This is a genomic window from Rhabdothermincola sediminis (genome assembly GCF_014805525.1).
Lineage (GTDB): Bacteria > Actinomycetota > Acidimicrobiia > Acidimicrobiales > Acidimicrobilacustridaceae > Rhabdothermincola > Rhabdothermincola sediminis.
Genome location: NZ_JACFSZ010000005.1, coordinates 57030 through 114700, shown reverse-complemented (window position 1 = coordinate 114700; position 57671 = coordinate 57030). Strand labels below are relative to the sequence as shown.

56 protein-coding genes and 1 riboswitch (2 of these 57 cut by a window edge) are annotated in these 57671 nt (G+C 71.1%); of the genes, 16 read left to right on the top strand and 40 right to left on the bottom strand.

What is annotated here, in order from left to right; all coding sequences use genetic code 11:
* The 4 genes in view from queA to ruvC are tightly spaced (at most 39 nt apart) and all read right to left on the bottom strand, a layout consistent with a single transcriptional unit that may run on beyond the window.
* Positions 1-404: the 5' portion of a tRNA preQ1(34) S-adenosylmethionine ribosyltransferase-isomerase QueA gene (gene queA / locus HZF19_RS05715; RefSeq protein WP_208027794.1), read on the bottom strand. 637 nt of this gene lie to the left of the window's left edge; only the first 404 of its 1041 coding nucleotides appear in the window; the start codon lies at positions 402-404; its stop codon lies beyond the left edge, outside the window.
* Between the two features lie 39 nt (positions 405-443).
* Positions 444-1499: a Holliday junction branch migration DNA helicase RuvB gene (gene ruvB, locus HZF19_RS05710; protein WP_208027793.1), complete on the bottom strand. Its 1056-nt coding sequence runs from the start codon at positions 1497-1499 to the stop codon at positions 444-446.
* 13 nt (positions 1500-1512) lie between these two features.
* Positions 1513-2124 carry a Holliday junction branch migration protein RuvA gene (gene ruvA, locus HZF19_RS05705; RefSeq protein ID WP_208027792.1) on the bottom strand — a complete coding sequence of 204 codons (612 nt, stop codon included), beginning with the start codon at positions 2122-2124 and terminating at the stop codon, positions 1513-1515.
* Positions 2121-2627, bottom strand: a complete 507-nt coding sequence (gene ruvC, locus HZF19_RS05700; RefSeq protein WP_208027791.1) for a crossover junction endodeoxyribonuclease RuvC — start codon at positions 2625-2627, stop codon at positions 2121-2123. Before ruvC ends, ruvA begins: the two co-directional genes overlap by 4 nt.
* Before the next feature lie 138 nt (positions 2628-2765).
* Between ruvC and HZF19_RS05695 the strand changes: the two genes are divergently transcribed.
* Both HZF19_RS05695 and HZF19_RS05690 read left to right on the top strand, forming a co-directional pair.
* Positions 2766-3779 carry an ABC transporter ATP-binding protein gene (locus HZF19_RS05695; protein ID WP_208027790.1) on the top strand — a complete coding sequence of 338 codons (1014 nt, stop codon included), beginning with the start codon at positions 2766-2768 and terminating at the stop codon, positions 3777-3779.
* On the top strand, positions 3776-4606 hold the full coding sequence (locus HZF19_RS05690; RefSeq protein WP_208027789.1) for an ABC transporter permease subunit: 831 nt from the start codon (positions 3776-3778) through the stop codon (positions 4604-4606). Before HZF19_RS05695 ends, HZF19_RS05690 begins: the two co-directional genes overlap by 4 nt.
* Before the next feature lie 84 nt (positions 4607-4690).
* Here HZF19_RS05690 and HZF19_RS05685 read toward each other — a convergent pair whose 3' ends face one another.
* From HZF19_RS05685 to HZF19_RS05635, 11 genes are all read right to left on the bottom strand, one after another.
* Complete coding sequence (locus HZF19_RS05685) at positions 4691-5167, bottom strand: redoxin domain-containing protein (RefSeq protein WP_208027788.1); 477 nt, start codon at positions 5165-5167, stop codon at positions 4691-4693.
* 2 nt (positions 5168-5169) lie between these two features.
* Positions 5170-5925 (bottom strand): YebC/PmpR family DNA-binding transcriptional regulator, encoded by a 756-nt coding sequence (locus tag HZF19_RS05680; RefSeq protein WP_208027787.1) that lies wholly within the window; start codon positions 5923-5925, stop codon positions 5170-5172.
* 6 nt (positions 5926-5931) lie between these two features.
* Positions 5932-6534 (bottom strand): pyridoxal 5'-phosphate synthase glutaminase subunit PdxT, encoded by a 603-nt coding sequence (gene pdxT / locus HZF19_RS05675; RefSeq protein ID WP_372443440.1) that lies wholly within the window; start codon positions 6532-6534, stop codon positions 5932-5934.
* 37 nt (positions 6535-6571) lie between these two features.
* Entirely contained in the window at positions 6572-7480 is a 909-nt protein-coding gene (gene pdxS, locus HZF19_RS05670; RefSeq protein ID WP_208027785.1) for a pyridoxal 5'-phosphate synthase lyase subunit PdxS, read from the bottom strand.
* Positions 7481-7538: 58 nt separating this feature from the next.
* On the bottom strand, positions 7539-8666 hold the full coding sequence (locus tag HZF19_RS05665; RefSeq protein WP_208027784.1) for a DUF3048 domain-containing protein: 1128 nt from the start codon (positions 8664-8666) through the stop codon (positions 7539-7541).
* A 249-nt stretch (positions 8667-8915) separates the two neighbouring features.
* On the bottom strand, positions 8916-9998 hold the full coding sequence (locus tag HZF19_RS05660) for a DUF3048 domain-containing protein (RefSeq protein WP_208027783.1): 1083 nt from the start codon (positions 9996-9998) through the stop codon (positions 8916-8918).
* On the bottom strand, positions 9995-10837 hold the full coding sequence (locus HZF19_RS05655) for a M48 family metallopeptidase (protein WP_307781143.1): 843 nt from the start codon (positions 10835-10837) through the stop codon (positions 9995-9997). The genes HZF19_RS05660 and HZF19_RS05655 overlap by 4 nt, the downstream gene beginning before the upstream one ends.
* Positions 10838-10906: 69 nt before the next feature.
* Positions 10907-11458, bottom strand: a complete 552-nt coding sequence (locus HZF19_RS05650; protein ID WP_208027782.1) for a LemA family protein — start codon at positions 11456-11458, stop codon at positions 10907-10909.
* 24 nt (positions 11459-11482) lie between these two features.
* Positions 11483-12568, bottom strand: coding sequence for a glycosyltransferase family 4 protein (locus tag HZF19_RS05645; protein ID WP_208027781.1), 1086 nt, complete (start codon positions 12566-12568; stop codon positions 11483-11485).
* Between the two features lie 31 nt (positions 12569-12599).
* Positions 12600-13538, bottom strand: coding sequence for a phosphatidylinositol mannoside acyltransferase (locus HZF19_RS05640; protein ID WP_208027780.1), 939 nt, complete (start codon positions 13536-13538; stop codon positions 12600-12602).
* Between the two features lie 21 nt (positions 13539-13559).
* Positions 13560-14258 (bottom strand): CDP-alcohol phosphatidyltransferase family protein, encoded by a 699-nt coding sequence (locus HZF19_RS05635; protein ID WP_208027779.1) that lies wholly within the window; start codon positions 14256-14258, stop codon positions 13560-13562.
* Positions 14259-14326: 68 nt separating this feature from the next.
* On the opposite strand from HZF19_RS05635, the gene fusA reads away from it, so the two are divergent.
* Complete coding sequence (gene fusA / locus HZF19_RS05630) at positions 14327-16486, top strand: elongation factor G (RefSeq protein WP_268962784.1); 2160 nt, start codon at positions 14327-14329, stop codon at positions 16484-16486.
* Between the two features lie 4 nt (positions 16487-16490).
* Entirely contained in the window at positions 16491-16997 is a 507-nt protein-coding gene (locus HZF19_RS05625; RefSeq protein WP_208027777.1) for a hypothetical protein, read from the top strand.
* 6 nt (positions 16998-17003) lie between these two features.
* Here HZF19_RS05625 and HZF19_RS05620 read toward each other — a convergent pair whose 3' ends face one another.
* The 6 genes from HZF19_RS05620 to npdG form a co-directional block, all read right to left on the bottom strand.
* Positions 17004-17585, bottom strand: a complete 582-nt coding sequence (locus tag HZF19_RS05620; protein WP_208027776.1) for a hypothetical protein — start codon at positions 17583-17585, stop codon at positions 17004-17006.
* A gap of 45 nt (positions 17586-17630) precedes the next feature.
* A complete protein-coding gene (locus tag HZF19_RS05615) occupies positions 17631-18161 on the bottom strand; it encodes an HIT family protein (RefSeq protein WP_208027775.1) in 531 nt (176 codons plus the stop codon).
* A 7-nt stretch (positions 18162-18168) separates the two neighbouring features.
* Positions 18169-20121 (bottom strand): threonine--tRNA ligase, encoded by a 1953-nt coding sequence (gene thrS, locus HZF19_RS05610; protein ID WP_208027774.1) that lies wholly within the window; start codon positions 20119-20121, stop codon positions 18169-18171.
* Positions 20090-20878, bottom strand: a complete 789-nt coding sequence (locus HZF19_RS16800; protein ID WP_208027773.1) for a lysophospholipid acyltransferase family protein — start codon at positions 20876-20878, stop codon at positions 20090-20092. The genes thrS and HZF19_RS16800 overlap by 32 nt, the downstream gene beginning before the upstream one ends.
* A gap of 66 nt (positions 20879-20944) precedes the next feature.
* Positions 20945-22132 (bottom strand): cysteine--tRNA ligase, encoded by a 1188-nt coding sequence (gene cysS, locus HZF19_RS05600; RefSeq protein ID WP_235979429.1) that lies wholly within the window; start codon positions 22130-22132, stop codon positions 20945-20947.
* 59 nt (positions 22133-22191) lie between these two features.
* Positions 22192-22854 carry an NADPH-dependent F420 reductase gene (gene npdG, locus HZF19_RS05595; RefSeq protein ID WP_208027772.1) on the bottom strand — a complete coding sequence of 221 codons (663 nt, stop codon included), beginning with the start codon at positions 22852-22854 and terminating at the stop codon, positions 22192-22194.
* A gap of 109 nt (positions 22855-22963) precedes the next feature.
* Here npdG and fabI point away from each other — a divergent pair, with 109 nt between their 5' ends.
* Complete coding sequence (gene fabI, locus HZF19_RS05590) at positions 22964-23731, top strand: enoyl-ACP reductase FabI (protein ID WP_208027860.1); 768 nt, start codon at positions 22964-22966, stop codon at positions 23729-23731.
* 30 nt (positions 23732-23761) lie between these two features.
* Here fabI and HZF19_RS05585 read toward each other — a convergent pair whose 3' ends face one another.
* From HZF19_RS05585 to HZF19_RS05520, 14 genes are all read right to left on the bottom strand, one after another.
* The gene (locus HZF19_RS05585; protein ID WP_208027771.1) at positions 23762-24118 is read right to left on the bottom strand and encodes a DUF6285 domain-containing protein; all 357 of its coding nucleotides are present in this window, start codon (positions 24116-24118) and stop codon (positions 23762-23764) included.
* The gene (locus HZF19_RS05580) at positions 24115-25053 is read right to left on the bottom strand and encodes a phosphotransferase family protein (protein WP_208027770.1); all 939 of its coding nucleotides are present in this window, start codon (positions 25051-25053) and stop codon (positions 24115-24117) included. Before HZF19_RS05580 ends, HZF19_RS05585 begins: the two co-directional genes overlap by 4 nt.
* 1 nt (position 25054) lies before the next feature.
* Entirely contained in the window at positions 25055-26170 is a 1116-nt protein-coding gene (locus HZF19_RS16795) for a murein hydrolase activator EnvC family protein (RefSeq protein WP_208027769.1), read from the bottom strand.
* Positions 26171-26265: 95 nt separating this feature from the next.
* Positions 26266-27321, bottom strand: coding sequence for a hemolysin family protein (locus HZF19_RS05570; protein ID WP_208027768.1), 1056 nt, complete (start codon positions 27319-27321; stop codon positions 26266-26268).
* Entirely contained in the window at positions 27318-28610 is a 1293-nt protein-coding gene (locus HZF19_RS05565) for a hemolysin family protein (RefSeq protein ID WP_208027767.1), read from the bottom strand. The genes HZF19_RS05570 and HZF19_RS05565 overlap by 4 nt, the downstream gene beginning before the upstream one ends.
* Before the next feature lie 85 nt (positions 28611-28695).
* On the bottom strand, positions 28696-29559 hold the full coding sequence (locus tag HZF19_RS05560) for an ABC transporter ATP-binding protein (RefSeq protein WP_372443438.1): 864 nt from the start codon (positions 29557-29559) through the stop codon (positions 28696-28698).
* Positions 29556-30275, bottom strand: coding sequence for a TSUP family transporter (locus tag HZF19_RS05555; RefSeq protein WP_208027765.1), 720 nt, complete (start codon positions 30273-30275; stop codon positions 29556-29558). The genes HZF19_RS05560 and HZF19_RS05555 overlap by 4 nt, the downstream gene beginning before the upstream one ends.
* Before the next feature lie 172 nt (positions 30276-30447).
* A complete protein-coding gene (locus HZF19_RS05550; protein WP_208027764.1) occupies positions 30448-31149 on the bottom strand; it encodes a hypothetical protein in 702 nt (233 codons plus the stop codon).
* 99 nt (positions 31150-31248) lie between these two features.
* Complete coding sequence (locus HZF19_RS05545) at positions 31249-31695, bottom strand: SRPBCC family protein (protein ID WP_208027763.1); 447 nt, start codon at positions 31693-31695, stop codon at positions 31249-31251.
* A 57-nt stretch (positions 31696-31752) separates the two neighbouring features.
* The gene (locus HZF19_RS05540; protein WP_208027762.1) at positions 31753-32775 is read right to left on the bottom strand and encodes an ABC transporter ATP-binding protein; all 1023 of its coding nucleotides are present in this window, start codon (positions 32773-32775) and stop codon (positions 31753-31755) included.
* A complete protein-coding gene (locus tag HZF19_RS05535; protein ID WP_208027761.1) occupies positions 32775-34409 on the bottom strand; it encodes an ABC transporter permease in 1635 nt (544 codons plus the stop codon). The genes HZF19_RS05540 and HZF19_RS05535 overlap by 1 nt, the downstream gene beginning before the upstream one ends.
* Positions 34406-35515: a thiamine ABC transporter substrate-binding protein gene (locus tag HZF19_RS05530; protein WP_208027760.1), complete on the bottom strand. Its 1110-nt coding sequence runs from the start codon at positions 35513-35515 to the stop codon at positions 34406-34408. Before HZF19_RS05530 ends, HZF19_RS05535 begins: the two co-directional genes overlap by 4 nt.
* On the bottom strand, positions 35512-36237 hold the full coding sequence (locus HZF19_RS05525) for a thiamine diphosphokinase (protein ID WP_208027759.1): 726 nt from the start codon (positions 36235-36237) through the stop codon (positions 35512-35514). The genes HZF19_RS05530 and HZF19_RS05525 overlap by 4 nt, the downstream gene beginning before the upstream one ends.
* A gap of 20 nt (positions 36238-36257) precedes the next feature.
* Positions 36258-36370: riboswitch (TPP riboswitch) on the bottom strand.
* A 48-nt stretch (positions 36371-36418) separates the two neighbouring features.
* Positions 36419-37396, bottom strand: coding sequence for a GDP-L-fucose synthase family protein (locus HZF19_RS05520; protein ID WP_208027758.1), 978 nt, complete (start codon positions 37394-37396; stop codon positions 36419-36421).
* 93 nt (positions 37397-37489) lie between these two features.
* On the opposite strand from HZF19_RS05520, the gene HZF19_RS05515 reads away from it, so the two are divergent.
* The 9 genes from HZF19_RS05515 to HZF19_RS05475 are packed head-to-tail and all read left to right on the top strand — an operon-like array spanning position 37490 to position 49201.
* Entirely contained in the window at positions 37490-38332 is an 843-nt protein-coding gene (locus tag HZF19_RS05515; protein WP_307781141.1) for a glutaminyl-peptide cyclotransferase, read from the top strand.
* A gap of 10 nt (positions 38333-38342) precedes the next feature.
* Positions 38343-39491: an acyl-CoA dehydrogenase family protein gene (locus HZF19_RS05510; RefSeq protein ID WP_208027757.1), complete on the top strand. Its 1149-nt coding sequence runs from the start codon at positions 38343-38345 to the stop codon at positions 39489-39491.
* Positions 39492-39529: 38 nt separating this feature from the next.
* Positions 39530-40597, top strand: a complete 1068-nt coding sequence (locus tag HZF19_RS05505; protein WP_208027756.1) for an MraY family glycosyltransferase — start codon at positions 39530-39532, stop codon at positions 40595-40597.
* A 3-nt stretch (positions 40598-40600) separates the two neighbouring features.
* A complete protein-coding gene (locus HZF19_RS05500; protein ID WP_208027755.1) occupies positions 40601-41866 on the top strand; it encodes a glycosyltransferase family 4 protein in 1266 nt (421 codons plus the stop codon).
* A 14-nt stretch (positions 41867-41880) separates the two neighbouring features.
* Complete coding sequence (locus HZF19_RS05495) at positions 41881-42771, top strand: NAD(P)H-binding protein (RefSeq protein ID WP_208027754.1); 891 nt, start codon at positions 41881-41883, stop codon at positions 42769-42771.
* On the top strand, positions 42771-44663 hold the full coding sequence (gene asnB / locus HZF19_RS05490) for an asparagine synthase (glutamine-hydrolyzing) (protein ID WP_208027753.1): 1893 nt from the start codon (positions 42771-42773) through the stop codon (positions 44661-44663). The genes HZF19_RS05495 and asnB (HZF19_RS05490) overlap by 1 nt, the downstream gene beginning before the upstream one ends.
* On the top strand, positions 44660-46780 hold the full coding sequence (locus HZF19_RS05485; RefSeq protein WP_208027752.1) for a bi-domain-containing oxidoreductase: 2121 nt from the start codon (positions 44660-44662) through the stop codon (positions 46778-46780). Before asnB (HZF19_RS05490) ends, HZF19_RS05485 begins: the two co-directional genes overlap by 4 nt.
* Positions 46770-47621: a glycosyltransferase family 2 protein gene (locus HZF19_RS05480; protein WP_208027751.1), complete on the top strand. Its 852-nt coding sequence runs from the start codon at positions 46770-46772 to the stop codon at positions 47619-47621. Before HZF19_RS05485 ends, HZF19_RS05480 begins: the two co-directional genes overlap by 11 nt.
* Positions 47618-49201, top strand: a complete 1584-nt coding sequence (locus HZF19_RS05475; RefSeq protein ID WP_208027750.1) for a DUF8712 domain-containing protein — start codon at positions 47618-47620, stop codon at positions 49199-49201. Before HZF19_RS05480 ends, HZF19_RS05475 begins: the two co-directional genes overlap by 4 nt.
* Here HZF19_RS05475 and HZF19_RS05470 read toward each other — a convergent pair.
* From HZF19_RS05470 to HZF19_RS05460, 3 genes are read right to left on the bottom strand one after another with little or no spacing between them, the layout of a single operon-like run.
* Positions 49149-50345: a glycosyltransferase family 4 protein gene (locus HZF19_RS05470; RefSeq protein ID WP_208027749.1), complete on the bottom strand. Its 1197-nt coding sequence runs from the start codon at positions 50343-50345 to the stop codon at positions 49149-49151. The genes HZF19_RS05475 and HZF19_RS05470 overlap by 53 nt on opposite strands.
* Positions 50342-52147 (bottom strand): asparagine synthase (glutamine-hydrolyzing), encoded by a 1806-nt coding sequence (gene asnB / locus HZF19_RS05465; protein ID WP_208027748.1) that lies wholly within the window; start codon positions 52145-52147, stop codon positions 50342-50344. Before asnB (HZF19_RS05465) ends, HZF19_RS05470 begins: the two co-directional genes overlap by 4 nt.
* Positions 52148-53209, bottom strand: a complete 1062-nt coding sequence (locus tag HZF19_RS05460) for a glycosyltransferase family 4 protein (RefSeq protein ID WP_208027747.1) — start codon at positions 53207-53209, stop codon at positions 52148-52150. It lies immediately after the preceding gene.
* 88 nt (positions 53210-53297) lie between these two features.
* Here HZF19_RS05460 and HZF19_RS05455 point away from each other — a divergent pair, with 88 nt between their 5' ends.
* The gene (locus tag HZF19_RS05455) at positions 53298-54980 is read left to right on the top strand and encodes a tyrosine-protein kinase domain-containing protein (RefSeq protein WP_208027746.1); all 1683 of its coding nucleotides are present in this window, start codon (positions 53298-53300) and stop codon (positions 54978-54980) included.
* On the opposite strand, the gene HZF19_RS05450 is transcribed toward HZF19_RS05455, so the two are convergent.
* Positions 54971-56290 carry a lipopolysaccharide biosynthesis protein gene (locus HZF19_RS05450; protein ID WP_208027745.1) on the bottom strand — a complete coding sequence of 440 codons (1320 nt, stop codon included), beginning with the start codon at positions 56288-56290 and terminating at the stop codon, positions 54971-54973. The two genes, HZF19_RS05455 and HZF19_RS05450, sit on opposite strands and share 10 nt — an antisense overlap.
* Before the next feature lie 195 nt (positions 56291-56485).
* Between HZF19_RS05450 and HZF19_RS05445 the strand changes: the two genes are divergently transcribed.
* Complete coding sequence (locus HZF19_RS05445) at positions 56486-57064, top strand: LPXTG cell wall anchor domain-containing protein (RefSeq protein WP_208027744.1); 579 nt, start codon at positions 56486-56488, stop codon at positions 57062-57064.
* 27 nt (positions 57065-57091) lie between these two features.
* Here the strand turns inward: HZF19_RS05445 and HZF19_RS05440 are convergent, their stop codons facing one another.
* On the bottom strand, positions 57092-57671 hold the 3' portion of the coding sequence (locus HZF19_RS05440) for an acyl-CoA dehydrogenase family protein (protein ID WP_208027743.1). It continues 659 nt past the right edge of the window; the window shows 580 of its 1239 coding nt (coding positions 660-1239); its start codon lies off the right edge, out of view; its stop codon occupies positions 57092-57094.

Genomic DNA, 57671 nt, shown 5'->3' with positions numbered 1-57671 from the left:
CCGGAGGCCGCCAGGTGCACGGTGCGCAGGCCCTCACCGTGGTCGTCGCCCAGCTCCACCTGCAGCGACCCGTCGTCGCTCGTCAACCACTCGCCCACCCGGAGCTTGCGGCTTGGCCGCACCAGGGCTCGCCACGTGCCGTCGGCCTGTTCCTCCAGCAGCAGCACCTCGGCCGCCCCGCCGCTGCGGCGCCGCAGGCGCAGCCGCGCCGGGAGGACGCGGGTGCGGTTGACCACCACCAGATCCCCGGGCTCGAGCAGCGACGGCAGGTCGCGCACCGTGCGGTCGGCCGGCTCGGTCCCGGGACCGCGATCGACCAGCAGCCGGGCCGCGTCGCGCACCGCCAGCGGCTCCTGGGCGATGCGCTCAGTCGGGAGCTCGTAGTCGAACGCTGTGCTGTCCACCGGCGGCCAGGCTACGACCCTCGGCGCCGGCTGCCGGTCTCAACCGAACAGGCTCGGGGGTTCGTCGGCGGCGACGAGGGGTGCGCCGGGCGGCGCGGCCAGGCCCAGGTGGCGCCAGGCCGCGGGCATCGCCACCCGGCCCCGAGGGGTGCGCATGAGCAGCCCCTGCTGGATGAGGAACGGCTCGTACACGTCCTCCACGGTCTCGGTGGCCTCACCCACCGAGATGGCCAACGTCGACAGGCCGACCGGCCCTCCACCGAAACGCTCGCAGACCGCAGCCAGGATGGCCCGATCGACCTTGTCCAGCCCCAGATCGTCGACCCCGAACAGGGCCAGGCCATCCCGGGCGGTGGCGGTGTCAACCGCCCCGTCGCCCCGCACCTCGGCGAAGTCGCGCACCCGCCGCAGCAACCGGTTGGCGATGCGCGGGGTGCCTCGGGCCCGACGGGCGATCTCTGCCGCGCCGTCGGCGTCGACGGCCACCCCCAAGATGCCAGCGGCCCGGTTGACGATCGCCTCCAGCTCGGGCGCGGTGTAGTAGTCGAGCCTGGCCACCAGCCCGAAGCGGTCCCGGAGCGGGCCGGTGATGAGGCCCGTGCGCGTGGTGGCACCCACGAGGGTGAAGCGTGGCAGGTCGAGGCGGATCGACCGGGCGGCTGGACCCTTGCCCAGCACGATGTCGAGCTGGAAGTCCTCCATCGCCGGGTAGAGGACCTCCTCGACGTTGCGCGACAGGCGGTGGATCTCATCGATGAACAGCACGTCGCCTTCGTCGAGGCGGGTGAGGATCGCGGCCAGATCGCCGGCCCGCTCCAGCGCGGGGCCGGAGGTCACGTGGAGGGTGACACCCATCTCGACGGCGACGATGGCCGCGAGGGTGGTCTTGCCCAGACCGGGAGGCCCGGCGAAGAGCAGGTGGTCGACGGCCTGGCCACGGCGGCGGGCCGCCTCCAGGATGATCGCCAGGTGCTCCTTCAGCTCTCCCTGGCCCACGAAGTCCTCGAGCCGGCGAGGTCGCAGGCCTGCATCGTCCGCGAGCTCGAGCTCGAGGTCGTCGGGGGTCGGGTCAGGGCTCAAGAGCTCGTCGCGCATCGCACCCTCCGGATCAACCCACCGCCAGCCGTTGCAGCGCCACCTTCAGCAGCTCGGCGGGATCGCCGTCGTCGGGCAGCTCACGTACCACGTCGACCACCTCGTCGGGCGCGTAGCCGAGGTTCGCGAGCGCGTCGCGGACATCGGCACGGGCGGACCGCGCGGCCCGGCCACCCCCGCCCGCATCCGACGAAGCCGTCGCCGCGGTCTCGAGGCCCGGCACGTCGAGGCGTGACTTGAGCTCGACCAGCAGGCGGGCCGCGGTCTTCTTGCCGATGCCCGGCACGAGGCAGAGCGCGGCCAGGTCGTCGTCGGCCAGCACCCGCTGCAGCGCCGGCGGCGAGTGGACGGCGAGGATGGCGAGGCCCAGCGCCGGGCCTACCCCGTGGGCGCCGATCAGCGCCTCGAAGCACGCTCGCTCCTCGCGGGACAGGAACCCGTAGAGGGTCTCGACGTCGTCGCGGCGGTGGTGGTGGACGTAGAGGAACACCTCGTCGCCCGGCTCGCCCGCCTCCACCACCGTGGTGGGGGTGACCGTCACCCGGTAGCCGACGCCGGCCACCTCGACGAGCAGCTCACCGTCGCCAGCCCGCTCGACCAGCGTGCCCCGCAGCGAGCCGATCACGGCCTGACCCCCCTGGCTGTGGCCGCGTGCAGTGGCGCCATCGCGAGGTGGCACAGCGCCACCGCCGCGGCGTCGGCAGCATCCGGTGGGTGCGGGACGGCGGGCAGATCGAGGAGGGTCTGCACCATGCGCTGCACCTGTGCCTTGGTCGCGCCGCCATAGCCCGCGACGGCTTGCTTGACCTCGTTGGGCGAGTACTGCGCCACCTCACAGCCCGCGGCCGCGGCCTCGGCCATGGCCAGTCCGCTCGCCTGTCCGACGGCCATCGCCGTGCGGACGTTGATGGAGAACAGGACCCGCTCCACGGCGACCGCCGCCGGCCGGAACTCCGCCAGCAGGGCCCGGAGCTCCCGCTGGAGCTCCGCCAGTCGGTGATGGATCGGCGAACTCGCCGGCGTGGTGAGTACCCCGATTGCCACGGCGCGGCCACCACCTCTCCCGCCTTCCTCGATGACCGCGTAGCCGCACCGGGACACACCGGGGTCGATGCCGAGGACGAACACCTGTACGACGCTAGCGGCCGGGGACCGCCCATGGGTGGACCGTCCCGCCAGAGCCTCCGCTGCCAGCACACCCCGCCAGCCGGAGGGCTCGCGCCCGCTGGGTGCTACAGGAGCTGAGGCTGCTGCCGATGAATCCTTGTGACCACCACGACCGAACCCGCGCCCTCGCCGGGGATCGGCGCCTCCGTCCTGGACCCGGACCTGGTCGTCGAGGTGCGCAACGTGACCCGCCGGTTCGGACGGGTCCCCGCGCTGTCCGATCTCAACCTCCTCGTCCCCCGCGGCCGCATCACGGTGCTGCTGGGTCCGAACGGTGCCGGCAAGACCACCGCCATCCGCATCGTCACCGGCGCGCTGAACGCCGACCGGGGCTACGTGCGCACCTTCGGGGCGGACCCGAACGTCCTCGGTGAGGAGGTGCGCCGGCGATGCGGGGTGGTGTCGGCGAAACCCGCCCTCTACGACCGCCTGTCGGGATGGGACAACCTCCAGTACGCGGCGGAGCTCTACGGCCTCGGCCGCAACGCGGTCGGCCCCATCCGGGAGGCGGCGGCACGGTTCGGGATCCTCGAGGCGCTCGACCAACAGGTGGGCGGCTACTCGACGGGGATGAAGACCCGCCTGGCATTGGCCCGCTCGGTGCTGCACGATCCCGAGCTGCTGCTCTTCGACGAACCGACGTCGGGGCTGGATCCGGAGTCCTCCCACGCGGTGCTCGAGCTCATCCGGGAGATGACCTCCGACGGGCGCACGGTGATCATGTGCACCCACCTGCTGATCGAGGCGGAGGGCCTCGCCGACCAGATCGTGGTCCTCGAGAACGGCAGCGATCTGCTCACCGGGACCCAGGAGGAGCTGACCCGCCGCTACTGGCCCCACGACACCGTCCACCTCGACGCGGAGGATCCCTCGATGCTCGACCGGGCCCGCAACTGGGAGGGAGTCCTCTCCCTCCAGCACGTCGAGACCGCGAGAGGCCCACGGGTCGAGCTGCAGCTCGACGATCTCCGACGGGTGCCTGACCTGATCTCCCGGCTGGCGGCGGAAGGGGTGCGGCTCACCCGGGTCGAGCCGCACCAGCCCACCCTCGAGGACCTCTACTTCGCGGTACGAGCCGAACGCCGGGCACAGGCCGTGGGAGTCCAGCCGTGAACACCCAGCGGATGTTCACGGTCATGCGCACGGACCTGAAGCAGCTCGTCCAGTCGAAGGACTTCTGGATCCCGATGGTGCTGCTCGGCGGGTTCTTCTTCGTCGGCGTGCCGGCGTTGATGCTCTCGATCATCAACAACCTCGGGAACGTCGACGCCGTCCAGCAGGTGTCCCAGGCGCTCGAGATGCTCCCGAAGTCCGCGCAGGACGCGGTGCCGCAAGCACCGGCACAGACCCAGGTGTCCTACGTGCTGGCGGTGTACCTGTTCGCCCCCATAGCGGTGGTGGTACCCCTCACCATCTCCACCGCGGTGGGCGCCTCCACGATCGTGGGCGAGCGCGAGCGCGGCACCGGGGAGTTCCTGGCCCACTCCCCGGCGGACGTCCGCGAGATCTACCTCGGCAAGCTCCTCGCCAGCCTGATACCCGGCTACGTGACCACCGTCGTGGGCTTCGGGGTCTACTCGCTGCTGGTGAACACCATCGTGGGCCCGGACGTCGGCGGCTGGTTCTTCCCGACCCCGTCGTGGTGGCTGCTGATCATCTGGGTGCTGCCCCCGTTCCTCGCCTTGGCGCTCTCGCTGGTGCTGCGACTGTCCGCACGGGTCAAGAGCACTGCCGCGGCACAGCAGGCATCCGGGCTGGTGACCCTGCCGCTCATCCTCATCGCCTACGGGCAGTCCACCGGTGCGCTGCTGGGCTCCGGGACACCGGTGCTTTCGCTGACCATCGGGGTCATCGCCTGGGCCATCGCCCTGACCAGCCTCGCCACCGGCTTCCGATCGCTCACCCGAGCCCGCCTGCTCGGCGTGGCGAACGAGCAGTAGGGCCCCGATTCGGCCCGCCGGCGGAGCGGCCGACCACCGAGACCTTCCGGAGCGCGGGGAGCAGGCCGCGACCCCGGGCTCGGGTCAGGTGGCGGGGAGGGAGCCCAGGACGTCGACCAGCTCGTCGACCGAGCGGAACGTCAGGCCCGAGGGCGACCGGTGCGCCCAACGGACCACGCCGTCGCCGTCGATCACGAACACGGAGCGGCGGTAGAAGCCGAGCGGGCCGAGGATCCCGTAGGCACGGCCGACCGCCTTGTCCTCGTCGGACAGGAGCGGGAACGCGAACCCCCCTTCCGCCGCAGCGAAGGCCTCGTGCTCGTCGACCGACTGGGGGCTGATCGCCAGCACCGCGGCGCCCAGGGTGGCGAACCGGCCGATGTCCGCGCTGTACGTCGCGAGCTGGACGGTGCACACCGGCGAGCGGTCAGCCGGGTAGAACACCAGCACCACGGGCTGACCGTGGAGCTCCGAGAGCGAGTACGACCGCCTCCCCGCGGCCGTGCCGTCGGTGCCGGGCAGCGTGAAGTCCGGTGCGGGCTCGCCGATGCCCAGGGGCACGGTCAGGCTTCCACCGACATCCCGGAGAGGATCTCGTCAGGGATGTCGAAGTTCGCGTAGACGTCCTGCACGTCGTCGTTGTCCTCGAGCGCGTCCATGACCCGCAACACCGCCTTGGCCGCTTCGGTGGTCTCGATCGGGACGGTGGTGGTCGGCAGCATCGTGGTGTCCGCCGACTCGAACGCGATCCCCTCGGCTTCGAGCGCGGCGCGCACCGCGGGGAGATCGCCCGGTGCGCAGGTGACCCGCCAGGTGTCTCCCTCGTCGGTGAGGTCCTCGATGCCGGCGTCGAGCGCGGCGAGCATGATGTCGTCCTCCTCCACGGACTTCGGCACGATCACCACGCCCTTGCGTTCGAACTGCCATGCCACCGAACCCGGCTCCGCGATGGAGCCACCGTTCTTCTTGAGCAGCGATCGGATCTCCGACCCGGTCCGGTTGCGGTTGTCGGTGAGCACGTCGATGAGCACGGCCACGCCATTGGGCGCGTAGCCCTCGTAGGTGATCGACTCGTAGGTGACGCCTTCGAGCTCACCGGTGCCGCGCTTGATGGCCCGCTCGATGGTGTCGAGGGGGACGGAGTTGTCACGGGCCTTCTGGTACATGGTGCGCAGCGTCGGGTTGGCATCGGGGTCGCCACCCCCCTCGCGTGCTGCCACCTCGACCTGCCGGATCAACTTGGCGAAAAGCTTCCCGCGCGCCTTGTCCTGCGCGCCCTTCTTGTGCTTGATCGTGGCCCACTTGGAATGACCCGACATTCGCCTCTACCTCTCCGGTGTGTCCGTCACGGCGTGCGATCCGGACAGGAACAGCTCGTGGATGCGCAGATCGTCCGAGAGCTCGGGGTGGAACGCGGTGGCGAGCACGGGACCCTGCCGGCACACCACCGGCCGACCGTCGATGACGCCGAGCACCTCGACCCCCGGACCCGACCACTCGACGTATGGAGCTCGGATGAAGACCCCGTGGAAGGGCTGGTCACCGATGGCGGCGACGTGCACCTCGGCTTCGAAGGAGTCGACCTGGCGGCCGAACGCGTTGCGCCTGACCGCGATGTCGAGCGCCCCGAACGACCGCTGGTCTGCCCGACCGTCGAGCACGTCGTTGGCCAGGAGGATCATGCCGGCGCAGGTTCCCAGAGCCGGCATCCCACCCGCAAGCCGCGACGCGATCGCGTCGAACAGGTGGTTGGCCTCCAGGAGCTTGGAGATCGCGGTGGACTCCCCTCCCGGGATGACCAGTGCGTCGACCCCAACGAGATCCTCCTGCGTGCGGACCTCGATGGCCGCGACACCGAGTCGCTCGAGCGCGCGGGTGTGCAGGGCGAAGGCACCCTGCAACGCGAGCACACCGACCTTCACCGCCACGGCACCGCCGGAGTCACGAGCCACGCTCGTGGCGAGATCACCAGCCCCGCTCAGCCAGCTTCGTGTCGAGGCCGCCGATCTCGAGGCCCGGCATGGCCTCACCCAGACCGCGGCTCACCTTCGCCAGGATCTCGGGGTCGCGGTAGTTCGTCGTGGCCTCCACGATGGCCCGGGCCCGGCGAGCGGGCTCGCTCGACTTGAAGATCCCCGAGCCGACGAAGACCGCCTCGGCGCCGAGCTGCATGACCAGCGCGGCGTCGGCAGGGGTGGCGATGCCCCCCGCGCAGAACAGCGGGACGGGTAGGCGGCCCGTCCCCGCCACCTCCTGCACGAGAGGCAAGGGAGCCTGCAGCCGCTTCGCCCAGTCGAAGACCTCGGCGGCATCGGCCTGCGTCAGGCGCCGGATGTCGCCGAGGATCGAGCGCAGGTGTCGGACGGCCTCGACGATGTTGCCCGTGCCTGCCTCTCCCTTCGAACGGATCATGGCTGCACCCTCACCGATGCGCCGGAGCGCCTCGCCCAGGTTGGTGGCCCCACACACGAAGGGCACGGTGAAGGCCCACTTGTCGATGTGGTGCGCCTCGTCGGCAGGCGTGAGGACCTCGCTCTCGTCGACGTAGTCGACCCCGAGCGCCTGCAGGATCTGGGCCTCCACGAAGTGGCCGATCCGGGCCTTGGCCATGACCGGGATGGTCACGGCGGCCTTGATGCCCTCGATCATCTCGGGGTCGCTCATGCGCGCCACCCCGCCGTCTCGCCTGATGTCGGCCGGTACCCGCTCGAGGGCCATGACCGCCACCGCGCCCGCGTCCTCGGCGATCCTCGCCTGGTCGGGATCGACGACGTCCATGATGACGCCGCCCTTGAGCATCTCGGCCAAGCCTCGCTTGACCAGCATGGTGCCGGTCTCGCGCCCGGAGGCCGGGTCGGTGGTGTGGTCTGCCATGCCGCCAGTCTACGGCCGACGGGCACGGCTCCCGGCAGTGATTGCCGGTCGCACCAGGTCAGCGGCGATACATGAGCAGCTCGGCGGCGGTCGACGCGTCGAGCGGGAGCACCGGGGCGCCGGTACGCGGGAGTGCCACCCAGGTGCGCCCGGGGGCAAGCTTGATGGGATTGCCCGCGTCATCTCGCAGCGTCCAGCGGTCCAGCGGTGTGGGCCGCTCCCAGGTCCCGCTGATCACCCTCCCGCGGGTGAGTACCAAGGCCTGCCCGCTCCCGGTGCTCACCGCCATCGGCGAGCGAGCGTCCGCCGGGCTGGTCCCGTAGTCGAGGAACAGGATGACGACGTTGGGGGGCGACACCTGGACGCCAGCGCCGTCCACGGTGGCGCTCTCGGGCCGGGGGTGGCGCTCGTCGATCTGGAAGCGGTCCCAGCCGCTGCGCTCCGCGTCCCACACGTACTCCGCCCGCACGCTCAGGCCGAAGTCGATCACCGCCCCTGCCGCCTCGACCCCCTGGGTCGAGACCTCACCGGGCGTCGCGTACTCGAAAAGGGGGGGCGGCGCCGTGGCTCCCTCCGGCGCTGCGTGGTCGCGGAGCGGGCCGAGGGCCGTGTAGAGGTTGTGCGGCGCCCGGCGAGCGCCGTCGCGCCAGTAGTCGCCGGGGAACGCGTTGTAGCCGGCGTCGACGAGGAACCCGTTGTGCGCCGCCCCGAGGATCTCGGCCGTCACCCCGGGGTTCCCACCTGACCAGGCGATCAACGGCCGGTTCAGGTTGGCCAGCAGCGGTGGGTCGGAGCTCCGACCGGAGCGGACCGGCCCGACCCGGTCGGGAAGCTGCGAGTGGTACACGAGCGCGTAGCGGGTGATCCCTTCGACGAGCAGCTCGTAGACCACGTCGGCCTCGTTGATGCCGTCCTGCGGGCGGGCATCGGGGCTGTTGTCCATCTTCACCACCACCACCGGCCGGCCCGCCGCGGCCGGATCGTCGATCGGCAGGCCCGTGAGCGGGTAGGTCGGGGCCGGAGCTGTCGAGGTGGTCGGGCTGTTGGTGGCCGGCGCAGCCGACGAGGGGGGAGCAGCAGCCTCCACCGGCTTGGTGCCATCGCCACACGAGGTGCTGAGCAGGGCGAGCGAGGCGATCAGAGCAGCGCCCGGGAGCGGGGCGAGAAGCCGAGAGCGTCGACGCACGTGAACCTCCGTCATGACCCGGCGGGCCGGGACCCAGGTCTCCACCCGGGCCTGCACTGTAGGAAGCTCGCGAGTCGCGGTGGTGGATCCCTCAGACGGGTCGGTCGAACGCACTCGGTGCCGAACCGCACGGTCGGTCAACGACTCTGGCCCGTATAGCGCCCTGCGCGGCGGAGCCGCGCGCCACGTGTGGTGCCATCGACAGCACCGATCGCGAGAAATGAGCCAAAGGGCCCAGCCCCAACCGGCTCAGCCGACGTCGACGTTCGTGCCCACCGGCACCAGCGCCACCCACGTGCGGCCGGCGGTCAGCGTCACGGGCTGGCCGGCGGCATCCTGGTACGCCGCCATCCGGGTGGGATCGGGTCGGGACCACGTCCCGGCGATCACCGCTCCCTCGGTGAACACCAGCGCGTCCCCCTCCCCCGTCGTCTCGGCCTCCGGCACGGGGTTGCCCGCCGAGTCGCGTGCCCCCGAGTCCACGTAGCGCACGAACTGGACGATCACGTTCGCCGGCGCGACCTGGGAGCCGTCGGTGTCGACGTGCTCCGTCCCGTTCTGCCAGCGGAGCCAGCCCCGCCGGCTCGGGTCCCAGCGGTACTCGATCCTGGTCCCGGTGGCCCCGAACGAGAACCCCCCGGTGGCGGCCGGGAGGGCCCCGGCCGGCGGCACGGCTCGCGAGCCCGGCGCGGCGAACGACGCGAACGGGGCGGGCGGTGAGCCGCCGGCGGGTGCCCGGGCCCACAGCGCGGGCGTGGAAGTGAACAGGTTGTTCGGTGCCTTGCGGCCGGGGAGCCGTTCGTAGTCGGACGGCGCCGCATCGAAGCCGACATCGACTAAGGGGGCCGCTCGTACCAATTCCAGGAAGATCCGGTTGGCTCCCGAATAGGCGAAGAGCGGGCGATCGAGCGCGTCGATCAGTGAAAGGTCGGTGGTGCGGGCCGAGCGGACCGGACCCACCAGCGGCGCGTCGGTGGAGTGGAAGACGGCGACGAAGCGCGAGATGTTGCCCTCGACCTTCTCCTCGATCACCACATCGGCTTGGTTGATACCGGCCTGCGGGCGGGCCAGCCCCTCCGCGTTGTCGATCTTGACCACCAGCGCCACCCGCTCGAGGGCAGCTGGGTCGGCTGGGAGCCCCGTCAGCGGGGCCAGCGGCGCTGGTGCCGGCACGGTGGTGGTGGTCTCGGCCACCGGTGCCCCCGGGCCGGCCTGCTCGACCTGTTCGCCGCCACGGGCGGCAAGCAGGAAGACCGCCGCCGCCAGGAGCCCACCGGCCAGGCTCCCACCGCCGGCGAGCACGGCCCGGCGGCGACCTGAGGTCGCGCTCACAGCTCCCGCAGCGCGGCGATCCGCTCCTCGATGGGAGGATGGGTGTCGAACAGGTGAGACCACCGGTGCTTGCGCCGGTTCTCGCCCTCGTACTGCGGCATCGGTTCCTCGATCCAGAGATGGGCGGTGGCCCGGTTGTTCTCCCGCACCACCGTGTGGTCGTCACGGAGCTTCTCGAGCGCCGCGATCAGCCCCGGTGGATAGCGGGTGATCTCGACCGCGGACATGTCGGCGAGCGACTCGCGCCGGCGGCTCACCGCGAACTGCATGAGTGTGGCAGCGAGTGGCGCCAGAGCGATGAACACCAGTGAGATCAGCGCGATCAGGCCTCCCGCACTGCCCTGATGGTCGTTGCGGCGTCCCCCGAACACGAAGAAGCGGATGCCCAGGTCCGAGATCAACGCGATGGCGCCCACCATGATGACCGCGAGGGTTGAGACGAGGATGTCGTAGTTCTTGATGTGGCTCAGCTCGTGAGCCAGGACCCCCTCGAGCTCGATGCGGTTCATCTTCTCGAGCAGACCCGAAGTGACCGCGATCGCGGCGTGCTTGGGGTCGCGCCCGGTCGCGAAGGCGTTCGGCGCAGGATCGTCGATCACGTACAAGCGCGGCTTGGGCAGGCCTGTGGCGATGCAGAGACCTTCGACGAGGTTGTGCAGGCGCGCGTACGTCTCGGGATCCGCGGGCCGGGCACGGGTGACCGCGAGCGCCACCTTGTCCGAGTTCCAGTAGGAGCCCACCGCCATGGCGATCGCCACCCCGAGCGCGATGGCGATGCCGGCCCAGCCGAACTGGAACAACCACATGAACACCGCCCCCACCGCGGTGAGCAGGAGCACGAAGATCAGGATCAGCGCCGCGGACCGGCGCTTGTTCTGCTTGACCTGTTCGTACAGCGGAGCCCCCGATCAGAACGAGACGCTGACCGGACCCCGCGACTCGTCGTCTGCCTCGAAGAACTCGCGCTCGGTGAAGCGGAAGGGGCCTGCGATCAGCAGAGCCGGGAAGGTCTGGATCTTGGTGTTGTACTTGTAGACCTGGTCGTTGTAGTACTGCCGGGCGTACGCGATGCGCCCCTCCGTGCCGGTCAGCTCCTCCTGCAGCGCCAGGAAGTTCTGGTTCGCCTTCAGGTCCGGGTAGGCCTCGGAGACCGCGAACAACGACTTGAGGGCGCCGGTGAGCACGTTCTCGGCCTCGGCCTGCTGGTGCGGCCCCTCCGCCGCGACGGCCATGTTCCGAGCCTGGGTGACCTTCTCGAGCGTCTCTCGCTCGTGAGCGGCGTAGCCCTTCACCGTCTCGACGAGGTTCGGGATGAGGTCGTAGCGCCGCTTGAGCTGTACGTCGATCTGCGCCCACGCGGCATCGATGCGGTTACGGAGCCGCACGAGGCTGTTGTAGAGGGCGATCACGATGATCACCAGCAGCACGACGATCCCGAGCAGGATCAGTGCGATCAGCATCCGATCATCATACCGAGGGGTCGCTCACGCCATGCCGGCACGCTCGAGCACCTTCGTGTACAGCGCCAGGTAGACCTCGGCCAGGTGGTCCATGGAGAACTCCGACGCCCGGCGCTCGCCGGAGGCCACGAGCTCCTCGGCCAACTCCCGGTCCGAGAGGATGCGGCGCAGCGCGGCGGCCAGCGCGGAAGCCTCGCCGGGCGGGACCAGCAGCGCGTCCCGACCCTTGCGGGCGACGTTGGCGTAGCCCGGCAGGTCGCTGGCCACGACGGGGGTCTGCGCGGCCATCGCTTCGAGGAGGACCACACCGAAGGACTCGCCTCGCAGAGACGGCGCGCAGAACACGTCGGCCGCTCGCATCCGCCGAGCCTTCTCGTGATCCGAGATACGTCCCAGCCACTCGATGCGCGGATCGCCCGCCGAGCGGGCCTTGAGCTCTGCCGTCTCGGGGCCGTCGCTGCCGACCCACAGCCGCACGGTCGCGGGGAGCTCCGCCATCGCTTCGAGCAGGACGGCCAACCCCTTACGGGGCTCGTGGCGCCCGACGAAGAAGATGGTGGGGGCGTCAGTGGGCCAGGGCTCCGCCTTGGCGAAGCTGTCGACCTCGACCCCGTTGAACACCAGCTCGTACTCCCCGCCCAGGGCGTCGAAGGCCATGCGCTTCGCGTCCTCGGAGACCGCGCAGCGGTGATCGAGCTTGTTGGCACCCCAGCGCACCAGCGGGTTCAGCCACCGGTACGCCGCGGACCCACCAGCGGCGTGGAACGTGCCCACCAGGGGCTGCGACTTGAACAGCAGCGCGGTCTGGGTGGGGCCCGGGCAGAGCGGCTCGTGCAGGTGGACGATGTCGAACGCTTCGTCCCGCAGCGCCCGGATGGTGCGGAGCTGCGCCGGGACGTCAGGGGCGATCGGAGCGATGGAACCGTTCGCCGCCGTGGGCAGGCTGTTGCCGAGCGGGGTCACGCCACCGTCCGGCGGCGGCCCGTCGCAGGGGCCCAGCACCCGTGTGTCGTGCCCCATCTGCCGCAAGGCGCGTGCGAGCCCGAGCACCTGGCCTTGCACCCCACCCGGGACGGTGAGGCTGTACGGGCAGATGACGCCGATACGCATCGACGTCACGCTACGGGCAGATCGCGGCCGGTCACCAATGTGGGACCGACCTGCCCGGCCGGGCGGCAGACTTTCCGATGGCTTCGAGGGCTTCGTGATCGCTCGGCCAGTTGGGCTGCTGGAGGTGCCACTGCTCCGGAGCGACCCGGATCAGGTCTTCCAGCTCGCGGGCCAGCCGCTGCGTCCCCCGGACCACGTCCGCTCGGAAGCGGCCCTGCCGCTCCAAGGGCAGGGCAGGACGGACGACCCCGACGTGGCGGTGGCCGGCGAAGTAGACGGCGGTGGGGTGCAGCGGCGCGCCGGTGCGCAGCGCAAGGGTCACGGGACCGGCGGGAAGGGTGGTGCGCTCCCCGAAGAAGTCGACCGCGACCCCGTCGCCGTGGATGTCGCGATCGGCGAGCAGGCACACCACGTGGCGCTCCTTGATGGCCCGCAGCACCTCGGCCCCAGCCGCCGGGCCCAGAGTGACGATGTTCATCCCCAACGCCTGGCGGAACCGGACGAAGAAATCGAACAGCTCCCGGGGCTCGAGCGGCTCGACCACCACCGTCACCGGGATCTCCATCACCCGGGTCAACCAGAAGCCCGCCCACTCCCAACCACCGAGGTGCGGGAGCACGATGATCGGGCCGATGCCCCGCTCGCGAGCTTCCACGAGGTGATCGAAGCCCCGGTACTGGAAGCCGGCGTCGAGCGTACCGAGCGACACACCGGGCAGGCGGAACGAGTCCACCCAGTAACGGGCGTACGAGGCGAACGTGGCCACGACGCAGCGGCGCAGGTCCCGCCCCCCGAAATCGTCGCCGTACACCCGGCGCAGGTTCCGCTCGACGAGCAGACGCCGCTCTTTCGAGACCTCGGCGGCGACGACGCTGCCGGCCAGGGCGGCGGCATCCGCGACCGGCCGCGGGACGCTACGGACGAAGTGGTACGCCGCCTTGTACGCGGTGGAGACCGGTTCGACCTTCACGAGCCGGTGGGCGGGCGCCCGCTAGCCCCGGCGATCGCGGAACCGCTGCGGCCAGGACGTCGCTGCCTGCCGGGTGGCGCGGCTTCGCGAGACCCGCCGCCTGCTGCGGCGCCGGCGAGTGGGTGCCGCGACCGGCCGATCGGCACTCGCCTGGCGCCAGACCTTCACGAACCGCTGCCCGGCGGTGACCACCGTGAGCACCAGCATCACGATCAACACCGGCACGAGCAGCGCGTCGAACAGCAAGCCGATGCCCAGCAGCGCGAGCCGCTCGGCGCGCTCCATCAACCCGCCCCTGGCGTCGTAGCCGAGCGCTTCCGCCTTGGCCCGCTCGTAGGAGATGAGCATGGTCGCGGCCAGGACCGCCATGGGAAGGACCGGCGAGTACCCGCTGCTGGTGGCCGCGAGGTACCAGGCCACGCCACCGAGCAGAAAGGCGTCGGACACCCGGTCCATGACGGAGTCGAAGAACGCGCCCCTCGGCGATGCCATGCCCGAGGCCTTGGCGACCGCCCCATCGAGGACATCGGGCACCGCGGTGAGCAGGAGCAGCGCGAAGCCCAACCGGAGCTGTCCGGCGCCGATGGCCACCGCGGCGGCCACGCTCATCACCACGCCGACGGTGGTGAGGTGATCGGCGGTCACGCCCGTTCGACGCAGGCTCGCTCCGACGGGTCGCAGACCCTTCTCGAAGCTGGCCCGCCAACGTCCGTCGAGCATGTGGTGCTCCTGATCCGGGGACGGGGTTCGGGCCAGGGTACCAGCAGAGCGGCCGGTGCGAAGGGTTCATGCTCACCGGAGCAGCCGTGCCGAGTGCAGCGTACGCTTCCGCGCACCAGCGGTCGCGACTCGGGAGGTCGAGCCTCCCGGGAAAGGGGGAGGCTGTGAAGCCGTTCTCACCTGACAGGATCCGCAACGTGGCCTTGGTGGGTCACGGGGGTGCCGGCAAGACCAGCCTGGCCGAGGCCCTGCTGCTGGAAGCCGGCGCCATCTCCCGCTTCGGTCGGGTGGAAGACGGCGCTGCCGTGTGCGACTTCGACCCAGAGGAACAGAAGCGGGGCATCTCCATCTCGCTCGCCCTGGCGCCCTTCGAGTGGAAGGGTCACAAGGTCAACCTCATCGACACGCCCGGCTATGCGGACTTCGAAGGGGAGGCATTGGCCGCGCTCCGAGTGGCCGACCTGGCGGTGTTCGTGGTGAGCGCGGTCGAGGGAGTGGAGGTCCAGCACGAGCGGCTCTGGAAGGCGGCCCAGGCAATGGGCATCCCCCGGATGATCTTCGTGAACAAGCTGGACCGGGAACGGGCCTCGTTCGAGCGGACGCTCGACGAGCTGCGCGACCGCTTCGGCGCCGGCGTGGCGCCTCTCGAGCTGCCGATCGGTGCCGAAGACTCGTTCCGGGGCGTCGCCGACCTGCTGACCGACCGGGCCTACGTGTACGACGATGGCCGAGCCACGGTGGAGGAGATCCCCGAGGACATGGAGGACCTGGAGCACCAGGTGCACGACAACCTCGTCGAGGGCATCGTGGTGGCGGACGACACGCTGCTCGAGCGGTACCTGGACGGAGACGTGCCCAGCGCCGAAGAGCTCGAGCGGACCTTGGCCGTGGGCGTCGACCAGGCCACGGTGTTCCCGGTGGTGTGCGGTTCGGCGACCGCACGGGTGGCAATCGATCGGCTGGCCGACTTCCTCTGCGAGATCGGGCCCTCCCCGCTCGACCGGCCGCCGGTCCCCGTGCGGGCGGGCGAGTCCACCGTCACGGTGTCCCCCGATCCCGAAGCCGAGCCGCTGGCGTTCGTGTTCAAGACGGTGGCCGATCCGTACGTCGGGCAGCTCTCGCTGTTCAAGGTCCTCTCGGGGACCATCCGGCCCGACGACCACCTGCTCAACCCCCGTTCCGGGGCAGACGAGCGACTCCACGGACTGTTCACGCTGCGCGGACGCGAGCACCTCGACGTCACCGAGCTGCCGGCCGGCGACATCGGCGGGGTAGCGAAGCTGAGCGCCACACGCACGGGCGACACCCTCACCGCCAAGGGCATTCCGGTCATAGTCGAGCCGATCGAGTGGCCCGAGCCAGTGCTGGCCATCGCGGTGCGGGCTCGCACCCAAGCCGACGACGACAAGTTGGCCAACGCGCTGCACCGCCTGGTCGAGGAAGATCCGGCGATCGTCGTCGAGCGCGACGACGAGACCCACCAGACCCTGCTCAAGGGCAGTGGCGAAACCCACCTCCAGATCACCCTCGAACGCCTCGAGCGCAAGTTCGGGGTGAACGTCGACACCGAGGAGGTGCGGGTCGCGTACCGTGAGACCATCACCGCCAGCGCGGAAGCCGAAGGGAAGTACAAGAAGCAGAGCGGGGGGCATGGGCAGTTCGGCGTGGCCACGATCCGTATCGAGCCACTCGAGCGCGGCGGCGGGTTCGAGTTCGTCGACCAGATCGTCGGGGGGGCGATTCCCCGGCAGTTCATCCCGGCGGTGGAGAAAGGCATCGAGGAGACGATGGCGGAGGGAGGGGTGCACGGCTTCCCGGTCGTGGATGTGCGGGTCATTTGCACCGACGGCAAGTACCACTCGGTCGACTCCTCGGAGATGAGCTTCAAGATGGCCGGCCGCCTGGCCTTCAGGGAGGCCATGGCCAAGGCCTCACCGGTGATCCTGGAGCCGATCTCCCTGCTCGAGGTCACCGTCCCTTCCGAGCTGCAGGGTGACGTGATGGGCGACCTCAACAGCCGCCGCGCCCGGGTCCAGGGCACCGAGATGGCCGACACCGGGGAGCAGACGATCGTGGCGCTGGTCCCGACCTCCGAGCTGCGCCGCTACGCGATCGACCTGCGCTCCAAGACCGGGGGCCGGGGCCGATTCCGGGCTCGCCACGACCACTACGACATCCTCCCCCCGAACCTGGTGGCCACGGTGGCCGCCGAGAGCACCGCGAGCTGAGCCCGTGGCCGCACTCGACCTGTCCCACCTCACCCCTCCGGATGCGGTCGCCGCCCTGCGTTCCTACCCGCGGCGGTTCCGGTCGCTGATCCGGCCCCTCGCCGATGACGAGGACATCGACGAGATCGCGCACCGCGCTGGGCGCGACGGGCGCTCGGTGGTGCAGGTGGTCTCCGACCTCACGCGCACCTTCGTGCTCCTCGAGCATGCCCTCCAGCAGATCGCGGTCGACGACGATCCCGTCCTGCACCCCGCGGTGCTCGAGCGCGGGTCCCGTCACTGGGAGACCGAGCCGCCCGGGTCGGTCGATGAGGCGCTCACCCTGCTCGCCGATGCCGCCGACGCGCTCGCCGAGCGGACCGCGACGCTGCCGGCGAAGGCCTGGCAGCGAACCGCCCGGGTGGCGGGTGGCGGATCGGTCACGGCGCTGGAGGTGGCCCGGGACGCGGTGGGTGCCGGCCGGGACGGCCTCGACGACGTCGAGCGCATCATGCGGGAGGTTCGGGGCTGACGCTGCTCAGGGTCGCAGGTCGCTCCAGTCCTCGGGGTTGTCCTCCACGAACCACTCCACGACGTCGCCGTTGACACCGTCGATCAGCACGAGCCCCCGCTTCTCCGGCGGGTCCTCGGCCGAATAGAGCAGGATCCGCCAGGTGGGCCGGCTGAGCAGACCCCGCCAACCCATCTGTGCCGACGCGTGACCGACCGGGAACCCGACCTGGCGGGTTGCCGCCACCAGGGCATCACGCTCGTCGACATCGAGATCCCATCCGGTGACGAAGCTGTACACCCCCGCGAGCGCCAGACCGACGGCTGCAGCCAGGAAGCCACTGTTGACGAGCACGGGATCGCCGCCACGGGTGGCGAGCCACAGGCCGGCGCAGGCCGCGGAGATGACCCAGTAGAGGATGGCGGGGATGCGGCGCCGGTTGTTGTTCGGGAACAGGTAGGGCCCGACGTAACCGGAGGCGTCGAGATCTGCCGGGAGCGCGTCGCGGATGTCCGCGTCGGAGAGCGGCTCCGTGCGGGACGGCTCGCGCTCGGCCGGCGGCTGCGGAGCAGGTGTCGCCTCGTCGGGCTGGTCGGGCTCGTCGGACATGGCGGCTGCGACGGTAGCGGCCGGGCTGCGCGGCCGCACCTCTGCTCAGGATCTGGTGGCGGCGGTGGGCCAGGCGTCACGCAGCTTCCGCCAACTCACCGGCAGGGCCTCGGGCATGACTCGGGTCTCCGCGACCGCGGTCATGAAGTTCGTGTCGCCGTGCCAGCGGGGCAGCACATGGACGTGGAGGTGCTCGGGCACCCCGGCACCGGCAGCGCGACCCAGGTTCATGCCGATGTTGACCCCGTCGCAGCGGTAGGCGCGCTTGATCGCCGCCACCGCGTCGCGCACCTCCAGCCAGAGGTCACGCATCTCGGGATCGTCGAGCTCCTCCAGCTCGGCCACCGCCCGGTTGGGGAGCACGAGGAGATGTCCGCTCGTGTAGGGGTAGGCGTTGAGGATCGAGGAGCACCGCTCGCCCCGATGGACGACGAAGCTCTCCTCGTCGGGCTGCCCGCCGTGGAGGATGCGCTCGAACAGAGATCCGCCGGTGCGCTCCCCGCCGAGCCCTCCCGACGTGGCAGCATCGAGGTAGGCGCTGCGCCAACCCGCCCAGAGATGGTCGATGCCCCCCATGGGCCGCTCAGACGTGCCCGACCACGTCCGCGGCGAGCCGCTCGATGAAGTCATCCACCGGGACCCCCCGCTCGACGTCCCCGCCGCGCGGGTTCACGCCCACCGTGCCGTGCTCGACATCGTCGTCGCCGACGACCAGCACGTAGGGGATCTTCTCGAGCTTCGCCTTGCGGATCCTGCCGCCCAGCGGCTCCGTGGCGTCGACGAACTCGACACGGAAGCCCTCGGCCGCCAGCCGGTCGACCAGTCGATGGGCATAGACGTCGTGATCGTCACGCACCGGCAGCACCCGGGCCTGCACCGGCGCCAACCAGGCGGGGAACGCGCCGGCGTAGTGCTCCAGGAGGACGGCGAAGAAGCGCTCCACCGACCCGAACAGCGCCCGGTGGATCATGATCGGACGGTGGCGCTCCCCGTCGGGACCCACGTACTCGAGACCGAAGCGCTGCGGGAGCATGAAGTCGACCTGGATGGTCGAGATCTGCCAGGTGCGACCGATGGCGTCGCGCGCCTGCACGGAGATCTTGGGGGCGTAGAAAGCGCCGCCTCCCTCGTCGAGGACCAGGTCGAGCCCCATCGACTCGGCCGCCTGGCGGAGCGCCTCGGTGGCCTCCTCCCACTCCTCGACGGTGCCCACCGCCTTGCCTTCCGGCCGGGTCGAGAGCTCGAGGTAGAAGTCGTCGAGGCCGTAGTCGCGCAGCAGGTTCAGGACGAACGTGAGCAGCGAACGCAGCTCGTCGGGCATCTGCTCCTTCGTCGTGAAGATGTGGGCGTCGTCCTGAGCGAACCCGCGGGCTCGGGTCAGCCCGTGCACGACGCCCGACTTCTCGTACCGGTACACCGTCCCGAACTCGAAGAGCCGCAGCGGCAGCTCACGGTAGGAGCGCAGCCGGCTCTTGTAGATGAGGATGTGGAACGGGCAGTTCATCGGCTTGAGGTAGTACTCGGTGCCCTCGTCGAGCTCCATGGGCGGATACATGCCCTCGGCGTACCACTCGAGGTGACCGGAGGTCTCGAAGAGGCTGGCCTTGCTGATGTGCGGCGAGTACACGAACTCGTAGCCGGCCTGCTCATGGCGCGCGCGGCTGTAGTCCTCCATGATGCGACGCACCACCCCGCCCTTCGGGTGGAACACCGCCAGCCCGGAGCCGATGTTCTCCGGGAACGAGAAGAGATCGAGCTCGACGCCGAGCCTGCGGTGATCCCGCTTCTCGGCCTCGGCGAGCCGGGTGAGGTAGTCGTCGAGATCCTTCTTCGTGGCCCATGCGGTCCCGTAGATGCGCTGCAACATGGGGTTGCGCTCATCGCCGCGCCAGTACGCGCCGGCGACCCGCATGAGCTTGAAATGACCGAGGCGACCGGTGTGCGGCACGTGCGGCCCGCGGCACAGGTCGATGAACCGGGGTGGGTTCTCGTAGGTCCGAACAAGCCCCCGCTCGGTGACCGATGTCGGGTCCTCCGCCGCGCCACGGATGATCTCGCACTTGTACTTGTGGTCGCGGAAGATCTCGAGGGCCTTCTCCTCGGGAACCTCGTCGCGGATGAAGGGCTGCTCCTCGGCGATGATCTCGCGCATGCGGGCCTCGATGCGCTCCAGGTCCTCCGGGGTGAACGTGGCCCCGCCGGGCAGCTCGAAGTCGTAGTAGAACCCGTTCTCGACCGGTGGGCCGATGGCGAAGGTGGCACCCGGGAACAGGTCCAGCACGGCCTGCGCCAGCACGTGCGCTGTGGAGTGGCGGATCGTGTAGAGCCCTCGCTCACTGGTGTCGGTGATGATGGCCACCTCGTCGCCGTCGGCGAGCGGCCAGACCAGGTCCCGCTCCACCCCGTTGACGTTCGCGATCACGGCAGCCTTGGCCAGCCGGGGCCCGATCGCCGCCGCGAGGTCACCGGCGGTCGAGCCCGTCGGGAGCGTCTTCGCGGTCCCGTCAGGCAGCGTGATCGTGATCTGGTCGGCCATAGACCGCGGAGCCTACCTGGAGGCTCTCCCCGCTCCCGACGCCGTTCCCTGAGAGGTGGGTCACCCGACCCGGCTCGCTCGGCACGCCCTCGCCGTGCTTCGTGGCGTAGGTGTCGACGTACTCCTGACCTGACAGCTCGCGGATCTCGTACATGACCTCGTCGGTGATCTGGCGCAGCAACAGGCGGTCGCCAGCCCGGTCGCGGTAGCGGCTGACGTCGATGGGCCGGCCGATGCGCACCCGCATCATCTTGAACGGCTTCGGCAGTGGGGCGTCCGGCGGCTGGACCTCCGCGGTGCCCTGGAGGCCCACCGGGAAGATGGGCGCGCCCGTCCGCAGGGCCAGCCGGGCCACCCCGGTGTGCCCCCGGTGGAGCTTGCCGTCGCGGGAGCGGGTGCCCTCCGGGTAGATGCCGAAGAACTCACCCCGCTCCAGCACGCTCGCCGCAGCGGCCAGCGCCGCCTCCGCCGCGGACCCCCCGGAGCGGTCGATCGGGATCATCCCCAGCGCCGGGAACAGGTGCCTCGTCTTCCAGCTGTCCAGGTACTCGGCCTTGCCGACGAAGGTGATCCGCCGGGGCAGCACCGCACCCAGAACGAAGTGATCGATCACCGAGAGGTGGTTGGGGGCGAAGATCGCGGGCCCACGGTCGGGGACCCGCTCGAGGCCCTCCACCTCGATGCGCCACAGGAACCGGAAGCAGGGCCGGAGGATCGCTCTCGCCACCGGATAGAGCTGCCCGACCTCCGATCCCATGGCGCCGATTCTCCCACAGCGCATGCCGGGACGCCCCGGCCGAGCCCGAACCTGGTCCCGCTCAGATCAGAGCTCGACGCCGAGGAGCGCCGAGGCATGCCCCACGCTCTCTCCCCGGCTGGCCGCTGCGTCCACGGCGGCCACCGCCCGGGGGGTGTCGAGATCGTCGTCGAGGGCGGCCCGCACCTCGGACAGGGTGTCATCGCTGGCGGTCGAGGCCGGTGCGGCCGTCGCCGCCTGCCAGCGCTCCAGGCGCTCGGCGGCCTCGGGCATGAGGTCGTCGGTCCACTCCCAGCTGTGGCGGTAATGGTGCTGGATGCAGGCCAACCGGATGGCGCGGGGGTCGAAGCTCTTCAACAGGTCGCTCACGAAGACCAGGTTCCCGAGCGACTTCGACATCTTCTCGCCGCCCATCCGCACCATCGCCTGGTGCATCCAGTGGCGCACGAAACGCTGGCCGGTCGCCGCTTCCGACTGGGCGGCCTCGCACTCGTGGTGCGGGAAGATCAGATCCGATCCGCCGCCGTGCAGGTCGATCGTGGTGTCGAGCTCGCGCAGCGCGAGCGCCGAGCACTCGATGTGCCATCCCGGACGGCCAGGGCCCCACAGCGACTCCCACGCGGGCTCACCTTCAGCCGACGGCTGCCACAGGACGAAGTCGAGCGGGTCGCGTTTGTTCGGGTCGTCGGGGTTCCCCCCGCGCTCCGCGGCCAGCCGGAGCATCTCGTCCCGGGACAGGTGGCTGATCTGCCCGAAGCGCTCGAAGGAGCTGACGTCGAAGTAGACCGCGCCCCCACTCTGGTAGGCATGGCCCCGGTCGAGGACCATGCCGATGAAGCCACGGATGTCGGCAATGGCGGAGGTGGCCCGAGGCTCGCTCCAACACGGCAGCACGTCGAGGGCTTCCATGTCGGCGTCGAAGCGGGCGGTCTCGGCCGCGGCCAGGTCGAGGTAATGGACGCCCAACTGCCGTGCCTTGCGGAGGATGTCGTCGTCGACGTCGGTGACGTTGCGCACGCAGCGGGTCTCGTGCCCCCGGTCCCGCAGGCGGCGTTGCAGCACGTCGTAGGTGAGGTAGGTCGCGGCGTGACCGATATGGGTCGCGTCGTAGGGGGTGATGCCGCAGGTGTACATCGTGACCACTCGCCCCGGCTCGAACGGCACGATGGCCTGGCGGGCGGTGTCGTACAAGCGCATGGGCGGCAGGTCACGCCACGGCTCGTCGCGCAGGGTGCTGCCGTCACCGGATCCCATCGCCGGCAGGGTACCGGCGCCGTGACGCGCCGGGCGACCTCCCTCGCCGGGCTCGACGGTCAGTGATCGACGTTGATGCCGGTGAAGCGAACCGCGGCCCGGGTCTTGTAGCGGATGTTCAGCTGCAGCAGGACGGCGGCGAAGGCCTCGATCGGCGCCGCGTTCGACAGCTCGCCGGCGTCGAGCGGGCGGAGATCGGGGATCTTCGAGACGATGTCGATGGTCGTCTCCGTGGCTGCCGGATGATCGGAGCACACCAGCACGTCGCTCTCCACCGCGCCGTTGAGGTCGCCCAGCTCCTTGGCCGGCACGTGGTGCAAGGCCGCGGCGACCCGCGACCTCGGCACGGCCGCCTGCACCGACGCGGCCACGGACCCGCGCGGGGGCACCAGCGGTTGGAACTCGTGGCCCACCTTCGCCAAGGCGTTGGCCATCGAGATCACGACCTTGCCCTGGAGCTGCCTGGCCACCGACTTGGCGGTGGCTGCCGCGGCGTCCCACGGCGTGGCGATCACCACAACCTCGGCGGCGGCGGCCCCTTCGTTGTCGGCCGCGTCGATGGCCAGGCTCCGGCCCTCCCAGCGGGAAAGCAGCCCGTCGCGCACCTCCATGGCCCGGTACTTCGACCGTGAACCGACCACCACCTCGAAGCCCACGGATGCCAGGCGAGCAGCGAGACCGCTGCCCGCCGGACCGGTTGCACCAAGAATCCCGATCTGCACACCGCCACCCTAGGCGATGACCCGACACGGCGGTCCAAACCCTGACGACGAATCAGGCATGGCCGCCGTGGCCGGTAACGTGCCCACCGCCGTCGCGGTCGGAGGTCCCATGGGTCTGCTGGAAGGAAAGCGTCTCGTCGTCACCGGTGTGCTCACCGAGGCGTCACTGGCGTTCGGGGTGGCCAAGCTCGCCCAGGAGCAAGGCGCGGAGCTGCTGCTCACCAGTGTCGGCAAGGTGATGAAGAACACCAGGCGCGCCGCGTCGAAACTGCCGATGGAGCCCGAGGTGCTCGAGTTCGACGCCACCGATGCCTCACACCCCGGTGAGCTTCGCGAGCAGCTCGCAGATCGATGGGGTCGTGTCGACGGCGCACTGCACGCCATCGGCTTCGCTCCGCCGGTGTGCCTGGGCGGCACCTTCCTCGACGCCACCTGGGAGGACGTCGGTGTGGCGCTGAACGTCTCCGCGTACTCCCTGAAGGCGCTCGCCGACGCGGTCGCACCGCTGATGAGCGCGGGCGGGTCGATCGTCGCCCTCGACTTCGACGCCACCGTGGCCTGGCCCGCCTACGACTGGATGGGAGTGGCGAAAGCCGCGCTCGAGTCCACCGCCCGCTACCTCGCCCGCTACCTCGGCCCCCAGGGGATCCGGGTGAACCTCGTCGCTGCCGGTCCCATCAAGACCGTCGCCGCCCGTTCGATCCCCGGCTTCTCCACCTTCGAGGACGTGTGGGCCGACCGCGCCCCTCTGGGTTGGAACGTCAAGGACGCCGACGCGGTCTCGAAAGCGTGTGTAGCGCTCCTCTCGGACTGGTTCCCCCTGACCACCGGCGAGATGCTCCACGTCGACGGCGGGTACCACGCCACGGGCGCCTGAGCCCTCCGTCGGACACCCCCAGGGGGCCGATCAACCGCGGTCCTCGGGCTCCAGGTACTCGGGGTTAGCCACTCGCAGCTTGTCGACCACGCTGCCATAGATCACCGCCTTGACCTCGTCGTAGCGCGGGTCGAGGGCACCGGCCCGGATGGCGGCCGCGAGCTCGGCATCACTCGTGAAGCCCACCTGTTCGAGGCGCCGGGCGTGGGCCGCGGCCATCGCCGGGCCTTCGGCGAGCTCGCGCTCCACCATCCTCAACACGTTCATGGCCACCCGCACGTGGAACCGCACCCGCCCCTCGGTGAGGTCGAGCACGTCGTGCTCGAGCAGCTCGCGGACCGCCTCCACCAACTCCGCTGCCGTGGGCCGATCGTGGGGTGCGCTCACGGGAGCATCCTCAGCAGGTCGTACTCGGTCTCACAGACCCGCCGCCCGATCGCGGCCAGCTCGACCGACCGGCTAGCACCGCTCAGGTGCGCGGACGCCTGCAGCAGGCAGATGACGCCCCACCGCAAGGTGCCGAGGACCTGCCACCAGTACAGCGCCTCCCGGTCCACGGGCAGGCCACCGGCCGCCTCGTAGCCGGCGAGCAGCTCGTCGAGCGAGCCCAAGCCGGCGACCTCCCCGGTTCCTCCGAACCGCCAGGCCCGGATGGTGAACCACCCGAGGTCGGCCAGGGGGTCGCCGAGGTGGGCTAGCTCCCAGTCGAGCACCGCCACCAAGCCCCCGGGGGCCACGAGGAGGTTGCCGAGCCGGAAGTCGCCGTGGACCACCGACGGTGTGGCCGGTGGCGGCCGGTTGGCCTCCAACCAGCGGAATGCCAGCTCGAACGCGGGGTGCGCCCCGCCGAGCGCGTCCACCAGGCGCCGCAGCTCCCCTAGCTGGTCCTGGACGCGCAGCCCGGAGGCATCGTCCGCCGAGAGCCGGTGGATGCGAGCCAGCGCCACCGCGCACTGGCCGACGAGGACCCCCCGCGCGGTGGCGAAGCGGTCGTCGCGCAGGATCCGCCGGGCGATGGTCTCCCCTTCCAGCCGTTCCGTCACGATGAACGGCGCGCCGAGGATGCTCGGGTCATCCGACGCCGCCATGACCCTGGCCACGGGGACGCCGGCTCGCGCCGCCGCGGCCAGCAGCTCCGCCTCGGCCTCCATGGAGAACGACCCGGCGACCGGACCCGGTCGTACCCGTTGCAGGATCAACGGCCGGCCGTCGAGCTCCAGACCGAAGGTCTCGCGCGAGGCGCCGCCGGAGAGCCGGCGCAGATCGCCCACCTCGCCTCCCAAGTGGCTGCCGAGCGCGCTCGCCAGCTCGGCCGGCTCCACTTCAGCAGTACCTGGCCACGGTGGGATACGGGTTCACCGGTCTGCCGTAGCCGCCGATGTGGATCTCGAAGTGCAGGTGTGTGCCGGTGCCCTTGGCGTCACCCGTATCGCCCACGTAGCCCACGACCGTTCCCGCGGGGAGCCGGCCGTCGACCCCGGCGTAGGAGTCGAGGTGGGCGCCGTAGTACCAGTTGCCGTCGTCGCCCTGGAGGCGGAAGGTGAGCCCTCCGATGCCACCGGTCTTCAGCTGCACCATCCCGCTGACCGGGGTCACCACCGGGGTGCCTCGCGGGGCCATGATGTCGACCCCCTGGTGTGCCCGCCCACCGGGCCGCGGGGCACCCCAGGAGTCGACGAATGTCCGTGCACCCTGCACCGGGCAGATCCACAGCCCGCCACCGCTGGCGGGAGGGGCGACCGTCGGTGGCGGGGCTGTGGGTTGCCTGCTTCCGGTACCGCTGGTGGCGGGGGGGCCACCTCGGGTGCCGCCTACGGCGGTCGACTGTCCCGCTCCGGATCCGCTCGCCCGGTCAGTGGCGGCTCGCCGCGCGGCCTCTTCGGCCGCCCGGCGCTCCGCGTCGATCCGCTGCGCGTCCTGCCGCTCGAGCTCCGCCAGCTCCCGGTCGAGCTTCTCGCGCTGGTGCCGGATCGCCTGCAGCTTGGCCTGCTGATCCTCCTGGCGAGCGGCAAGCTCCGCAGCAGCTCGCTCGAGCCGGGCCTTCGTCGCCCGGTACTCGTCGATCGCGTCGACATCGCTCTGGGTCACGAACCGGGCCAGGGCCCGGGCGCGCTCCTGCTCGTTGATGTCCACTCCCAGCAACAGCTCGACATCGCTGCCCGAGCTCGTGTACCGCTCCACGGCGACGTGCCGGACCCGGTCCCGCAGCCCCTCGAGCCGGCTCTCGGCGTCCGCCCGCTCGGATTCGAGCCGGCTGACCTGCGCGTCGAGCTCCCCGAGCTCAGCTTCGATCCGGGCGAGCTGCCGGGTGGTCTCGGTCGCCCGCCGGCGGGCCTCCGTGAGCCCAGGCGTCTGCTCGGCGCCAGCCGGCTGGGCCACCGCGACCAGCAGGGCGAGCGCGACGGTCAGCGCGAGGGGTCCGGAAGCGGCGCCACGCACGGCGCGCGAGGCTAGCGTACTCGTGGCTCACGTTGTCCAGGTGGCGCGTGTTGCACGTGTGGCAGGAGTGGGCGGTGTGGCAGGACCGCCAGAGGTCACGAGCGCTTCGACGAGGGCCGGTCGGACTCGTCGAGGATGTCGCCCACCAGCTCCTCGACGAGGTCCTCCAGGGTGACCAGGCCCGCGGTGCGACCATCCGGGTCTCGAACCACGGCCACATGGACCCTGGCCCGCCGCATCCCGAGGAGGAGGTCCTCGAGCGAGCGGTCGCAGGGCACGTCGAGCATGCGCCTGACCAGGCGCAGCGGCACCGGCCGGGAGGCGGCCTCCGCCGGCACGGTGAGCAGGTCCTTGGCGTGGATGAACCCGCGGACGTCGTCGAGGTCCCGACCGGTCACCAGCAACCGTGAGTGGCCGCGCTCGAGCACCACCCGCTCGGCCTCGGCCACGCTGGTGCCGATCGAGATCGTCGCGATCCGCTCCCGGGGCACCATCACCGCCGAGACGTCACGACCCCCGAAATCGAGCACCCCAGCCATGAGGTCGGCGGCGAAGTCCTCGATCACGCCTTCCTCCCGTGAGGTGGCGACCATGAGTGCCAGCTCCTCGGCGGTGTGACCGACCGCCAGCTCACGGCGCGTCCGCACCCCCATCAGGCGCAGGCCGCCATTGGCCAGCGCGGTCAGCACGGCCACGATCGGACCGAACAGGAACAGGTACGCCCGGTCGAGCGGGGCGAGTCGGAGCAAGGTGCGCTCGGGATCGACGATGGCCACGTTCTTCGGCACCATCTCCCCCACCACCAGATGGAAGAAGACCACGATCACCAGCGCGATCCCCAAGGCGATGGAGTGGGCGAGCGCTTCGGAGGCACCGGTGATCTCCACCAGGGGCGTGATCAGCTCGGCCACCGCTGGTTCGGCCACCACGCCGAGCCCGAGCGACGCCATGGTGATGCCGAGCTGGGCGCCGCCGAGCTCCCGGTTGAGGTCGGTGAGCGCCGCCATGGCACGCTCGGCCCGGCGATCCCCGGCCGCGGCCAGCTCCTGGAGCTTGGTGCGGCGGGAGCCGACCACCGCGAACTCCACCGCCACGAAGAAGCCGTTGGCGAACAGCAGGGCCACCGCCGCGGCGAAAGGCCAGACCTTCATCGCCTCCCCGGCCCTTCCGGCTGGGGTTCCTCGCCGGGTCCCACGACGGCCACCTCGGCGATCCGCCGGCGGTCCATGGCCACGACGGTCAGGGTCCAGCCGTCCCAGCTCAACTGCTCGCCCACCTCGGGGATGTGGCCCAACCGGTCGAGCACGAAGCCGGCGAGCGTGTCGAAGCTTCCCTCGGGCACCTCGAGGCCGGTGGCGTCGTAGACCTCGTCGCGGTGCAGCGTCCCCGACAGGACCCACTCTCCCGGACCGCGCACGCGGGTGAGGCGCGGGGTGACGGTGTCGTACTCGTCGTCGATCTCGCCGACGATCTCCTCGATGATGTCCTCGAGGGTGATGATCCCTGCCGTCCCGCCGTACTCGTCGACCACCACCGCGAGGTGCTGGCGGCGGGAGCGCATGTCGAACAGGACGTCCTCGAGCTCCCGGCTCTCCGGCACGGTGAGCACGTCAGTCATCAGCGAGCCCACGCCCGTGGTCGCCCGCCGGGACTGGGGGACGGTGTGAGCGGCACGCACGTGCACCACGCCCCGGATGTCGTCGAGGTCCGCGCCGTAGACCGGGAAGCGCGAATGCCCGGTCTCGGCCGACGCGGCCACCAGGTCCGCGACCGTGCCGTCGAGCGGGATGGCCCGCACCGAGGTCCGTGGCACCAGCGCGTCGGCCGCGGTCTTGCGACCGAACCGGATCGACCTGGTGAGCAGCGTCGACGCCGAGCCGGCGAGCGTGCCCTCCTGCTCGGACGCCGCCACCAGCAGCTCGAACTCCGAGAGGGTGCGGACCCGCGAGAGCTCCTCACGGGGCTCCATGCCCAGACGCCGCACGGTCCAGTTGGCCGCCCCGTTGAGGGCCCGGATCAGCGGTCCGAACACGGTGCCGTACGCCGTGAGGAACGGTGCGAGCACCCGGCTGGTGCGCTCGGGGTGCGCGATGGCGAGACCCTTCGGCATGAGCTCGCCGACGATCATCTGGACGATGGTGGCCAGTACGAAGCCGACGGTGACGGCCAGCCCGCGGACCGCTCGGGCGCCCACGATCGGTTCCAGCACCGGCCGCAGCACCTCGGCGAGCACCGGCTCGGCGAGGAAGCCGATCACCAGCGACGTCACCGTGATCCCGAGCTGGGCGCCCGCCAGATGGAACGACAGCCGCCGCAACAGGGCCCGCACCGACCGGGCCCGCCGACTGCCGGCCTCAGCTTGGCGGTCGATCCGGCTCCGGTCCACGGCCACCAGGGCGAACTCGGCCGCGACGAACACCCCGTTGGCGACGATCAGCAAGCAGACGGCCAGCAGGCCGAGCGCGAGGTTGATCGGTGCACTCCGTGGCCGGGGGCAGGTCGCCGCCAGCGTACCAACGCCCGACTCATGAACCGGCAGGCGAGGCGCGTGCTCCCGCACGCGCTTTGCCTGCCGGTTCGCGTCGGGCGCGGGCGCTCAACCGGCCCGAGGTCGGATCACGGTCGAGCTGCACCGCCATCCGCATACAGGCCGAGAGCGCCTCAGCCGTGAGCACCTCCCGGATCGCACCGCACGCCTGCACCCGACCGGCGGAGAGCAGCAGCGCATGGGTGAAACAGGGCGGGATCTCCTCCACGTGGTGGGTGACCAGCACCGTCGGCGGCGTCGAGGGATCGGCCGCCAGGTCATCGAGGCTGGCCACCAGCTCCTCCCGACCCGGCAGGTCCAGACCCGCGGTCGGCTCGTCGAGCAGGACCAGATCCGGCTCGGCCATCAGCGCGCGGGCCAGCAGCACCCGCTGGCGCTCACCGGACGAGAGGGAGCCCAGCCCGTGGGCCGTCCTCGCGCCCACCCCCATCCGGTCGAGCAGCTCGGCGGCTCGCGTCCGGTCGGCGTCATCGTAGGTGTGCCACCACGGCTCGAGGGCGGCGTACCGCCCGGTCATCACCACCTCGAGCGCGGTGAGGCTCGGGCGCAGTTGATCGGCCGAGCCGGCACTGGCCACACCGATGCGACCCCGCAGACGCCGGACGTCGGTCCGTCCGAGCTGGTGGCCGAACACCCGCACCTGCCCGCTCGTGGGATGCAACCACAGCGACGCGATGCGCAGCAGCGAGGTCTTGCCGGAGCCGTTCGGGCCGAGCACCACCCATCGCTCACCGGACTGCACGACCCAGTCGACGCCATCGAGGATCACCTGTGCGCCGCGGACCAGCGACACGCTCCGCAATTCGACTGTCGGATCCTGCCCGGCCCGTGGAGCGCTCATGCCAACGACCGGGCCAGGACCGCGAGGGCGGCGAGGGCCGAGAGGGTGAGCACCGCCCGACGAGCCACGACCCCGTCGACGTGGCGGGACACCCATCCGGACCCGATGAAACCGGTGACCGCCCCCGGCATCAGGACGGCTGCGTCCACGAGCTCCCGGCCGCCGATCTGACCGACCGCCGCCAGGAACCCCAGCGAGACCAGGCAGGAGACGGTGAAGTAGCGGGCGAGTGCCGCCCGCAGGTCAGGGCCGCTGCGACCCTGGAACGCCAGCGCGATGGGCGGGCCTCCCGCGCCCACCGTCGACTGCATCAACCCGGAGAGGCTGCCGGCGGCGAAGAGCACCGGTGGGGTGGGCTCAGCCCGTAGGCCCGAGATGGAGAGGGCCACCGCGGCCAGGATCATGGCGGCGAAGATCACGCCGAGCGCGCCGTCGTCGCTGGCCAGCACGAGCACGGTGGCGCCCATCAGCGCCCCGGGGATCTGGCCGGCGATGGGCCAGGCCACCGCGCGCCAGTGATGGCTACCGCGTTCCCGCCGGAGCATGAGGATGTTGAGGACCAGCGCGGCGAGGATGAGCGGTGCCGGCACGAAGGTGGGGTCGAGCAGGGCGAGCAAGGGCGCCGCGACCAGCGCGGCACCGAATCCCACCGATCCTTGAACGGCCGCGCCGGCGGCCATGACGGAGACGGCGGCGAGCAGCGTGAACGGGCTCAAGCCTGCGAGTGTGCCACCGTGAGCCATCCCGGATCGAAACGGCGACCCCCCTGCGTTCTGGCAGGTCAAACGCGTGCCAAAGCACGCGTTTGACCTGCCAGTTGATGGGTGACTCCGGAACGCGACAGGGCCCCGCGGTAGCGGGGCCCTGCGTGGTCGGAAGGGATCGGTGTCAGCCGGTGAAACGTGGGCTGGTCGTCGCCGCAGCCTGCTGTGCCGTGGTGGACGTCGTGGTGGTCGGCGGCAGCGTGGGTGGCGGCTGGGTGGACGGGGTCACACCCGTGACGATCGTGGTGCCGAGCACGGTGGCCTGGGGGTCGACACACGACAGGTTGAGGGTGATGTTGAGCGGAGCACCGATCGTGACGGACAACGTGATGGTGCCCACGGTGTAGATGATGTCGGTCTCGCCACCCTCGACTTGGCCGGTGAACGGGCCGACCTGGGGTGGGCTGGGCGGTGGGACGGGGATGGTGGCGTCGGGTGGGTTCCCCACGATGGTGTTCGGAGAACTCGCTGAGCCCTGGGCGATCACCGGAAGCGTCAACCCCGAGACATCGACCGAGGTGATGCCGAGACCGGTGAGGAGGTCGATGGTCTCCTGGGTGAGGCTCAGCCCCCACGTGAAGCTCACCGTCGCCGTGTCGCCCGGGGGCAGGTTCTCCGGGACGTCCGGTGTCACCTGGAACGGGACGTTCAGCGACCCACCGAAGTTGTTGAGGATGGTCTGGCTGGCCTCGTCCGCGCCGGTGCAGACTCCGTTGACGTTGATCGGCGTCACAGCAGCACCGGCCGACGCGGGCAGTGAGGCTGCCAGACCGCCTGCCAGCACTCCCGCAGCCACGGCGACCGCCAACGATCTACGAAGACGCATGATCTGTCCCTCCCTGGAAGAAGCCCCGTCGATGAGCCCGCGCCGGGCCCACGAAGTCCGAATCACGCTACTTGGACCCGGGTGGCGGGGCAAGCACGGTCAGGCGGGGTCGACGGCGGCGAGCTGCGCCAGCAGGCGCGGGCGGCTCTCGTCGATCTCCTCGCTGAGCAGCCGCTCGAGCACCGACCCGCCGAACGATCCGCCGTAGTGGAGGTCCATCTCCAGGCGACTCAGCCCGCCGTCGGCGACGACACGGGCTTCGAGCACCCAGGCTGAGTGCCGACGGCCGTCGAGCTCCCGGCGCTCGAACCGTACCCGTGTGGGCGCTTCGTGGACCGTGCGCACCATCCGCAGCCGCTTCGAGCGCGCCAGCGGACCGATCCGGCCTCGCAGCTCCACCGACCACGCGGGACCGGCATCGCCCGGCGCCGCGGGCGCGGGCTCCGCCTTCGGTACGATCGACAGCCACGCCGGGTAGCGACCCAGGTCCTCGACGGCAGCGAACAGACGGCGGGGCGGGCACGGGGCTTCGAGTGATGCGGTCATCTCCACCCCGCCATTGTGCCCGCCCGGGACCGCAGCGCCCGCTGCCCGAAGCCGGGGTCAACCACGCTCCAACGGCTCGACCGCGCCGGGGAGCACCGTGACCCCCACCTCCGTCCCCACGCCGGGAACCGCCTCCCCGTCGGCGAGCACGTCGAGCGTCGTGCGCTCCCCCAGCCGCACCCGGACCACGGTCTGGTCTCCGGTGAAGAGGTGCGCGTCCACCCGGCCTCGCAGCTGCCCGGCGGCGTCGAGCCGCGCGCCGCGGGGGCGGACCAGCACGGACCCGTGACCAGGAGGGAGCTGGGTCGCCGCTCGAGCAAGCACGCCCGCCTCGAAGAGCACCGTGCCGTCACGAACCTCGACGTCGAACACGTTCGTGAAACCGAGGAAGCGCGCCGACCAGGCGTCACCCGGACGAGCCCGCAGCTCGGCGGGCGGGCCGCGCCGCACCACCCGCCCCTCGCGCAACAGGGCCACCTCCCCCGCCACGCTGAGCGCTTCGTCCTGGTCGTGGGTGACGTACACCACCGACACCTCGAGGTTGGCGAACAGTTCCTGGAGCTCGACCAGCAACCGTTCGCGCAGCGCCCGGTCGAGGGCCCCCAGCGGCTCATCGAGCATCAGCACTCGGGGAGCGGGGGCCAATGCCCGCGCCAACGCCACCCGCTGGCGCTCGCCCCCGGACAACGACGACACCGCCCGGGACCCGCAGCCGGACAACCCGACCAGCTCGAGCACCTCGCCGACCCGCGCTCCCTGCTCGGCCCGCCCGGCACCGCGCACCCGCAGACCGAAGGCCACGTTGCCGGCCACGTCCAGGTGCGGGAACAAGGCGTAGTCCTGGAACATCAGTCCCACCTGCCGCCGGTGGGTGGGGAGCGGTGTCAGGTCCCGTCCATCGACCCGGATGGAGCCCCGCTCGACGGGTTGCAGCCCCGCGATGGCCCGCAGCAGCGTGGTCTTGCCGCTGCCCGAAGGCCCGAGGACCCCGAGCACCCCGCCCGGGGGCACGGTAGCGGACACTCCGTCAAGGATGTGGCGGCCGTCGATGGTGACGGCCAGGTCCTCGACCTCCAGCATCAGAACTCCCCGATCCGGCCGACCCGGACCCGTTCGATGGCGAGCATCACCGCCACCGTCAGCCCCATCAGGATGGTCGACAGCGCAGCGGCCTGCGCGAAGTTGAGCGGGCCCGGCTGGCCGAGGAACCGGTAGATCGCGATCGGGAGGGTCGGCCACTGGCTGCGAGCGAGAAACACGGTGGCCCCGAACTCGCCGAGCGAGACCGCGAACGCGAAACCGGCCGCCGCGAGCAGCGCCCTTCCCACGAGTGGCAGGTCGACCTCCCGCCACACCCGAGCCGGCCGAGCACCGAGCACGGCAGCAGCCTCCCGTAGCCGCGGGTCGATCGAACGCAGCGTCGGGACCAGCAGACGGATGACGAACGGTACCGCCACCAAGGCGTGTGCGATGGGCAGCAGCACGAGCGAGTCGCGCAGGTCCAGTGGAGGACGATCCAGAGCGATGAGGAACCCGAATCCCACGGTGACCGCGGAGGTGCCCAGTGGGATCATGAGGAGGGTGTCGATCCAGCGGGCCGTGCGTGCCGGATCGCGCCCGGCGATCGCGAACGCCGCCATGGTTCCCACCACCAGCGCGATCAGGGTGGCCGCCCCGGCGAAGAGCAGGGAGTTGCGCACCGCTTCCAGGGGTGCGACGAACAGCACGCTCCCCCGCCTCGACGTATCGAGTGCACGGTACGCGTCGAGTCCCCAGCCGCCTGGCGTCGACAGGGACCGCCCCACCAGCACGGCGAGCGGCGCCACCAGCAACACCGCGATCACCGCCAGGTTGGCGCCGAGCAGCGCCCGGTCGCGCCAGCCGGCGAGCGGGCGCGCGGTCTCGGTGGCCGGGCGTAGGAGCTGGCTCACCGAGCGGCGCTCCTGGTACCGGGCGTACACGAACAGCACCGCCACCACCGCCACCAGTTGCACCAGCGCCAGCACCGCGGCGGTGTCGAGGTTCAACAAGCGTGCCGTCTGGGTGTAGATCTCGACCTCCAACGTGCGGTACCTGGGGCCACCCAGGATCAACACCACCCCGAAGCTGGTGAAGGTGAACAAGAACACGATCGACGCGGCCGCCGCCACTGCCGGGCGCAGGAGTGGCCAGGTGACGCGCCGGAAGCTCTGCCACCAGCCAGCGCCGAGCACCCGGGCAGCTTCCTCGAGGTGCGGGTCGAGGTGCATCCACAGACCGCCCACCGTCCGCACCACCACCGCGTAGTTGAAGAAGACGTGCGCCAACAGGATCGCCCACACCGTCCCTCGCAGGTCCACGCCGAGGGGGCTGCGGGGCCCGACCAAGCCCAGGAAGGCGGCGCCCACCACGACGGTGGGCAGGACGAAGGGGACGATCAGGCCCGCCCACAGCAGCCGCTTCCCCCGGAACTCGAGCCGGGCGAAGCACCAGGCTGCGGGCATGGCCACGACAACGGTGAGCAGGGTCGAGACCGCCGCCTGCCAGGCGGTGAACCACACCACCCGCCGCAACGCGGGCTCGCCCAGCACCTCCCCCACGACGCCGAGATCCCACTGGCCTGCGGGTCGCAGACCCCGCAGCACGATGGCGACCACCGGATAGGCGAAGAAGATCGCCAGGAACGCCAGGGGCACCCCGACCAGCAGCAGGCGCCCGAGCCGCCGGAGGATCACTCGGAGAAGAGCTTCGTCCACTCCTCGATCCACCGGTCACGATTGGCAGCCACCTCCGCCGGCGGTAGCTCTAGCGGGTCCGTCGCCAGGGCCGCGAACTTGGTGAAGGTTTCCGGCAGGGCGGCTTCGGTGTTCACCGGGTAGACGAACATGCGCATCGGCACGTCCTCCTGGAAGGGGACGGAGAGCAGGAAGTCGATGAGCTGGCGGGCCGCGTCCGGGTTGGCCGCGCCGGCGAGGATCCCGGCGAACTCGATCTGGCGGTAGCAGGTCGCCGGCACGAACCCGGTCGGTGCGTCCTCGACACTGATCGACGGGTCGGGCACCTCTGCCGCCGGACTGGACGCGTAGCTCACCACCAAGGGGCGGTCTCCTTCCCCGCTGCCGCCCGAGAAGTCGCTGTAGTAGGCCTGTTCCCAGCCGTCGGCGACCGTAACCCCGTTGTCTTTCAAGGCACGCCAGTAATCGAGCCAACCCTCCCCGAATCGTGCCCTGGTGCCCAGCAGGAACGCGAGCCCCGGGCTCGAGGTGGCGGGGTTCTCGACGACCAGCATCCCCCGGTAGCGGGGGTCGGCCAGGTCCTCCAAGGTGTCGGGGACCGGGAGCCCGTCGGCTCGCAAGCGCGACCGGTCGTAGTTCACGCACACGTCGCCCACGTCGATCGGGGTCACGCGGTGCTGGGGATCGAGGACGTAGGAGGGATCGACGCCGGCCAGCGCAGGCGATTCGTACGGTTCGAACAGGCCCTCGTCGAAGGCTCGGGTCAACAGGTTGTTGTCGATGCCGAACAGCACGTCGCCCTGCGGGTTGCGCTTGGCCAGGATGGCCTGGTTCACCACCTCGACCGCGTCGCCGCCTCGCACCACCTCGACCTTGATGCCGGTGCGCTGCTCGAACCCGGCGAGCACCGCGTCGCTCACGCTGAACGAGTCATGGGTCAGCAAGCGGACCGAGCCACCGCGACCGGCGCCGGTCGCGGGCGCGGACGTGTCGTCGCCGGAACCGGACGACCCGCATGCAGCGCTCATCAGCGCGACGAGGACGACGAGCGCGGCGATCACCCGCACGCGATCGGCAGCGGCGCGGGGGCTGGACACTGGGTTCACGTGATGCCTCCTGTGAGCTGTCGGAAGACGTGTGTGCCCCGACCACCGGGCTGGATGGCGATCAGCACCCCGCTGCCGACCTCCACCGTGGCCTGCTCGCCGAGCAACTCGTTGCTGACGCCCCGGGTCGTGCCGGGAATCAGGGTGTCGCAGGCGAGCGGGTACAGCAGACCCGCCGTGGTCACCCCGTGCACCGGGCCACCGATGGGCAGCAGCGTCACCAGCTCACCCGGCGAGCCCGAGAGTCGCGCCAAGCTGCGCACCACGTGGATGCGCGCCCCGCTGTGGCGGGCTTCGATCTCGAGCGGCGCGAACTCGGCGGACGCGAGCACCAAGGCATTGGCGAGGAGGTGATCGAAGCGACCGCCTCCCCCACCGACCACGACCACCTGGCGGGCCCCGAGCTCCCGCGCCCGCCGGAGCGCGAGCTCGAGGTCGGTGTGATCCTTCGCCTCGGGATGGGGCTCGACCACCGCTCCCCGCGACTCGGCCCGCGCCAGTAGGCCGACGTCGACCGAGTCGAAGTCGCCGACCACGACGTGCACCGGCCAGCCGAGGTCGAGCGCGTGGTGGAGACCCGAGTCAGCGGCGATGACGTAGGCGTCCCTCGGCACACCGTCCAGAGCGTCCGGCGACGGTCGCTCACCTCCGGTGAACACCACCGCGAGGGGGCCGCTGGGCGGCGGCGCAGGTGACGGGTGTGGGGCTCGTCGGATGGTCATCGCGTGGTCCTCGGGAACACACGAGACGAACCGAGCCTCCCTGCGCCGGCATGACCCGGATCAGGTTCGAACGGTCGGAGGGGAACTGCCCTCCCTCTCAGCCCGACGTGCCCGGGCTCCCGTGTTCCTCGGGGAACAGGCTAGCCGGCCCCGCACCCGACGCAGCCTCGGGAACCGGCGATCAGCCGACGGCAGCGGGAGCCACCCCTCGGATCCCGCTGCCCTGGTGGTCGAGGAACCACCGGTAGGTCGCTGCGATGCCGTCACGCAGCTCGATGGTGGGCCTCCACCCCAAGGAGTTGATGCGGCTCACGTCGAGGACCTTGCGGGGCATGCCGTCGGGCTTGGTGGTGTCGAAGACGAGCTCCGCCGTCGGGTGCACGATGTCCCGGATGATCTCGGCCAGCTCGCGGATGGTGACGTCGACACCGGTGCCGACGTTGATGGGCCCCGGCTCCTCGTACGACTTCATCAGGAACACGCAGGCATCGGCGAGGTCGTCGACGTGGAGGAACTCGCGCCGCGGCGTACCCGTTCCCCAGATCTCGACCGCGGTCTCCCCCCGCTCCTTCGCGTCGTGGAACTTGCGGATCAGCGCGGGGAGCACGTGGCTGGAGGCCAGATCGAAGTTGTCGTTGGGGCCGTACAGGTTGGTGGGCATCGCCGAGATGAAGTTGCAGCCGTACTGGAAGCGGTACGCGTCGCAGAGCTTGATGCCGGTGATCTTGGCCAGGGCGTACGCCTCGTTGGTCGGCTCGAGTGGCCCGGTGAGCAACGCGTCCTCCGTGATCGGCTGTGGCGCGAGCCTCGGGTAGATGCACGAGCTGCCGAGGTAGAGCAACTTCTCCACCCCGAAGAGGTACGCAGCGTGCACGACCGTGGCGTGGATCATCATGTTGTCGTAGAGGAACTCCGCGGGCCGGGTGGAGTTCGCGAGGATCCCGCCCACGGTGCCGGCCACCAGGTACACGTACTGCGGGCGATTGGCGCGGAACCAGTAGTTCACGGCCGCCTGATCCCGCAGGTCGAGCTGGTCACGCCGCGCGGTGAGGATGTTCGTGAACCCTTCGTGCTCGAGGCGACGCACGATGGCGGAACCGACCAGGCCCGCGTGACCAGCCACGAAGATGGGCGCGTCGAGAGGGATGTCGGTCGTCATAAGGGTGACCACAGGTTACCCCCCGTGCCACGCCGAGCCCTGCCCCCGGGCCGCGGCCGAGGTGGCCGATCGCAGCATGCCAAGATCGATGCCGTGCCGAGCCTCCGAGCTGCGATCCGCCGCCCGATCATCCTCGCCGCGGTCGTGGTCGGAGCGTGCGCGCTCCTCGCTGCGAGCTGCGGCTCGCCGTCACCGTCGAGCTCGCCGGGCAGATCGACCGCTCCGGACGGTCCGCCCGAACAGCTCACCGTCCGGGTACAGCAGTCGTACCCGCATGACCCCCGAGCGTTCACCCAGGGTCTCGAGCTGGCGGACGGGAGCTCGTACTTCGAGAGCACGGGGCTGGAGGGCCGCTCGTCGCTGCGCCGGGTACAGCTCGAATCCGGGGAGGTGCTCCAGCGGCGCGACCTGGACCGCTCGCAGTTCGCCGAGGGGCTCACCAGGGTGGGCGACCGCCTGGTCCAGCTCACCTGGCGGGACGGTGTGGCTCACGTCTACGACGCCGGCACCCTGGCACCGGTGGAGGACTTCGACTACGAGGGTGAGGGGTGGGGCCTCTGCTACGACGGCCGACGCCTGGTGATGAGCGACGGCTCCGGCACCCTCGCCATCCGCGACCCCGACAGCTTCGAGCTGCTCGATCGGGTGCGGGTCACCAACGACGGCAAGCCGGTCCAGAAGCTCAACGAGCTGGAGTGCGTCGACGGCACCGTCTACGCCAACGTCTTCCAGACCGACCAGATCCTGCGGATCGACCTGGCCACCGGCAGGGTCACCGGCGTGATCGACGCCTCCGGCCTGCTCACCTCCGAGGAGGCGCAGCAGGCCGACGTCCTCAACGGCATCGCCTTCGATCGGGAGCGCGGTGTGTTCCTCCTCACCGGCAAGCTCTGGCCGAAGGTCTTCGAGGTCACCTTCGAGCCGGCCGGCTCCTAGCCTTCGGTCGATGCGCCGCGCCCTCTTCACCGATGAGCACGACCTGTTCCGCCGATCCTTCCGATCCTTCGTCGAGAAGGAGATCGCCCCTCACCACCTCACCTGGGAACAGGAGGGCATCGTGCCCCGAGAGCTGTTCCTCGCCGCCGGGGAGGCGGGCTTCCTGTGCATGGCCGCACCAGAGGAGTACGGCGGCGGCGGGGTCGACGACTTCCGCTACAACCTCATCATCGCTGAGGAGATCCAGCGCGCCGGCGTCGCCGGCAGCGGTCTCGGTATCACCTTGCACAACGACATCTGCCTGCCCTACTTCCTCTCGCTGGCGACGGCCGAGCAGAAAGCCCGGTGGCTGCCCGGCATGTGCTCGGGGGCGTTGATCACCGCCATCGCCATGACCGAGCCCACCATCGGCTCGGACCTGGCGTCGATGCGGACCTCGGCCATCCGCGACGGCGACCACTACGTGGTGAACGGGTCCAAGACCTTCATCACCAACGGCATCAACGCCGACCTGGTCATCACCGCGGTGAAGACCGACCCGTCCCAGCGGCACAAGGGCATGAGCCTGCTGGTGATCGAACGCGGCATGACCGGCTTCGAACGGGGCCGCAACCTCGACAAGGTGGGCCTCCATGCCCAGGACACCGCCGAGCTGTTCTTCACCGATGTGGAGGTGCCGGCCAGCAACCTGCTCGGCCAGGAAGGTGCGGGCTTCCTCCACCTGGTCGACAACCTCCCCCAGGAGCGGCTGTCGATCGCCATGTCGGCGGTGGCCGCGGCAGCGCAGGCGCTGGCCTGGACCCTCGACTACGCACGGGAGCGGGAAGCGTTCGGCCAGCCGATCGGGTCGTTCCAGAACAGCCGCTTCCGCCTGGCCGAGATGAAGACCGAGATCGACATCGCCCAGGTGTTCGTGGACCGCTGCGTGGAGGCCCTCGATGCCGGCGAGCTGACCGCTGAGGAGGCGGCCGAGGCCAAGTGGTGGTGCACGGAGCTACAGAAGCGGGTCGTGGACGCCTGCGTGCAACTCCACGGCGGCTACGGCTACATGCTCGAGTACCCCATCGCGCGCGCCTACGTCGATGCCCGGATCCAGACGATCTACGGCGGCACCACCGAGATCATGAAGGAGATCATCGGGCGCTCGCTAGGTCTCTGAGGGCACCTGCGGTTCCGGCGCAGCACTACGCTGCCGCCGTGGTCCCCGCGGTGCTCACGCTCGCCCTCACGATCGGGCTCACCCCCCTCGCGATCGTGCTGCTGCGCCGAATCGAGGCCTACGACGTGCCCAGCGAACGGTCCTCCCACGTCGATCGGACCTTGCGAGGCGGGGGCGTCGCGGTGGCGATCGCCGCGGTCGCCGGCATGGTGATCGGCAACAGCGGTGACGCCGGGTCGCTGACGACGATGCTGGTCGCGGTGTCGATCCTGGCCGTCGTGGGGCTGATCGACGACCTGCGAACCCTCGAGGTCTTCCCGCGACTGGGCGCGCAGCTGATCGGCGCTGCCCTCTGCCTTCCCTGGTTCCTGAACAACGTGTCTCTGCCGTGGGGCCTGCGGATGGTGCTCGCCGTGGGGGCGGTCGTCTGGATGATGGGCTACGTCAACGCCTTCAACTTCATGGACGGGATCAACGGCATCTCGGGGTTGTCCGCCCTCGTGAGCGGATCGACCTTCGTCGCCGTGGGCCTGATCGAGGACCTCCCCCTGGTGAGCCTGGCCGGGGGGGTCCTGGCCGCGGCCGGGCTCGGCTTCCTGCCCTACAACTTCCCTAGGGCGCGGGTGTTCCTCGGTGACGTGGGCAGCTACTTCCTCGGGGGGTGGGCCGCGTTCGTGGTGCTCATGATGCTGGTGAGCGACGTGCCTGCCGAAGCGGCGTTCGGCCCGCTGGTGATCTACCTGGCCGACACCACCTTCACCCTGGGATCGCGCATCGCCCGGCGCGAACGCTGGTGGGAGTCGCACCACGAGCACGTCTACCAGCGCTTGATCGAGCGGGGCTGGGGCCATGTGCGCACTGCCTCGCTGGTGACCGCAGCCTCCGCGACCTGCGCGGCGTTGGGGTTGGTGAGCCTCGGACCCTCGGTGCTGGCCCGCGCGGTCGCCGACGCCGCCATGGGCGCCGTCGCCATGGGGTACCTCGCGCTTCCCGCGCTGCTGGCGCGACGCACTCCGGGCGACCGACCCTCGTTGTGTCCCACCCGAACCGCCCCGCACCGACCCACCCCGATCGAGGTCGACCTCCACGACCGCGCCATCAGCTAGCTCGTGCGCCTCCTGCTCGTCAGCCACTACTTCCCACCAGAGATCGGCGCGCCGCAGGCCAGGCTGAGCGGGCTGGCCCGACACTGGGCGGGAGCCGGCGACGAGGTGTGCGTCCTCACCGGGATGCCGAACCACCCCACCGGGGTCGTCCCCCCGCGCTACCGCCACCGCCTCCGGGTGATCGAACGGCGCGACGGCTGCCGCGTGGTACGCACCTGGCTCTACGCCACCCCCAACGAAGGCGTCCTGCGCAAGACCATCGGCCATCTCAGCTTCATGGTCAGCTCGGTCCTGCTGGGCTGGCGGGTGACGGGACCGGCCGACGTGGTCGTCGTCTCCTCGCCGACCTTCTTCTCGATCTTCGCCGCCTGGCTGCTCGCCCGGATCAAGCGGGCCGCGTTCGTGGTCGAGGTGCGAGACCTGTGGCCCGCGATCTTCGTGGAGCTCGGGGTGCTCACCAACCCCACCCTCATCCGCTTGCTCGAGCGCGCCGAGCTGGCGGCGTATCGAGCCGCGACCGCGGTCGTGGTGGTGAGCGAGGGCTTCCGGCAGGACCTGGTGCGGCGAGGCATCCCCCCGTCGAAGGTGCACGTGATCCGCAACGGCGTCGACCTCGCCGAGTTCCGGCCCCGCGACCCCACCGACCCTGACTCCGGCACCACAGGGATCCGCAGCCGGTGGGGGGCCGAGCCGGGCGACGTGATCGTGCTCTACGCCGGCGCGCACGGCCTGTCCCACGGCCTGACCACGCTCGCGGAGGCGGCGGCGCTCCTGCGTGACGCTCCCCTCCGTTTCGTCTGTGTCGGCGAGGGCGCGGCCAAGCGCGAGCTGCGGGCGCGGGTCGACGAGCTCCGCCTCGACTCGTTCCTGCTCGCACCGGGCGTGCCCCACGAGCAGGTGCCGGACCTGCTCGCCGCCGCCGACATCTGCGTCGTCCCGCTGCGCGACGTGCCGCTGTTCGCCTCGTTCATCCCCTCGAAGATCTTCGAGTACCTCGCCGCGGGCAAAGCGGTGGTCGGCGCGGTGCGAGGCGAAGCCCGTGAGATCCTCTGCGCCGCAGGTGCCGTCGTGGTGGATCCCGACGATCCCGCGGCGCTCGCCCGCGCGCTGCGCTACCTCGCGTCCGATCCTCGGCGCCGAGCCGCCATGGGCCGGCAGGCCCGCGCCTACGTCGAGGAGCACTTCGACCGGCGGCAGCTGGCCCAGCGCTACCACGACATCCTGCTCTCGCTCGCCCACCCTGCGGTCGGCTCACCACCCGCCGGATAACGTCTGCCCGCCCTATGCAGATCTTCGTGACGGGTGGCTCCGGCTTCCTCGGTCGCCGCGTGATCCCCCTCCTCGTGGCTGGCGGGCACGAGGTGTGGGCACTGGCCCGCAGCCTCGAGGCGGCGCGGACCGTCGCCGCCCTGGGTGCCATCGCGATCGACGGCGACCTCGACCGGCCGGCGAGCGTCGACGAGGCGTTCCGGTGCACACCGGCCGACGTGCTCGTCAGCCTGGCTTCGCTCGGCTTCGGGCACGCCCCCTCCGTCGTCGCCGCGGCCGAGGACACGGGAATGCGTCGGGCGCTGTTCGTGTCCACCACCTCCATCTTCACCCGCCTGCCGGCCCCGTCCCGCCAGGTCCGGGTGGAGGCGGAGCGGGTGATCCAAGCCAGCTCGCTGGCCTGGACCATCGTGCGCCCCACGATGATCTACGGCGGCCCGGACGATCGGAACATGGCCCGACTCCTGTGGCTGGCACGACGCTCGCCAGTGGTGGTGGTGCCGGGACACGGCCGAGCCCTCCAGCAGCCGGTGCACGTCGACGACCTCGCGGCGGCGATCGTCACCGCGCTGGGTTGCGCGGTGGCCGTCGGCAAGATCTACGACCTCGCCGGGCCGCGAGCGTTGACCCTACGGGACGTGATCGAGCAGGCGTACCGGGCCGCCGACCGCCGGCCGCGGGTGCTCCCCTTCCCCCTCGCGCCCGCGATCGCGGCCCTGCGCCTCTACGAGCGCCTCACCCCCCGCCCGCGGCTACGGGCCGAGCAGCTCGAGCGCCTCGAGGAGGACAAGGCCTTCGACATCAGCGCGGCTCGCCACGACCTGGGCTTCAACCCCCGACCGTTCGATGCCGGCATCAGCGAGGAAGCGATGCTCATCGCAGCCGCCGGCCGGTCACGTCCCTGATGTGTGGCTGGGTCGGGGTGTTCGGCGGGCCGGTGCATCACGCCGACCTGGCGCGCGCCGGCGCGTCGTTGGCCACCAGAGGCCCTGACGGATCGGGTGAGCGGGTCTTCGAGCACGGCGGCTTGCGGGGCGGGGTGGCCCATCGGCGGCTGGCCGTCCTCGACCCGAGCGAAGCTGCCAGTCAACCCATGGTCGACGAGGAACGGGGGGTGTCGCTGGTCTACAACGGGGAGCTCTACAACGCGCCCGCACTCCGGCGTGAGCTGGAAGCGAGAGGGGTGCGGTTCCGCTCCCGCTCGGACACCGAGGTCCTGCTGCGGGGCTGGCTCGAGTGGGGCGACGCGGTGCTCGACCGCATCGAGGGGATCTTCGCCTTCGCTCTGGCGGACGAGCGCCGGGGCCGGGTCCTGCTGGCCCGGGACCGCACCGGGGTGAAGCCGCTCTACTGGGCGCTGCAGGACGGTGAGCTGATCGCCGGCTCCGCACCGCGGGCCCTGCTCGCGCTCCGTCCCGGCCTCGGTGCCACCCTCGACCACGTCGCCCTGGCCCAGTTCCTCACCCTCCTGTGGATCCCCCATCCCCGCACGCCGTGGGAGGGGATCCGCAAGCTTCAGCCGGGGCACGCGCTCGTCTTCCGGAACGGCCACCTCACCGATCGTCCCTATTGGACGATGCCCGTGCCGGCTGCTGCACCGCTCGAGGTGGCCCCCTTACGGCGAGCGCTGCGCGAGGCCACCGTGCGGCAGCTGCTCGCCGACGTCGACGTCGGGGTGCTGTTCTCGGGCGGTCTCGACTCGACCCTCCTGGTCCGGCTCGTGCTCGAGCACCGGAGCGGGCCGCTCATCGGGCTCACCGCCGGGTACGACGCGGCCAGCCAGCGGCTCGAAACGGTTCCCGATGACCTGGTATTCGCCCGCCAGGTGGCACGAGCGGATCCGGCACTCGATCTGCGGGAAGTGGGGGTCGACGGCGAGGCATCGGCAGCGCTCGGCGTCCTCGAGCAGCTCGCTCCCCACTTCGACGACCCTGTCGCTGACCCGGCTGCACTCACTCTGTGGCAACTGTGCCGGGCGAGCCCTGACAAGGTGCTGCTGAGCGGGGTCGGCGGCGAGGAGCTCTTCGCCGGGTATCCACGCCACGCGGCGCTGCGCCACGCCCGGCGGCTCGCGTCCCTTCCCCCACCGGCCCGCCGGGCTCTCGCCACCGGTGCCCGCTCGCTCGCTGGTGGGCGGGCCGGCCCGCTCCACGGCGCCCGCCGCAACCTCCAGAAGCTGGCCCGAGCCTGCGGCAGCGGTTCCCCGCCCCACTACTGGCGGATGATGAGCCAGCTCACCGATCACGAGCTGGCCGCTCTGGTCCCCGCGGCCGCGAGCCAGGCGACGGCGGAGCTCGACGACCTCAGCCCCCGCTTGGATCGCGCGGAGCTGGGTGAGGCCCTGCACTTCGATCGCACGCAGTTCCTCCCGAACCTCAACCTGGCCTACGTCGACAAGGCGGCCATGGCCACCGGGATCGAGGTGCGGGTCCCACTTCTGGACGAGCGGCTGGTCACCCTCGTGGCGCCGGCGGACCCGACCGTGTTGGTCGGCGGAGGCACCGGCAAGCAGCCCCTCCGCGCGGCCGCCCGGGGGATGGTGCCCGACTCGGTCATCGACCGCCCGAAGACCGGCTTCGGCGGTCCGGTTCGTCGCTGGGTCCGAGGCCCGTCCCGGGCCGTGCTGGCGGAGCGGGTGGAGGCGGCGGCCGACACCGGTCTGCTGACCAGGCAGGCGGCCCGGCGGATCTACGCTGATGCCGCGACCGGGCGCCAGGACCTGGCCCTGGCCGCGTGGGCGCTGGTCTGCTTCGGTGCCTGGTTCGAGGCGTACGGCCGCCGTGGGGAGCGTGGATGAAGCAGGTGGTGCAGCCGATCTCCGGTGGCGCGGTGCGGGTGGTCGACGTGCCCCGGCCCACCATCGGGTCCACCGAGGTGCTGGTGCGCACCCATGCCAGCGTGCTGTCGGCCGGCACGGAGCGCGCGGTCACCCGCCTGGCGCGCTCCAACCTCCTCGACAAGGCCCGGGCCCGGCCCGATCTCGTGCGTCAGGTGCTGCGCAAGGCACGCGCGGACGGGATCGTCGCCGCCGCCCAGGCGGTGCGCGACCGCCTCGGCGGCGACGTCCCGCTCGGCTACTCGGCCGCCGGTGAGGTAGTCGAGGTCGGCTCCGCCGTGGCCGGGATCACACCGGGGATGCTGGTGGCCACCGCCGGGGGAGGCCACGCCAACCACGCCGAGTACCAGGCCGTTCCAGGGCTGCTGTGCGCGCCGGTCCCCGAGCCGGTGCCGGCGACCGACGCGGCCTTCACCACGGTCGCTGCGATCGCGCTGCACGGTCTGCGCCTCGGAGGGGTCGATGCCGGCTCCCGGGTGCTGGTCGTCGGGCTCGGGCTGATCGGCCAGCTCGCGGTACGCCTAGCGATCGCCTCCGGCGCGGAGGTGTTCGGCGTGGACCTCGACCCGGGCGCGGTGCACCGGGCGCGCCTGGCTGGCGCGGCCGCCGACGTGGAGCGAGCGGAGGCCACCGACCGTCTCGTCAGGGAGTGGTCGCGCGGTCGGGGTGCTGACGTGGTGGTGGTCGCCGCCGCGTCGGGCTCGCCGTCGGTGATGGCCGCGGTGCCCGCCCGCTGCCGTGACCGGGCCGTGGTGGTGGTCGTGGGCGACGTAGGCCTCGAGCTCGATCGGCGTCCCTTCTACGAAGCCGAGCTGACGGTGCGGTTCGCTCGGTCCTACGGTCCCGGGCGCTACGACCGCTCCTATGAGGATTGGGGCGTCGATTACCCCCCCGGCCAGGTCCGCTGGACCGAGGGCCGCAACCTGGAAGCGGTCCTCGACCTCCTCGCCAGCGACCGCCTGGCCGTCGCCGATCTGGTCACCCACCGGTTCCCGATCGAACGCGCACACGAAGCCTACGAGGTGCTCGAGGACGACCGGAGCGAGGTGGTCGGCGTGCTGCTCACCTATCCCGCCGCTCCCTCGCCCGACCAGCCCATCCGCCTGCGGGCAGCCACCGATGGCGACACCCTCGGGGTGGGGCTCATCGGCGCGGGCGGCTTCGCCCGCACGGTCCTCGTCCCCGCGCTGCTCGCCGCCGGCTTCGAGCGCCTGGTCTCGGTCAGCTCCGCATCGGGGCTCTCGGCCGTCCAGCTGGGCGCGCGGCGCGGCTTCGAGAAGGCGGTGTCCGGGGCAGGGGCGGTGATCGACGACCCGGCGGTGGACCTGGTGGTGGTGGCCACCCCTCACGATCAGCACGCTCAGCTCACCGCGGCAGCTCTGCGGGCGGGCAAGCACGTGTTCACCGAGAAGCCCCTTGCGCTGACCGAGGACGAGCTGGCCGATGTCGAGGCCGCGCTGGCCGAGAGCGACAGGGTGCTGTTCGTGGGCTTCAACCGGCGCTGGTCGCGACCGGTGGCGATGGTCCGCGAACATCTCGGCGCTGGTGGCGGCCCACTGGTCATCACCTACCGGGTGAACGCCGGCCCGCTGCCGGCCGGGCACTGGCTCGCCGATCGGCGCCAGGGTGGCCGCCTCCTGGGCGAGGTCTGCCATTTCGTGGACACCTGCGCCGCGATCGTCGGGGCACCCCCCAGCCGGGTGACGGCGATCGGCGGTGGTGGCGACGGCCAGGAACTGGCGACGATCGGGGACCTGGTGGTGGCCCTGGGCTGGCCCGACGGCTCCACCGGGGCGATCACCTATGCCAGCGACGGCCATCCCGCCACCGAGAAGGAGCGGGTCGAGGTGCTCGGCCGGGGTCACACGGCGACCATCGTCGATTTCCGCACGGTCGTGCTCGACGGCCGCGAGACCGCGATCCGCCCTCGCGACAAGGGCCACCAGGCCGAGATGCTCGCCCTGCGCGAGGCCTTGCGGACCGGCGATCGGAGCGCATCGGATGCCGCCATCGCCACCACCCGCGCCACGCTGCATGCGCTCGCAGCCCTGGGTGGAGGGGCGAGCCGTGCCGGGTGACGACCGCGGCCTCGTCGCCTGCGTACTCACCTTGAACGAGGAGCGGCGGATCGGGCGCGCCATCGGATCACTGACCGGGGCGGTGGACCGGGTGGTGGTCGTCGACTCCGAGAGCACGGACCGCACCTGCGCCATCGCCCAGGCCGCGGGGGCAGCGGTCGTGCGCCGGGCGTTCACCGGGTACGCGGACCAGCGCAACTGGGCGCTCGGGGAGATCGCGTCCCGCTTCGGCGGGCGGTGGATCTTCACCATGGACGCCGACGAGTGGCTGAGCGGGGAACTCCATCGGGAGCTGGCGGCGTTCGACCCCCGGCAGTGTGCTGCCGACGTGGTGCTCGTCCGGCGGCGTACGCGCTTCGCCGGGCGGGTCCTGCGGCACGGCGGCTTCGGGGAGATCTGGCTCGCCCGGCTGGTGCGGGCCGGTGCCACCCGCTACGAGGACCGCGGGGTCAACGAGCACCTGGTGATCCCCCGGGATGCCCGGGTGAGCCGCATGCACGGCTGGCTGGAGCACGGCGACGTCGACTCCTGGACGGCCTACATCGACAAGCACAACCGCTACTCCACCCTCGAAGCGCAGGCCCGGCTGGCCGGCCAGCAAGGGGGCCGCGGACCCAGCGTGCTCGGTGCCTGGCGCGACCCGACGCTTCGCCGGCGATTCCTCCGGCAACGGGTCTACGAGCGGTTGCCGGCCCGTCCGGCGCTGCGCTTCCTCACCAGCTACTTCGCGCTCGGGGGCTTCCTCGACGGCCGGGCCGGGTTCGACCGGGCACTGTTCGAGGCCTGGCAGGAGCTGTGCATCGACCTGAAGGCCGACGAACTGAGGCGGCGCGGACCGTGACCGCCCCCCTCGAGGTCAGGCCCGCGGCAGCCCCGAGCGCCGGCAACCAACTCGTCGGGGCGGCCTACGACCTGCTCGTCATCGCCGCCGCGGGGCTGGTGCACTGGCTCGGACCCGACTCGCTCGAAGCCGCCCTGGGAACCGCCGCGCTGGCCTGGCTGGTCATCTCCCTGCTCTGCCTGCCGGGCTGGCGGCGAGCGGGAGCGGGTTTGTTCATCGGGGTCGCGGTGGTGCTGCTCCTGCGGAACGAACCGGGCTTCCCGCTCGACACCCGGCTCTGGGCCTTCGCCAGCATCGGGGCCACCTATGCAGGGCTGAGGCTGCTTCGCCTCCAGCGGACGATGATCTTCCCGCTCGTCCAGCTGTACCTCGTCGTCCAGCTCGTCTACCTGCTGGTCGCCGCGCTGCTCGCGCAGCCTCCTCTGATCTACGCGGACACCTTCACGGTCGCCGTACGAACCGTCGGCTTCGCCTACCTCACCCTCTTCACGGTGGTACTCGTCGCGACCAGCGCCGGGCTGGAACGGGTCCTGGCCCGGCTCGTCCCTGGCGAGGCGCCACCCGAGCGGCCCATCTTGGCTCGCTCGGCGATGGTGCGGGCCTGGGTGCTGATCGCCATCAGCCTGCTGACCTCCGGGGCGATCCAGGTCCTCGGCCTCAGCTCCTCGTTCGGGAGTCTCACGACTCTGGTGAAGCTGGCCGGGGTCGGTGGTGGGGTGTTGCTGGCACGCTTCTGGCTCGACGGGATCCTGCCCCCGCTCCAGCGCATAGCCTTACTGCTCGCGGCCATCCTCTACGTCATCAGCGGCCTCGGTTCCGCGGTCCTCTACGAGAGTGCACTGCCGGCATACGTCCTGCTCGTACTCATCGTCGCCTACCGCCGGTACATCCCGTGGTTGTTCCTCCTGCTCGGTGCGGTGGCACTGGTTCTGGTCAACATCTCCAAGACCGAGTTCCGCACCGCCCGGAACACGATGGGGATCGACGGCAGCGCACCCGAGCTCGGCCTCACCTATCTCGATCTGGTGGCCGAGGACCTCTCCCGAGCAGACGAGAACGTGCTCGCCAACTCTGCGTACCGCTTCGCGAACTACAGCGACCAGCTCGGGTACTTCGTCACCTGGGTGCCGGACCGCTACCCCTACTACGGGTACTCGACCTACCAGAACCTGCCCAGAGTGCTCATCCCCCGCTTCCTCGACCCGTCCAAACCGACGTACAACGCAGCCAACGAGGTGGGCCGGCGCTACGAGCTCATCAGCGCGTCGGACTTCATCACCAGCGTCAACCCCTCTCCCGCAGCCGAGGCCTACGTCGCCGGGGGCACAGGGTTCATGCTGGCGGTGGCGATGGTGATGGGTGCGTACCTCACCGTCGCCGGCTTCGTGCTGCGCTCCAAGCGGGTGCCGGTCCTGCTCACCGGGGTGCTGATGGCCTTCTCGGTGATGGGGGCGATCGAGTCCGGGGTGTTGAGTCTGTTCCTCTCCCTCCCCTTCGGTCTGCTGCTCTACCCCTTGATGCGCTGGGTCAGCGCCGAGAAGCCCGAGGAGTCCGCCGGCCAGCCGCGCAGCGTTCGATGATCCCGGCCAGGGCGTCGGCATTCGCCCGCCAGCTCAGCCCACGGGCGACGCCCGACGCGGCCTCGAGGCTGGCGGCCATCCGGCCCGGGGGGGTTGCGAGGGCCGCCATCACCGCATCGGCAGCCGCTTGCAGATCGTCCGGCGGGAAGAACCAACCGTGGTCGCCCAGCAGCTCGATCGAGGAGCCGATGGCGGACGCGACCACCGGTAACCCGGAGGCCATGGCCTCCACCACCGGGAAGCCGAAGGACTCGGTGAACGACGGCAGCACCATGAGGTCCGCGGTGGCGTACAGGTCCCGGACCTCCCGGACCCGCCCGAGCAGGCGGAACCGGTCCTCCACCCCGCACGCCACGGCCAGGCGCCGGACTCGCTCGACGTAGGCCGGCGCGTCCTGCGGGGCCACGGTGAGATCGAGCGTGGCGTCGACGCCCCGGTCTGCGAGCACCCGGAGCAGCGCCGGCAGCAGCTCCTGGTTCTTGTGGGGCGCGCCGTGGCTCACCGAGAGCAGGCGCAGCGGTTGCGCAGGCGGCCAGGCCCGCTCGGCGAACGGGAACTCGACGGGGTCGACCGCGTGGGGGACGGCGACCAGCCGCGACCGCACCTCCGGGGTCATGCCCCGCCAGGAGCCGAGATACGTGGCCATCGCCCGGCTGGGCACCACGACCGCGCACGCCACCCTCATCTGCGCGTACGCCAACCACCGGCGGAGGGCGGCCTCGAAGCGGAAACGGCCGGGGCCGTGGCGACGCACCCACGTCGGATCGAACCAGATCGGGTTACGCTGGTAGAGCACCGAGGGCACCGAACGGCGGAGTGGTCCCGAGTTGGTCAGGTTCACCAGCACGTCCGCTCCCTCGGCCCGGAGCACCCGAGGCAACGTGACGGACTCCCACCACACCCGGCGCGCCGGACCCACCCGGGGCACTGTCCTGACCTGCACGCCGGACGGGACGATGAGTTCGTCGATGTCCTGGGACACCCAGGCCACCAGCTCCCAGCGAGGTCGGCGCTCGGCCAGGGCGGTGAGGAAGGGGCCGAGATGGCGAGCCGCGCCACCCATGACCGCGCCGACCGCGTTCACGTGCACCTCCAGGTCCCTGCCGCCACTGAGCGGCGTGCCGTCGCTCACGACATCGCTCACGACCGGCCCCTCCGGAGCCATCCGTCGAGCACCGCGATGGCCCACGACTCCGACCAGCGCGGCGAGGCCCCGGCCCGCCGCAGGATCGGCAGGCCCATCCGGCGGTCGAGGTGCGACCACACCGGTGCCGTGGGCGAGCAGGCGTCGGCGACCACCTGGCGGAGGACCCCGTCCTCCAGCCAGCCACGCATCGGCAGCGAGAAGCCGGACTTCGGCCGCCGGGCGAGCCGGCGCAGGTAGCCGTCACCGAGCTCCCGGACCAGTACCCCCTTGCCCAGGGGTCGCCGACCACGGGTGGCCGCCGCGAAGAACGCCCGATCCACGTAGGGCACACGCAGCTCGACCGAGGACGCCATCGAGAACGCGTCCGCATCAGCGAGCAGCATCGGTTGCAGATAGGTGGTGAGCTCGGCGGCCGCCATCCGCGCGTAGCCGTCACGCGGTCCCGGCCGCTCCGAATGGACCACTCGCGCGCGCTCGTCCAGATCCTCGGCGCCGTACGGCGGCCCGAGGAGGGCCTCCACGGTGGCCACGGGGAACAGCTCCCGCTGGAGGCGCACCAACCCTTCCGGGGACCTCGGCCCACCCGACAGCAACAGTCCGACCGCCTTGTCCCCGATCAGCGAACGCGACCGCGCCGCCCGCACGACCCGGTCACGCATGGCCGCAGCAGCGGGCACCCGGTCGAGGGACCGCAGCGCCGGCAGCCATCGCAACGACGCCGCCAGGCGGTAGCCGCCCACCGCCTCGTCCGCGCCGAGCCCCGACAGGGCGACCTTGTACCCGGCTCCCCGCACAGCTCGGCAGACCAGGAAGGTGTTCAGCCCATCGATGCTCGGTCGCTGCATCGACGCGAGGAACTCGTCGACGGTGCCCTCGTCGATCTCGGCCCGGACGGTGGTGTGCCGGTGGCCGTGGTACTGAGCGGTGGCGCGGGCGATCGCGCTCTCGTCCGCAGACCCCAAGCCGGACACGGTCAGGCAGTGCAGCCGCCGGCCGAGCCGGGCCGCTACCGCCGCCAGCAGCGAGGAGTCGACACCGGCGGAGAGGAGCAGCGCGGTCGGGACATCGGCCTCGAGGTGCAATCGGATGGACTCGCCGAGTGCTCGCGCCGCGGTGATGCCACTCCCGTCGAGGGATGGCTCCATGGCGGGTACTCGCCCCTCGTCCCGCACCTGCGCGTCAGCGCCGATACTGATACACGCTCCCGGCGCCACCGCCTCGACCCCGACGAACGGTGAGCGGTCAGCAGGGATGCTGCCGAACCGCAGGAAGGACCACAGAGCGGCAGGGTCGAGGTCGGGCGGGGCACCGAAGGACTCCAGCACCCGCACGTCGGAGGCGAACGCGACCGTGGCGCCCTCCCGCCTCCAGTGCAGCGGCTTGATGCCGAACGGATCGCGAGCGAGGAACAGCCGGCCGGCACGCTGGTCGACCAGTGCGATGGCGAACATCCCACGGAACCGGGCCAGGCACGCGGGGCCCTCACGCGCCCAGAGCGCGGGGATGATCTCGCCGTCGCAGCCGGAGCGCAGCTCGATGCCGTGTGCGGTGGCCAGCTGGCGGAAGTTGTAGATCTCGCCGTTGAACACTGCGGTGATCGAGCCGTCCGGGCTGGTGAAAGGCTGGTTCCCCGCCGGCGTCAGGTCCCTGATCGCCAGCCGGGTGTTCCCGAGGACGAAGGGTCCGGCGCGTGCCACCGAGGCGTGGTCGGGACCCCGCCGGGTCTGGGCGCGGTTCATCCGCTCCACCAGCTCGACCCCTCGACCATCGGTGTCGAGGACGCCCGCGATGCCGCACACTTAGCCCACCACCCCGTGCACCGCCTCGCGGACCCGGGCTCGGAACGCATCCCGCCCGTGCACCTCGTGCACGAAGGCTCGCGCCGCCCGGCCCATCCTCGCCCGCCGAGTCGGGTCCCGACCCAGCTCGACGAGGGCCCGGGTGAGGGCATCGGCGTCACCAGCCGGGACCAGCAGCCCAGTCGTGCCGTCGATGACGGTGTCGACCGCCCCTCCCACGGAGGAGACGATCGCCGGGACCCCCGCGGCCCCGGCCTCCAGCGCCACGATGCCCAAGCCCTCCCCCTGCGGCGGGTCGCCGCGACGGAACCGGCTGACGCTCACGACCACTCCGGCCTCCGCGTACTCGCGGCGCAGGGCATCGTCGTCGAGTGGCCCCAGGCAGCGCACGATCGAGGTGAGACCCCGCTGCTGCACGAGGGCGTCGAGCTGGCGGCGTGCCGGACCGTCACCGATCAGCCGCAGCTCGACGTCGATGCTGGCTGCGGCCCGCTCGGTGGCCTCGATGCAGGTGTCGATGCCCTTGTAGGCCAGGTCGTCGAGGCGGGCCACGACGACGATCCGCAGGCGCGAGCCCTCCCGCTCGAGGCGCCGGCCGGTGAAGAACGAGTCGTCGAGCCCTCCGCCGAGCACCGGCCCCACCCGGGCACCAGGCTCGATCCGACGCAGCTCCGTGGCGGTGAACGACGAGATCGGCCACACCTCGCTGAGTGCCCGCCACGTGCCGCGGGCGACCGGCGACGATGCCCCCCACACCTCGATCCCGTACGCGACGGCGACCGCCGGCCGGCCGCGAAGCCGCTGGGGCAACGCCAGGGGAGCGAACGAGAGGTGGCCGAGCACCACGACCTGCGGCCGGATCCGGCGCCACGTGGCGAGCGCCCGGGCGGCCGCCCTCCCCTTCGACCTCGGCGTCCCCCCGGTCGGCTCCAGCTCGAGATCCACGATCTCGCACGGTCCGACCCGATCGAGCGCATCGATCATCCAGCTCGAGTACCGCTGGATGCCCCCGACCCCGTGCAGGTCGGAGCCGATGAAGAGGATGCGGGGCGCCCCGCTCACCACACCATCGCTGAGACGATCACCGACGATCCTCGACGCTCCGCGGGCCGCTTCCGGGGGGAATGCCACAGACTACGCTGACACGTGCATGGCCTCGAACGTCCCGAGCGGCGCCGCGCATCTCGAGCTCCGCGACTACCTGCGCATCCTCCAGCGTCGCAAGCTCGTCATCATCATCGTGACGGCCGTCTGCACGGCGGCGGCGCTGGTGCTGTCCTTCCTCCAGACTCCCCTCTATGCCGCCACGGCGAAGATCCTCATCCAGAAGCAGTCCCTGTCGACCGGCTTCGAGCAATCGAGCGGGCGGATCACGCCGGATCTCGCCGGTGAGATCGAGCAGCAGTTCTTCAATGGTCAGGCTGTTCGGGACCTCGCTCGTGACCGACTCGGCTTCCCGGCGACCGCGTCGGCGTCCGTGATCGGTCGGGGCGCGGTCCTACAGGTCCGGGCGGTGAGTGCCGACGCTCAACGGGCCGCGGAGATCGCCAATGCGTACGCCCAGGCCTACATCGACGCTCGCCGTGAGGGCATGCTGCGCGAGTACCTGGCGACCGCCGAGGCTATCCAGGGCAAGGTCGCCGACCTCGACGCCAAGATCGAAGAGTTGGACGCCCAGCTCGCCCGCCTGCCGTCGAGCTCCGATCGCGACGGTCAATCCGCCGAGGCCGCGAGCCTGCGGGTCCGGCGCGACTCGCTCATCACCCAGAAGGCGGCCCTGGAGAAGAGCCTCGACGAGGTCGAGGTCGGCGCAGACCTCGCCCGCGGCGGGGGTCCCGAGATCGTCGCTCCCGCGACCCCGCCCGAGCGCCCGTTCCGTCCCAACCCACCCCGTGACGCTCTCGGAGGCCTGTTCCTCGGTGTGCTCCTCGGCGTCGCGGCCGCCCTGCTCCTCGAGTACCTCGACGACTCGATCAAGGGGGAAGCGGAGGTCGCGGCGGTGACCGGTGGCGCCGCGGTGCTCGCCGTCATTCCCCGCGTCCCGGATTGGCGCAACCGCTCCGACGCGATGCTCGTCTCGCTCGAGCACCCGTCCTCACCAACCGCCGAGGCCTACCGCACCTTGCGCACCTCCGTGCAGTTCGCGGGCCTGGATCGGCCGTTGCGAACCCTGCAGGTCACCAGCCCGCGTTCCCAGGACGGCAAGTCGACCACGGCCACCAACCTGGCGGTCGCCCTGGCCCGGGCCGGTCAACGGGTGATCCTCATCGACTGCGATCTGCGGCGTCCACGGGTCCACGACTTCTTCGGACTGTCGAACGCCGTGGGGTTCACCTCCGTGCTGGTTGGCGATGTCCCCTTGGTGAACGCCACGCAGGCCGTCCCCGGGCTCGATCGCCTGCGGGTCCTGGCATCGGGCCCCACACCGGCAGACCCCTCCGAGCTGCTCTCGACCCGGCGAGCGGTCGAGTTGATCAACTCGATCAAGGAGGCCTGCGACATCGTCGTGATCGACACCCCGCCGGTGCTGCCGGTGTCGGACGCGCTGGTGCTCTCCGATGTGATCGATGCGGTGATCGTCGTGGTGGCGGCGGGTTCGACGACCAAGAAGGAGGCGCAACGCGCCTTCGAGCTCCTCCGCCAGGTGGACGCGCCGGTGATCGGGGTGGTCATGAACGCCGGGCCCGCCGAACGGGGGTACGGCTACGGGTACGGCTACTCGAGCGAGCTCGACCGCCGCCAGCGGCGGTCGACCCGGCGCGCCCGCCCCGTCGATGGCAACGGCCACGGCGACCATGCGGAGCGCTTCCCGGAGGCGACCGCTCAACCCTGAGCGGGACGCAGCCGGGCCAGCGAGGCGACACCGGCCACCAGCTCACGGACGTCCTGGCGGTGGGGCACGCACCGGCTGAGCACCCCGCCGGTGACCGTGCGGCGGAGCCCGTGCAGGAGCAGCAGCGTCGTCATCAGGTAGCCACCGAGCGACGCGAGGGCCGCACCGAGGATGCCGAGGCGGGGCAGCAGCGCTGCCAGGAGCACCGCGGTCGCCGCCAGCCCGCCGAGCTCGGCCCGCAGGACGTCACCGGGCCGCCCGAGGCCACGGAAGCCCTCCTCGAGCACGAAGTTGGTGGCCAGCAGGCCGCTGCCGGCCACCAGGATGGCTGCCGGACCGATCGCGGCGGCGAACGCTCCCCCGAAGAAGAGCGGCACCGCGAGCGGCGTGAGCACCCCGACGGCGAGCACGAGGCCGGCGGTGACCAGCACCGTGACCCGGATGCCGAGGAACAGCACCTGCTCACGGGCCTGCTCATCCTGCTCTGCCGCCAGGCGTGGGAACAGCACCACGCCGAGAGCGTTGACCAGCGGCGTGACGAGCCCGGCCCAGGCGACGGCCACGACGTACAGGCCGAGCTCCTCGCTGGGGACGAACGCCGCCAGCAGGAGCTGATCGAGCCGAACGTTCAACCACTGCGGGATCGACGCCAGCATCAGCGGCAGGCCGTAGCGCAACATCGGGCCCCATGAGGTGACATCCACCCGGTAGGGCGGGCGCACGACCGGGCGAGCCATGCCCACCGAGACCCCGAAGCTCAGCACCCACCCCAACAGGAACCCGACGGTGACGAAGCCAGGTGACCGGTTGCCGGTCGCGATGGCGGACACGACCACGACGACCCACAGCACCGAAGGCAGGAGGCGCACGACATTCCAACGGGTGAAGCTCGACAGGCCTCGGAGCGCCTGGCCAGGCTGGTTGGCCACGGCGTAGAGCGGGACGAACAGCAGGAACAGCCGCGCCAGGCGCACCGTGTCCGGCGATTGCGAGGCGAGGAGCACGGGCATCGCCACCCAGCCGGCGGCCACCACGGGAAGGGCTGCCAGCATGGTGAGCGCCGCGGCAGAGGTGGCGAAGGTGCCCGCTCGCTCGGATCGCCGGGCGGAGAAGTAGACCACGGCATCGGTGGTGCCGAGTACGGCAACGGTCGCCAGCAGGAAGCCCCAGAGCTGGATCGCGGCCACCTCACCGCGACCGGTCGGTCCGAGCGATCTGGCCAGCAGGACCCCGCTGGCGGCGTTGAGCCCGGCGAGGGTCACGTTCGCCGCAGCGGTAACGCCCACACCGAGACGGGCACCACCCTTCATCGGGCACCGCCCCATCCGCCGGGCTGGCTCGCTGACCACGCCACCGTCCCGAGAGGGGCTCCGGCCGGCATCGGCGAGACCGTAGCAGGGCTCCGGCCCCGCTCCGGCGGGTCTCGCTCCCGGCTCCCATCCGCACCGTGGCGGGTCGGTCGACCACGGAAAGGCTGGACATGACGCCATCGGCAGGTCACACTGGTGAAGTTCGTGTCACCGGCGGGACGCGACGGAACCGCCCGACAGACGGAGGACAACACCCAGATGCGAGCTCTGCGGACCACCCGTCTCCTCTTGGCGACGTTCCTCGCAGGCCTGATCGTCGTCGCCGCTGCCCCGGTGGTGCAGGCGCAGCAGGGCTACGCCGGCGGCGCGACCCTCACGGTCAGCAACCCTGCACCGGCCTGCGGTAGCTCGGTCACGTTGACGGGCACGGGCTTCAAGCCCAACGCCCCGGTGACCTTGACCCAGGAGGGCGGTGGCGCCATCGGCACGGTCACCACCGATGCCAGCGGGACCTTCTCCTTCGTGTGGACGATCGCCGAGCCGTGCACGGCCGGGACCGTCGTCATCCAGGCCAGCGACGGCACCACCGTCCTCAGCGTGTCGATCACCATCGGCGGCACCACGGTGCAGACCACGGGCACGACGACGCTGCCTCGGACGGGCTCCGACAACGGCAACCTGCTCCGAGCCGGGGTCCTGCTGGTCGCCGCCGGTGGCCTGCTGGTCCTCGCCACCCGCAAGCGTGCCGGGGCCACGGTCGGCAGCGACGCCTGACCACACCCTCCGCCGAGCAGCCGCCGGTCAGCGGCGGAGGAGGTCCTTGGCGATGTGGGTGATCTGGATCTCGTCGGTGCCGGCGTAGATCTGCAGGACCTTGGCATCCCGGGCCAGCTGCTCCACCTTGAACTCGGCCATGTAGCCGTTGCCGCCGAAGAGCTGCACCGCCTCCATCGCCACCTCCACCGCGGCGCGCGCCGCGTACAGCTTCATCGCCGAGGCCTCGGCCAGCGTGAGCCCGCGTCCCGCCTGGCTCATCTCGATGTAGCGGAACACGAGGTTCTGCACGTTGAGCCGGTGGACCTCCATGCGGGCCAGCTTCTCCTGGATGAGCTGGAAGTTCCCGATCGGCTGGCCGAACTGCACGCGGTTCTTCGCGTACTCCACCGACACCTCGAGGCACTGCTCGATGATCCCGAGGGCCATTGCCGCCACCCCGGAGCGTTCCATGGAGAAGGTGTCCTTCGCCCCTTCACGTCCCCCGGAAGGCACGTCCTCGGTCTCACCGATGAGCCGGTCGGTGCCCACCCGCACGTCCGAGAGGAACAGCTCGCCGGTCGGAGAGCTGTGCAGCCCCATCTTGCGGAGGGGCTTGGACTGCTCG

Coding starts and splice junctions, on each gene's coding strand:
- HZF19_RS05510 (WP_208027757.1), top strand. CDS start 38,343: ATGCGCCGCGCCCTCTTCACCGATGAGCACGACCTGTTCCGCCGATCC.
- HZF19_RS05450 (WP_208027745.1), bottom strand. CDS start 56,290: ATGAAGGGTGGTGCCCGTCTCGGTGTGGGCGTTACCGCTGCGGCGAAC.
- fabI (WP_208027860.1), top strand. CDS start 22,964: ATGGGTCTGCTGGAAGGAAAGCGTCTCGTCGTCACCGGTGTGCTCACC.
- HZF19_RS05545 (WP_208027763.1), bottom strand. CDS start 31,695: ATGACCGCATCACTCGAAGCCCCGTGCCCGCCCCGCCGTCTGTTCGCT.
- HZF19_RS05560 (WP_372443438.1), bottom strand. CDS start 29,559: ATGAGCGCTCCACGGGCCGGGCAGGATCCGACAGTCGAATTGCGGAGC.
- HZF19_RS05455 (WP_208027746.1), top strand. CDS start 53,298: ATGGCCTCGAACGTCCCGAGCGGCGCCGCGCATCTCGAGCTCCGCGAC.
- HZF19_RS05540 (WP_208027762.1), bottom strand. CDS start 32,775: ATGCTGGAGGTCGAGGACCTGGCCGTCACCATCGACGGCCGCCACATC.
- fusA (WP_268962784.1), top strand. CDS start 14,327: ATGCTCACCGGAGCAGCCGTGCCGAGTGCAGCGTACGCTTCCGCGCAC.
- thrS (WP_208027774.1), bottom strand. CDS start 20,121: ATGGCCGACCAGATCACGATCACGCTGCCTGACGGGACCGCGAAGACG.
- HZF19_RS05620 (WP_208027776.1), bottom strand. CDS start 17,585: ATGTCCGACGAGCCCGACCAGCCCGACGAGGCGACACCTGCTCCGCAG.
- HZF19_RS05615 (WP_208027775.1), bottom strand. CDS start 18,161: ATGGGGGGCATCGACCATCTCTGGGCGGGTTGGCGCAGCGCCTACCTC.
- cysS (WP_235979429.1), bottom strand. CDS start 22,132: ATGGGATCCGGTGACGGCAGCACCCTGCGCGACGAGCCGTGGCGTGAC.
- HZF19_RS05495 (WP_208027754.1), top strand. CDS start 41,881: ATGCAGATCTTCGTGACGGGTGGCTCCGGCTTCCTCGGTCGCCGCGTG.
- HZF19_RS05520 (WP_208027758.1), bottom strand. CDS start 37,396: ATGACGACCGACATCCCTCTCGACGCGCCCATCTTCGTGGCTGGTCAC.
- HZF19_RS05525 (WP_208027759.1), bottom strand. CDS start 36,237: ATGACCATCCGACGAGCCCCACACCCGTCACCTGCGCCGCCGCCCAGC.
- HZF19_RS05645 (WP_208027781.1), bottom strand. CDS start 12,568: ATGCGTATCGGCGTCATCTGCCCGTACAGCCTCACCGTCCCGGGTGGG.
- HZF19_RS16800 (WP_208027773.1), bottom strand. CDS start 20,878: ATGGGATCGGAGGTCGGGCAGCTCTATCCGGTGGCGAGAGCGATCCTC.
- ruvB (WP_208027793.1), bottom strand. CDS start 1,499: ATGCGCGACGAGCTCTTGAGCCCTGACCCGACCCCCGACGACCTCGAG.
- pdxS (WP_208027785.1), bottom strand. CDS start 7,480: ATGGCAGACCACACCACCGACCCGGCCTCCGGGCGCGAGACCGGCACC.
- HZF19_RS05650 (WP_208027782.1), bottom strand. CDS start 11,458: ATGCTGATCGCACTGATCCTGCTCGGGATCGTCGTGCTGCTGGTGATC.
- HZF19_RS05570 (WP_208027768.1), bottom strand. CDS start 27,321: ATGAAGGTCTGGCCTTTCGCCGCGGCGGTGGCCCTGCTGTTCGCCAAC.
- HZF19_RS05680 (WP_208027787.1), bottom strand. CDS start 5,925: ATGTCGGGTCATTCCAAGTGGGCCACGATCAAGCACAAGAAGGGCGCG.
- HZF19_RS05635 (WP_208027779.1), bottom strand. CDS start 14,258: ATGCTCGACGGACGTTGGCGGGCCAGCTTCGAGAAGGGTCTGCGACCC.
- asnB (WP_208027753.1), top strand. CDS start 42,771: ATGTGTGGCTGGGTCGGGGTGTTCGGCGGGCCGGTGCATCACGCCGAC.
- HZF19_RS05485 (WP_208027752.1), top strand. CDS start 44,660: ATGAAGCAGGTGGTGCAGCCGATCTCCGGTGGCGCGGTGCGGGTGGTC.
- HZF19_RS05550 (WP_208027764.1), bottom strand. CDS start 31,149: ATGCGTCTTCGTAGATCGTTGGCGGTCGCCGTGGCTGCGGGAGTGCTG.